47 protein-coding genes, 1 tRNA gene and 1 pseudogene are annotated in these 51918 nt (G+C 56.8%); 27 read left to right on the top strand and 22 right to left on the bottom strand.

Going from position 1 to position 51918, the window contains the following annotated elements; genetic code table 11:
• The 4 genes and pseudogenes from HMPREF2875_RS06460 to HMPREF2875_RS06445 form a co-directional block, all read left to right on the top strand.
• Positions 1 to 331: pseudogene (locus HMPREF2875_RS06460) on the top strand (hypothetical protein); the annotation flags it as partial.
• A 150-nt stretch (positions 332 to 481) separates the two neighbouring features.
• Positions 482 to 919: a VOC family protein gene (locus tag HMPREF2875_RS06455; protein WP_070671361.1), complete on the top strand. Its 438-nt coding sequence runs from the start codon at positions 482 to 484 to the stop codon at positions 917 to 919.
• A 12-nt stretch (positions 920 to 931) separates the two neighbouring features.
• Complete coding sequence (locus tag HMPREF2875_RS06450) at positions 932 to 1411, top strand: GNAT family N-acetyltransferase (RefSeq protein WP_070671398.1); 480 nt, start codon at positions 932 to 934, stop codon at positions 1409 to 1411.
• A 779-nt stretch (positions 1412 to 2190) separates the two neighbouring features.
• Positions 2191 to 5013, top strand: a complete 2823-nt coding sequence (locus tag HMPREF2875_RS06445) for a DNA methyltransferase (RefSeq protein ID WP_070671359.1) — start codon at positions 2191 to 2193, stop codon at positions 5011 to 5013.
• On the opposite strand, the gene HMPREF2875_RS06440 is transcribed toward HMPREF2875_RS06445, so the two are convergent.
• The gene (locus HMPREF2875_RS06440; RefSeq protein WP_070671356.1) at positions 4999 to 5811 is read right to left on the bottom strand and encodes a hypothetical protein; all 813 of its coding nucleotides are present in this window, start codon (positions 5809 to 5811) and stop codon (positions 4999 to 5001) included. The two genes, HMPREF2875_RS06445 and HMPREF2875_RS06440, sit on opposite strands and share 15 nt — an antisense overlap.
• 647 nt (positions 5812 to 6458) lie before the next feature.
• Between HMPREF2875_RS06440 and HMPREF2875_RS06435 the strand changes: the two genes are divergently transcribed.
• The 5 genes from HMPREF2875_RS06435 to HMPREF2875_RS06410 all read left to right on the top strand — a co-directional run bounded on the left by HMPREF2875_RS06435 (position 6459) and on the right by HMPREF2875_RS06410 (position 11489).
• The gene (locus HMPREF2875_RS06435) at positions 6459 to 7196 is read left to right on the top strand and encodes a hypothetical protein (RefSeq protein ID WP_070671354.1); all 738 of its coding nucleotides are present in this window, start codon (positions 6459 to 6461) and stop codon (positions 7194 to 7196) included.
• Between the two features lie 328 nt (positions 7197 to 7524).
• On the top strand, positions 7525 to 7890 hold the full coding sequence (locus HMPREF2875_RS06430; protein WP_083311868.1) for a hypothetical protein: 366 nt from the start codon (positions 7525 to 7527) through the stop codon (positions 7888 to 7890).
• Positions 7891 to 7893: 3 nt separating this feature from the next.
• Positions 7894 to 8202, top strand: coding sequence for a hypothetical protein (locus HMPREF2875_RS06425; protein ID WP_070671351.1), 309 nt, complete (start codon positions 7894 to 7896; stop codon positions 8200 to 8202).
• Positions 8203 to 8925: 723 nt separating this feature from the next.
• Positions 8926 to 9960, top strand: a complete 1035-nt coding sequence (locus HMPREF2875_RS06415; protein WP_070671347.1) for an AAA family ATPase — start codon at positions 8926 to 8928, stop codon at positions 9958 to 9960.
• Positions 9961 to 10814: 854 nt separating this feature from the next.
• Positions 10815 to 11489, top strand: coding sequence for a hypothetical protein (locus HMPREF2875_RS06410; protein ID WP_070671345.1), 675 nt, complete (start codon positions 10815 to 10817; stop codon positions 11487 to 11489).
• A gap of 643 nt (positions 11490 to 12132) precedes the next feature.
• On the opposite strand, the gene HMPREF2875_RS14135 is transcribed toward HMPREF2875_RS06410, so the two are convergent.
• Positions 12133 to 12660, bottom strand: coding sequence for a tyrosine-type recombinase/integrase (locus tag HMPREF2875_RS14135; RefSeq protein ID WP_371327558.1), 528 nt, complete (start codon positions 12658 to 12660; stop codon positions 12133 to 12135).
• On the opposite strand from HMPREF2875_RS14135, the gene HMPREF2875_RS13945 reads away from it, so the two are divergent.
• Positions 12604 to 12945 carry a hypothetical protein gene (locus HMPREF2875_RS13945; RefSeq protein WP_246817048.1) on the top strand — a complete coding sequence of 114 codons (342 nt, stop codon included), beginning with the start codon at positions 12604 to 12606 and terminating at the stop codon, positions 12943 to 12945. The two genes, HMPREF2875_RS14135 and HMPREF2875_RS13945, sit on opposite strands and share 57 nt — an antisense overlap.
• Before the next feature lie 450 nt (positions 12946 to 13395).
• Here the strand turns inward: HMPREF2875_RS13945 and HMPREF2875_RS06400 are convergent.
• The 3 genes from HMPREF2875_RS06400 to HMPREF2875_RS06390 form a co-directional block, all read right to left on the bottom strand.
• Positions 13396 to 13469, bottom strand: a tRNA-Pro gene (locus HMPREF2875_RS06400).
• A gap of 128 nt (positions 13470 to 13597) precedes the next feature.
• A complete protein-coding gene (locus HMPREF2875_RS06395) occupies positions 13598 to 13996 on the bottom strand; it encodes a YchJ family protein (RefSeq protein WP_070671342.1) in 399 nt (132 codons plus the stop codon).
• 9 nt (positions 13997 to 14005) lie between these two features.
• Complete coding sequence (locus HMPREF2875_RS06390; RefSeq protein ID WP_210388156.1) at positions 14006 to 15193, bottom strand: bifunctional alpha/beta hydrolase/OsmC family protein; 1188 nt, start codon at positions 15191 to 15193, stop codon at positions 14006 to 14008.
• A 98-nt stretch (positions 15194 to 15291) separates the two neighbouring features.
• On the opposite strand from HMPREF2875_RS06390, the gene secA2 reads away from it, so the two are divergent.
• The 5 genes from secA2 to HMPREF2875_RS06365 all read left to right on the top strand — a co-directional run bounded on the left by secA2 (position 15292) and on the right by HMPREF2875_RS06365 (position 20434).
• Positions 15292 to 17583, top strand: a complete 2292-nt coding sequence (gene secA2, locus HMPREF2875_RS06385) for an accessory Sec system translocase SecA2 (protein ID WP_070671340.1) — start codon at positions 15292 to 15294, stop codon at positions 17581 to 17583.
• 87 nt (positions 17584 to 17670) lie between these two features.
• Positions 17671 to 18102, top strand: a complete 432-nt coding sequence (gene odhI / locus HMPREF2875_RS06380; RefSeq protein WP_070671339.1) for an oxoglutarate dehydrogenase inhibitor Odhl — start codon at positions 17671 to 17673, stop codon at positions 18100 to 18102.
• A gap of 159 nt (positions 18103 to 18261) precedes the next feature.
• Positions 18262 to 18936: a transcriptional regulator FtsR gene (locus HMPREF2875_RS06375; protein WP_246817049.1), complete on the top strand. Its 675-nt coding sequence runs from the start codon at positions 18262 to 18264 to the stop codon at positions 18934 to 18936.
• 72 nt (positions 18937 to 19008) lie between these two features.
• Positions 19009 to 19605: a bifunctional nuclease family protein gene (locus HMPREF2875_RS06370; RefSeq protein ID WP_070671335.1), complete on the top strand. Its 597-nt coding sequence runs from the start codon at positions 19009 to 19011 to the stop codon at positions 19603 to 19605.
• Positions 19606 to 19879: 274 nt separating this feature from the next.
• On the top strand, positions 19880 to 20434 hold the full coding sequence (locus HMPREF2875_RS06365; protein WP_210388165.1) for a MerR family transcriptional regulator: 555 nt from the start codon (positions 19880 to 19882) through the stop codon (positions 20432 to 20434).
• 140 nt (positions 20435 to 20574) lie between these two features.
• On the opposite strand, the gene HMPREF2875_RS06360 is transcribed toward HMPREF2875_RS06365, so the two are convergent.
• From HMPREF2875_RS06360 to HMPREF2875_RS06350, 3 genes are all read right to left on the bottom strand, one after another.
• Entirely contained in the window at positions 20575 to 21453 is an 879-nt protein-coding gene (locus HMPREF2875_RS06360) for a vWA domain-containing protein (RefSeq protein ID WP_070671331.1), read from the bottom strand.
• Between the two features lie 68 nt (positions 21454 to 21521).
• On the bottom strand, positions 21522 to 22379 hold the full coding sequence (locus HMPREF2875_RS06355; RefSeq protein WP_070671330.1) for a 3-methyladenine DNA glycosylase: 858 nt from the start codon (positions 22377 to 22379) through the stop codon (positions 21522 to 21524).
• Positions 22376 to 23710 (bottom strand): DEAD/DEAH box helicase, encoded by a 1335-nt coding sequence (locus HMPREF2875_RS06350; RefSeq protein WP_070671327.1) that lies wholly within the window; start codon positions 23708 to 23710, stop codon positions 22376 to 22378. The genes HMPREF2875_RS06355 and HMPREF2875_RS06350 overlap by 4 nt, the downstream gene beginning before the upstream one ends.
• Before the next feature lie 415 nt (positions 23711 to 24125).
• Here HMPREF2875_RS06350 and HMPREF2875_RS06345 point away from each other — a divergent pair, with 415 nt between their 5' ends.
• Together HMPREF2875_RS06345 and HMPREF2875_RS06340 are read left to right on the top strand one after the other, a co-directional pair.
• Positions 24126 to 24728, top strand: coding sequence for a hypothetical protein (locus HMPREF2875_RS06345; protein WP_083311866.1), 603 nt, complete (start codon positions 24126 to 24128; stop codon positions 24726 to 24728).
• Positions 24729 to 24825: 97 nt separating this feature from the next.
• Positions 24826 to 25818 (top strand): hypothetical protein, encoded by a 993-nt coding sequence (locus HMPREF2875_RS06340; RefSeq protein WP_141754581.1) that lies wholly within the window; start codon positions 24826 to 24828, stop codon positions 25816 to 25818.
• Between the two features lie 95 nt (positions 25819 to 25913).
• Here the strand turns inward: HMPREF2875_RS06340 and gndA are convergent, their stop codons facing one another.
• Positions 25914 to 27371: an NADP-dependent phosphogluconate dehydrogenase gene (gndA, locus tag HMPREF2875_RS06335; RefSeq protein ID WP_070671322.1), complete on the bottom strand. Its 1458-nt coding sequence runs from the start codon at positions 27369 to 27371 to the stop codon at positions 25914 to 25916.
• A 43-nt stretch (positions 27372 to 27414) separates the two neighbouring features.
• Here gndA and HMPREF2875_RS06330 point away from each other — a divergent pair, with 43 nt between their 5' ends.
• On the top strand, positions 27415 to 27861 hold the full coding sequence (locus HMPREF2875_RS06330) for a PaaI family thioesterase (RefSeq protein WP_070671320.1): 447 nt from the start codon (positions 27415 to 27417) through the stop codon (positions 27859 to 27861).
• Positions 27862 to 27871: 10 nt separating this feature from the next.
• Here HMPREF2875_RS06330 and corA read toward each other — a convergent pair whose 3' ends face one another.
• A complete protein-coding gene (gene corA / locus HMPREF2875_RS06325; protein WP_070671319.1) occupies positions 27872 to 28945 on the bottom strand; it encodes a magnesium/cobalt transporter CorA in 1074 nt (357 codons plus the stop codon).
• A 108-nt stretch (positions 28946 to 29053) separates the two neighbouring features.
• Here corA and HMPREF2875_RS06320 point away from each other — a divergent pair, with 108 nt between their 5' ends.
• Positions 29054 to 29656, top strand: a complete 603-nt coding sequence (locus HMPREF2875_RS06320) for a class I SAM-dependent methyltransferase (protein ID WP_070671317.1) — start codon at positions 29054 to 29056, stop codon at positions 29654 to 29656.
• On the opposite strand, the gene thiD is transcribed toward HMPREF2875_RS06320, so the two are convergent.
• Positions 29645 to 30466, bottom strand: a complete 822-nt coding sequence (thiD, locus tag HMPREF2875_RS06315; protein ID WP_070671315.1) for a bifunctional hydroxymethylpyrimidine kinase/phosphomethylpyrimidine kinase — start codon at positions 30464 to 30466, stop codon at positions 29645 to 29647. The two genes, HMPREF2875_RS06320 and thiD, sit on opposite strands and share 12 nt — an antisense overlap.
• A gap of 102 nt (positions 30467 to 30568) precedes the next feature.
• Positions 30569 to 31912 carry an NAD(P)/FAD-dependent oxidoreductase gene (locus tag HMPREF2875_RS06310; protein ID WP_070671313.1) on the bottom strand — a complete coding sequence of 448 codons (1344 nt, stop codon included), beginning with the start codon at positions 31910 to 31912 and terminating at the stop codon, positions 30569 to 30571.
• A 183-nt stretch (positions 31913 to 32095) separates the two neighbouring features.
• On the opposite strand from HMPREF2875_RS06310, the gene HMPREF2875_RS06305 reads away from it, so the two are divergent.
• The 6 genes from HMPREF2875_RS06305 to HMPREF2875_RS06280 all read left to right on the top strand — a co-directional run bounded on the left by HMPREF2875_RS06305 (position 32096) and on the right by HMPREF2875_RS06280 (position 38895).
• The gene (locus HMPREF2875_RS06305; protein WP_070671312.1) at positions 32096 to 33388 is read left to right on the top strand and encodes a class I SAM-dependent methyltransferase; all 1293 of its coding nucleotides are present in this window, start codon (positions 32096 to 32098) and stop codon (positions 33386 to 33388) included.
• Between the two features lie 56 nt (positions 33389 to 33444).
• Positions 33445 to 34164, top strand: a complete 720-nt coding sequence (locus HMPREF2875_RS06300; RefSeq protein WP_070671310.1) for a glycerophosphodiester phosphodiesterase — start codon at positions 33445 to 33447, stop codon at positions 34162 to 34164.
• Between the two features lie 239 nt (positions 34165 to 34403).
• Positions 34404 to 35378, top strand: a complete 975-nt coding sequence (locus HMPREF2875_RS06295; RefSeq protein ID WP_231913846.1) for a carbohydrate ABC transporter permease — start codon at positions 34404 to 34406, stop codon at positions 35376 to 35378.
• Positions 35379 to 36350 (top strand): carbohydrate ABC transporter permease, encoded by a 972-nt coding sequence (locus tag HMPREF2875_RS06290; protein WP_070671309.1) that lies wholly within the window; start codon positions 35379 to 35381, stop codon positions 36348 to 36350.
• Between the two features lie 77 nt (positions 36351 to 36427).
• Entirely contained in the window at positions 36428 to 37738 is a 1311-nt protein-coding gene (locus HMPREF2875_RS06285) for an ABC transporter substrate-binding protein (protein ID WP_070671307.1), read from the top strand.
• A 26-nt stretch (positions 37739 to 37764) separates the two neighbouring features.
• Positions 37765 to 38895: an ABC transporter ATP-binding protein gene (locus HMPREF2875_RS06280; protein ID WP_070671305.1), complete on the top strand. Its 1131-nt coding sequence runs from the start codon at positions 37765 to 37767 to the stop codon at positions 38893 to 38895.
• A 68-nt stretch (positions 38896 to 38963) separates the two neighbouring features.
• Here HMPREF2875_RS06280 and HMPREF2875_RS06275 read toward each other — a convergent pair whose 3' ends face one another.
• Complete coding sequence (locus HMPREF2875_RS06275) at positions 38964 to 41885, bottom strand: FAD-binding and (Fe-S)-binding domain-containing protein (protein WP_070671303.1); 2922 nt, start codon at positions 41883 to 41885, stop codon at positions 38964 to 38966.
• A 109-nt stretch (positions 41886 to 41994) separates the two neighbouring features.
• Here HMPREF2875_RS06275 and HMPREF2875_RS06270 point away from each other — a divergent pair, with 109 nt between their 5' ends.
• The gene (locus tag HMPREF2875_RS06270) at positions 41995 to 42978 is read left to right on the top strand and encodes a bile acid:sodium symporter family protein (RefSeq protein WP_070671301.1); all 984 of its coding nucleotides are present in this window, start codon (positions 41995 to 41997) and stop codon (positions 42976 to 42978) included.
• A gap of 686 nt (positions 42979 to 43664) precedes the next feature.
• On the opposite strand, the gene HMPREF2875_RS13700 is transcribed toward HMPREF2875_RS06270, so the two are convergent.
• The 3 genes from HMPREF2875_RS13700 to HMPREF2875_RS06260 are packed head-to-tail and all read right to left on the bottom strand — an operon-like array spanning position 43665 to position 44912.
• A complete protein-coding gene (locus tag HMPREF2875_RS13700) occupies positions 43665 to 43829 on the bottom strand; it encodes a hypothetical protein (RefSeq protein ID WP_168165568.1) in 165 nt (54 codons plus the stop codon).
• 21 nt (positions 43830 to 43850) lie between these two features.
• The gene (locus HMPREF2875_RS06265; RefSeq protein ID WP_070671299.1) at positions 43851 to 44549 is read right to left on the bottom strand and encodes a YceI family protein; all 699 of its coding nucleotides are present in this window, start codon (positions 44547 to 44549) and stop codon (positions 43851 to 43853) included.
• Positions 44550 to 44552: 3 nt separating this feature from the next.
• Positions 44553 to 44912, bottom strand: a complete 360-nt coding sequence (locus HMPREF2875_RS06260; protein ID WP_070671297.1) for a hypothetical protein — start codon at positions 44910 to 44912, stop codon at positions 44553 to 44555.
• Between the two features lie 129 nt (positions 44913 to 45041).
• On the opposite strand from HMPREF2875_RS06260, the gene HMPREF2875_RS06255 reads away from it, so the two are divergent.
• On the top strand, positions 45042 to 45425 hold the full coding sequence (locus HMPREF2875_RS06255) for an RNA polymerase-binding protein RbpA (RefSeq protein WP_070671294.1): 384 nt from the start codon (positions 45042 to 45044) through the stop codon (positions 45423 to 45425).
• A gap of 71 nt (positions 45426 to 45496) precedes the next feature.
• On the opposite strand, the gene HMPREF2875_RS06250 is transcribed toward HMPREF2875_RS06255, so the two are convergent.
• The 6 genes from HMPREF2875_RS06250 to HMPREF2875_RS06225 all read right to left on the bottom strand — a co-directional run.
• Positions 45497 to 46132: a MusI family membrane protein gene (locus HMPREF2875_RS06250; RefSeq protein ID WP_070671292.1), complete on the bottom strand. Its 636-nt coding sequence runs from the start codon at positions 46130 to 46132 to the stop codon at positions 45497 to 45499.
• 99 nt (positions 46133 to 46231) lie between these two features.
• Complete coding sequence (locus HMPREF2875_RS06245; protein WP_070671290.1) at positions 46232 to 47146, bottom strand: carbohydrate ABC transporter permease; 915 nt, start codon at positions 47144 to 47146, stop codon at positions 46232 to 46234.
• Positions 47147 to 47149: 3 nt separating this feature from the next.
• Positions 47150 to 47995 (bottom strand): carbohydrate ABC transporter permease, encoded by an 846-nt coding sequence (locus HMPREF2875_RS06240; protein ID WP_039675386.1) that lies wholly within the window; start codon positions 47993 to 47995, stop codon positions 47150 to 47152.
• Positions 47996 to 48199: 204 nt separating this feature from the next.
• Positions 48200 to 49534 (bottom strand): ABC transporter substrate-binding protein, encoded by a 1335-nt coding sequence (locus HMPREF2875_RS06235; protein ID WP_070671289.1) that lies wholly within the window; start codon positions 49532 to 49534, stop codon positions 48200 to 48202.
• A gap of 396 nt (positions 49535 to 49930) precedes the next feature.
• Positions 49931 to 51178, bottom strand: a complete 1248-nt coding sequence (locus tag HMPREF2875_RS06230; protein ID WP_070671287.1) for a DUF4032 domain-containing protein — start codon at positions 51176 to 51178, stop codon at positions 49931 to 49933.
• A 27-nt stretch (positions 51179 to 51205) separates the two neighbouring features.
• Positions 51206 to 51918: ABC transporter ATP-binding protein (locus HMPREF2875_RS06225; RefSeq protein ID WP_070671285.1), on the bottom strand; the 713-nt coding region annotated here is incomplete at its 5' end.

Here is a 51918-nt window from a genome sequence, read left to right as displayed (position 1 = left end):
CGATGGCAAGGATGGCGTTGACGGTAAGGACGGCCGAGATGGCTCCAACGGTTTGAACGGTGCTCCTGGTGCTCCCGGCGCACCGGGTCGTGATGGAGTGGACGGCCAAGATGGCCGCGATGGTCTTAACGGTCTGAATGGTCGTGACGGTGTAGACGGCAAGGACGGCAAAGATGGCAAGGACGTTGATACGTCCTCGATGGTGGGTTACTCCTTCCTCGCTGCAATCCTTGGTGGCGGTCTCATCGTGTCTGTCTTGGGCGCGATGGATTACCTCTACCTCCTGGGCTACCTGCCCAAGGAAGGCATCCCGTGGCGCGCTGACCGCTAGTTGAGGAGGCTTACTGCGGTGTAGCCCAGATAGCTCACGCGCGCAAGCAGTATGAGGCCATGCCCTCGGCTCTTAGCCAGGAGTGTGGCCTTGCTGCTTTCTTGGACTTGTCGGTCGACTGCGTGGTTGTTACGTGGTTATCATCGCGGCATGACAGTAAAGACAACGCCGTACATTTCTTTCCCTGGTAACGCCCGCGAGATCCTCGAGTTCTACCATTCGGTTTTCGGCGGTGAGCTCGAGGTTTTGACCTATGGCGAGCAGCTCGATAGTGGAGTTGAATTCCCCTTCGACCCGCCTCGTGAGGCTGTAGCGCACGGCACTCTCCGCGGGCCTTTTTCTCTTGGTGGCGGGGACGATCTGCAAGATTCTCGTGACCGACTCACCCCTGGAGATATCGGATTCACCGTCGAGGCCACTTCGGTTAAAGAAGCCGAAAAAATTTACGCTGCGCTAGCCAATGATGGAACGGTGTCCATGCCTTTCGCTCAGGCGCCGTGGGGAGACTATTTCGGCATGGTTGTTGACCGATTTGGAGTTGGCTTCAACATCACAGTCCCGGCAAGTACCGGCACACCAGAATCATAGGCGTAAATGATGATGGGGAACGAGTCGGTTCCCGTCAGAAGCGCTACGCATGAGCGCCCTCATGATGTTGCCGTGATGCTCAGTGATTCCAACGCGGAATTCGACTCCCCGTGCCCGTCAATCGATGTTCTTACAGAGCGTTTTCAGCGTCTTCTTCGACGCGATGACGTCATTGTCTGCATTGCTGATGGTGAGAAGCTACCTGTCGGCTTCGCCTTCGTGACGGTTCGCCCCAGCCCCTACTATGAGGTGCCTATTGTGATGCTTGAAGAGCTTTACGTTCATCCCGGGCTTCGAGGGCGGGGGATAGGCACTGCCATCATGGACCTAGTAGAAACCGCAGTGTCTAAAGCAGACGTCACTGAGATCCAGATCAATGTCGATGAAGTGGACGTTGACGCTCGCCGATTTTACGAAAAGCGCGGATTCTCACATTACGAAGACGGGAACGATTACCGCATGTTTTGCTACATTAAGGAGCTCACGCGGTAGCCGCATGAGCCCCCGTGGTTGCCTAACAGCAAAGCAAAGTCTCACCACATCGATTCTCTGCGGCTTTCCACACCGAAGTGACGGCTGCTGAAAATAAGCCCGTGCGAGGCCCAGCTCTGCTGCTTCTAGCGCTTTCAGGAGCAGTTCTAGAAGCGTGTCTCAACCTATGAACGACAACTGAGATCGCAACCAAGCCCCAGCTATCGCGTTTAAAGCCCGCAAATGGGGCACGTTCTCGGGCCGCACAGTTCCCTGTCCCGCGAAGTATCCGAGGTGTTGCGGCTACCCGATTTCCGGGCTCCAGCCCACAGCTCTGGGACTCGCACACCTGTCACTGTCATTCACGGTAGATAAGGGCGAAAAATTTCTGGCCCTTATCTACCGTGAATGTGGCCTTAAGCCTGAATGACGGCTCCGAAAACGACTCTTAACCCGAAAACGAAAAATCTCGAGACGCCGATCGGAACGATGTCTCGAGACTTCACACTGTCGGACTAACAGGATTTGAACCTGCGACCCCTACACGAGTAAGAATCACCAGCTCAACACATTATCGACTGTTCTGGAAACGGATTTTACACCATACCGTGCCCAATAATTGCCCACACAACCCGGAGGTTCGGTGATTACAGCGGTGTGAGTGGGCCAATTGCACCCGAGTATTTCGATGTTGAGAGATTCGTCAAGCGGCCTCGAAGGCGTATCGAACACATTTGTGTTTGTTCTTGCTACCGAGTGTTAGACCCAGCGTCTAATCACCCGCCCGGTAGTCTCGTGGTATGTCTGCTGCTATCTCTCGGGATGAAATACACCGCCGCCTCGACTCGTTTCGAGCTCACTGGCTCAGAGAATTAGACCAGTGGAAGGAGCAGGGCCTTACGGGCGAGGAGCAGAAGGCAGCACAGCGTTTCTGGATAGACCTCTTCAGCTGTTTCGGGGTATCTGCTGCTCGCATGAACCTGTTCGAGCGTAACGCTCGTCGTGGTTCCACGGGTGGTGCTGGAAGAATCGACTTGTTCTACCCCTCTGTGGTGATTGGTGAAGCAAAGAAGCCGGGCGTTTCCCTAGAGGTGGCGTACCAACAGGCTCTTGACTATCTCAATGGCGGCACAGTGAGAGATTTCGAGATGCCGCGCTACGTGCTCTGCTCTAATTTCGAGCAGTTTCGTCTGGTTCGTCTAGGAGATGCTGATTCTGGTTTCGATATTAGCTTTGGCTTATCCGAGGTGACCGATAACCTTGACGCGCTGAAGTTCCTAGCTGGTTACGACGCTGTGACGAAACAGGAAGAGGAGAAGGCTAGTATCAGGGCCTCTCAGCTTATGGCTGAACTGTTTACTGCTATGGCAGGTGACGACGTTGACGAGGCTGTAGGAGACAACGCCCCCACCAATTACCATGACGAGGAGCTCAGGGTACACGAGACCTCGATGTACCTAACAAGGCTGTTGTTCCTGCTGTTCGGTGACGATGCTGGGTTGTGGGAGCAGGATTTGTTCACTCGATTCATCGAAGAGAACACCACCGCCGATAACCTTGGTCCCCAGCTTAACGCGTTGTTCGAGATTCTGAACACGCCCGAGAACCGTCGTGGACGAGTACCGGATTCTATGTCCTCGTTCCCGTACGTGAACGGTGCGGTGTTCGCTGAACCTATGAGAACCCAGTATTTCGATGCTGAGATGCGGGATGCCCTGCTCAAGGCGTGCCGGTTTAATTGGTCTGAAATTTCCCCGGCTATTTTCGGTTCTCTTTTTCAGCTTGTGAAGAGCAAAGAAGCTCGTAGGAGCGATGGCGAGCATTACACCAGCGAGAAGAATATCCTCAAGACCCTGGAGCCGTTGTTTCTGACAGAGCTACGGGAGAAGGCAGAACGTCTTATTGCTTCTCGCTCAACCACGGTTAAGAAGCTTCGGGAGTTCAGAGATTCTCTTGCTGACTACGCATTTCTTGACCCGGCTTGTGGCAGTGGCAACTTCCTCATCGTGGCCTATCGGGAGCTTCGCAAGATAGAGACTGACCTCATCGTTGAGATTCGACGTAGAGAAGGCACCCTAGACGAGCTAGCCCTAGATGTCTCGTTCGAGCAGAAATTAAACATCGGACAGTTCCACGGCCTGGAGGTTAACTGGTGGCCTGCTCGTATCGCTGAGACGGCAATGTTTTTGGTCGATCACCAAAGTAATCAGGAACTCGCTCAACGTATCGGTGCAGCCCCTGAGAGGTTACCCATCTCGATTACCGCTCATATCCATCACGCTAACGCGCTGACTGTGGACTGGTCTCTGGTTGTGCCCAAGCCTCGTGGAGAGACACTGGTCTTCGGTAATCCTCCCTTTATCGGACAGTACACAAAGACCAAAGAACAGACTCAGGACATGCGCCGTGTATGGGGCAAGGACTATGACGGCTACCTGGACTATGTAACCGGATGGCACGCGCAGGCGATGAAACTGTTAAAGAATCGCAAAGGACAGTTCGCCTACGTCACCACCAACTCGATTACACAGGGCCAACCTGTACCAGCGCTGTTCGGGCCGCTGTTTCGAGAAGGCTGGAGAATCAAGTTCGCTCATCGCACGTTCTCGTGGGACTCAGAGGCCCCTGGAAAAGCCGCTGTTCATTGCGTGATTGTGGGCTTCTCACGAGGAGAGTTTAAACCGCTGCTCTGGGATTATCCTCGAGTGAACGGTGAGCCGGTGCCTGTTCCGGTGGCTACTAGTATTAACGCCTACCTCGTAGACGGCCCTAACGTCCTTGTGGAGAAGCGGATGAAGCCGCTAAGCAATATGATTGGTGCAGCGGTCCGAGGGAGCCAGCCCACGGATAGCGGAAATCTCATAGTAGAAGTCAAGGACTATGACTATGTTTCTTCAGACCCGGTTGCCTCGAAGTATTTGCGAAAGTTTATCGGTAGTCGTGAGCTTGTTCGTGGACTTAATAGGTGGTGCTTGTGGTTGGAAGACCTGGACCCGGCAGACGTGCAGCGCTCAGAGGTGCTTAAGCAGAGAATCGAGGCGTGCAGAGAGTTTCGAGAAGCCAGTGCAAAGAAAGCAACCCGTGAGCGAGCGGCAACGCCTCATCTGTTTACCGAGATTCGTAATCAAGAGACAAGCTACGTCGGTATCCCGCGCCATGTAGGGGAGTCGCGTAAGTTCTTCACGGTACAGCGTTTCGATTCAGACGTTATCTGTGGTGACGCTAATTTTCAGGTTCAGGACGAGGACGGGCTTTTGTTCTCGCTCATCTCCTCCTCGATGTTCATGGCGTGGCAACGCACTATAGGCGGCAAAATCAAGAGTGACCTACGGTTCAGTAACACGCTGGTTTGGAACAATTTTCCAGTTCCCGAGTTGTCAGAGAAGCAAAGGACCTCGGTTATCAAGGCAGGGGAGAAAGTTCTCGCTGCTCGTGCGTTGCACCCTGAGAGGTCGTTGGCTGAACATTATGCCCCGCTGAGCATGGACCCGGCCCTGGTTCGAGCTCATGATGCCTTGGATAGGGAGGTAGATAAAGCGTTTGATGCCCCGCGCAAGCTCACCAACGAGAGGCAGCGCCTAGAGTTGCTTTTCCAGAACTACGAGGCCTTAACGAGTAACTAAGCTAAACCGTGGGCTGTTCTGCAGTTGTTCTTTGAACTTTTTCGAAGTAATGGTTTCGTGGACCCAGTAAAATCCTGAATCGTGAATTGCCATTCTGCTAATCATGGTTGCGTCGGCTTTCAAAGAGGCCGGAGCTTGACAGTACTCTGGGACCGGTCTGCGCAAACCCGATGACATCGAAGACACAGACGTTAGAAAGTATTTCTCTCCAAGAGAGTTTGACCTCAGATGAGTGATTGCTTCGTAGTCATTCACGGAAGAGGCTAAGCCCAGCGCTTCGCCCGGCAGCTTGTAGGGCGTGTTCTTCGATAGGAAGAAGTCGATTTTCCAGTAGCTGTTTGGCGGAAGTTCCTCTCGGAGCACAAAGCCATCGTTTGGTTCTTCAAGAATCGGGGAAACATACCTAGAAAGTGCGATTGAGCCGTACTTTTCTTGTTGAAGACGGTAAGACCAAGTTAGCCGCACGACGCGCCAGCATTCTTCGTCAATCTGTTCTGCGGGAAAGGTCACCGACTTTTCTAGCGGGAAACTGGTAGCGACCTCTAGCCGAGAGCGATGGACATTTTTCCTTGGTATGCGGAGAAAGAATGCGGGGGTGGCATGCCGTTGCTTTGGAAGATGGAGTGAAAAGTAGATCGGTTGATAATCCACTTTCAGTCCTGGATCGCCGGCGTAGGTTGTGATGTAAAAGTCACCGGTGTCCTTCTTGGAAACCGTGGTTGCGTACCACATCGAGCCAATCGATCGCCCGCTCTTATCGGCTAAGGAAAAGTATCTGTTTTTCCGATTAACGTTCATAACGACATCCTTGCACGATTCTCCTCGTGCAGGGCAGAGCGCCCGGGCCAAATGAATTCGCTGTTCGCCTCCGCTCCAGTGTCGCTTTGGCTGCTCATTCTGGCTTATCCGTGAGCCTGCCCTGAACTCGGTAGCCACGGTTTCAAAACCCCTGCTCGGTGGTGAAGGGGTTTCTCACCTCTTCGGGCTACCAAGTCCAGATGCAGACTCACTGCGCGATTCTACGCATCAATGCAGTGTAAAGGGCACTTCCTGTACCCGCGCCTGCTGCTCGGTCGCCGCAAACACTGTTCGTCAGCCAGTTCTGAATCAACGAGCTGGCAACTTATCGAAGGAGGAACCTATATGACACCCGTGCCTCTTAATGGTCATCGCTTATTGAACCATCTCGAAGGCAGTCTTCGACAGTCTCCAGCCGTAGCACTGGCACAGGCCCTGGAGGGCATCGAGCCTAGTCAGGATGTTGTTGTCGAGGCCCCGGATGGAACTAATGGCGCTTGTCGGAGCTACGAAACTTCTCGTGCTGTGGACCCTTCACAAGGGCAGGGCAACCCTCAACGCCGGGGTAAGCAAAATGACGCTCTACTGGAATCTGTTTTGGCGACTATTAACCGCCGTATTCGATAATCGAAAGGAATCAAATCTTTATGAATATTCGTGAATGGAACCTGAAGCATCCAAAGGAAGTACTCCAACTCCTCGGGGCACAAGAGAAACTGGAGCAGGTGATTAATACTCCTGCTCCCGATACCACCGGACTCTTCAACGAAAAGACGTTGGAGAAGACTTTGGACGATATGGTAAGCCATGCTCTGGTTTCGGGCCATGAGCGAGTGCGAGCTGTGAATCATGCTCGCTCTTTGATTGAAACCAAGCTCTTTCGAGAGATTCAAAGCAATCTTGATTCGTATCTTGACCAAGCTTTTCAGAGCTTTGATAAGGCAGCTCATATCTATGAGTCCAACATTTACGAGTTGCCTTCTACGCCGTTCACGGCAGACCAAGCCCTGGGATTCTCCCCGGAAGAGCGGGAGGCGTACGACAAGGTTGTTGAGGCAGCGGGGACGCTCTCGTATTGGATGCATTGGGCACTGGAGCTGAAGGAATTACCTGGTCAGGGCTTAGGAGCTTGGTCGAAGTTTCACACGATTGTTAGCCCGGAAACTGTTGGTGGGCTAATGGTGCTTCAGCTGGAGGATGCTACCACCGGCAACCCAGCATGGGATAGGACTCTGCCAGTAGTGGCACGTGCCCTACGGGAAGGAGCGAGCCTACGCCTATCCAGTCCTACCGCCGCCCGGCATGAGGCAGAGGAGGTCGAGGCGGATCGACAGAGCATGTCCGACGAGGCGCACCGCGTGCTTAGGGCAAATCTCGGGTATTAGAGGCAGGTTTCGCCCTCTCTGAGTGGGAGGGCGTTCGTCTCAGTCGTTGGTAGCGCCGTCGTTGTAGTTTGTATCAACAACAGCCATCGTTCACGCCGGTGGCACCTCTATGCTTATTCGACCAGCCAGCACGGCCTAGTGTCTCTGAGCTCGACAATGCCCCCTGACCTGCACAAACATCCTGGGGGTATGCCCTACCCGCACCCGAGACGACCGCAGGGTATTCCAGCTGCCAGCCTCTATGCGATTATTCTTCTCTAATTTTAACTATTCGCGCCACGAACCATGTTTGATGGTGCTTATCGCACTTAAACGAAAGGAATTGCTTATGATTCAACAACCCGACCACCTAGGCCCGGCTGGGCTGGAGCTGTGGGAGAGTATTACCGACGTTTTCTCGTTCCAGGACGAACCGGGAAAGGTCGCGCTGCTGGAGCGTGCCGCTCGCACCGCCGATACCATCGCCGCTCTGGAGGCTGAAGCTTCTACTCAGTCTCTTCTCGCGAAGGGAAGCATGGGGCAAGCCGTGGTGAACCCCCTCGTGGCTGAAGCTCGTTCACAAACGTCGCTGTTGGACAAGCTCCTGAAAAGCTTAGGCCTCCCAGAGACGGAGGAGGAGCAGCTCGAAAGAGCTCAACGCCGTTCGAGGGCTGGCAGGACCGCAGCTCGTGCGAGGTGGGGAGCGAGGAGCTAGGAGATGACGATTCGTAAACGCCGCCGTGTGCTCACGTCACCCGAGGATGTAGCAGAGCACATCGACTCCAACGATTACCCGGCTTCAGCTCCGTGGGAGGAGTGGTTCGAGGAGACCGCGTACTACGTCGAGAAGCTCGCTGGTACTCGTGATTTCGGCTTTATCTGCCGCACGGCTAATGCAGCCGGTACCGGGCTGGGAGATTGGTTCAAGAAGCGGTTAGCGCCACAGCGCCACAGAGCGGAGCCCGTGGCGCGATTCAGCACCAACGGTGCGAGGAACGGTTCAAGGTACTGGACCAACGATAAATAGCGATACATAACCCCTGGTCACAGAGTTGATGATTCGGCTGTACGGCCGTATTAGCGATTTAAAATCGTTTCGAGGGGTATGGCACCCGAGAGGGTTGTTCATCGCGTTACAAGCGAAAATAGAGACTCAATCAAAGATTGGGGTCTCGTTCACGCTCCCTGAGCTCTGCTCATGGGGCTAGAAGGCCTATTTAACCTACGGGAAGGAGTAACCGATATAGGGAAGTACGAGGCACTTCCTAGGGCTAAGAAGATTCAGACTACCGACGGCTCGGGACTGTACCGCGTCTCGATGTCATCGTTTCCACGGCTCAGGCTTATCTGGAATCAGAGGCAGGCCATTGCCCTCGCTGACCAGTTGCAAGACCTGGTGTTTGATTAGCGCCGCAGGATTTGACAATTTGTTCGAACGAGAGTAGAATCGAACATCTTAGCGGTTGTCTGGATAGCCTACTACTTGCTGAGTAGCTTACCGCAACAACGAAGTTAAACGCAAGTCCAGCTGGATAATGCCAGTTAGAGGAGATGAAAAGGAGAAGATAATGCACCCTGTGCGACGACCTGAGCTTAGGCAGATTTCGAGCGAGACCTATATCCTCTCGAAACCAGGAACGAGCATAAAGCTGTACCTCGATGCAGAGGATGTAGAAGACCTCGGGGAGCAGATTCAGTTGCTTACCGGAGCATGGAAGACCGTAGCCTAGAAGGAAGGATTACCGCACTAGTGGATTTTATTACCGAAGAAGATACCCGCCGTTTGATTGCACAGCAGGACACAGCGACCAATCTCGCTGAGATTCTGGGCATCGTTGACCATGCCGATGTTAAAGAGGTGAGCGAAGAGGATAAATGGCTACTGCCCGGTGTCGTGTGCACAACCAACACCCTGGTCTATGGACAGTCCAGCGTGGGTAAGACCATGACGATGGCGGCGTTGATTGCCAGCCTTGTTGATGGCCGGGAATTCCTCGGTGTTACCCCGCTAAGGCACGGGCTTAAGCCATTGGTGGTGTGTGCAGATGCTAACGGAGAACTCGAATACAAAGAGCGCTTGGACCAACTCGGCATCACCAGCGGTGTTAAGTATTTCGCTTGCAACGGAGAGGTTCCAGACTCGGATACCTGGATGCTTCTTCAAGAGTACGCACGTGCCGAAGGCGTTGGCTTAGTTGTAATCGACCACGCTACAGGAACACTCGACGGCAACGAGATTGAGCGTTTGCCGTGGCTCAAGTTCTGGCAAGAATCAGTCGCCGGTTTCGAACTGCCTACTGTGGTTGTGGCCCATTCGTCTACCTCTGCTTACGAGGGTAAGCAGTCGCACCGTCCTATGGGCAACAGTGCGGCGACTCAGTTCACTCGTACCGAGGTAGAGATTTTCAAAGGCTCCAACAACAAGTTCGATGATTCGGTTCGTACTCTTCGTTCATCGTCTCGTTACGGTGGCGGCATAGAGCGTCGATTCAGGATTGTGGACCCCGGCGTTATTGTTCAGGACACTGAACCAGAGCCAGAACAAAAGAAGCAAGCTCGTGATGCTGATACGATGGACAATAACCTTCGCATAGCGCGGCTTGCCGCTGGTTCGAGGGCTACCACGGCTAAGGCGGTTGCTGAAGATATTGCTGGGTCCGCTGGAGCATCTGCTCGTACGCTGAGTGCCCGCAAACTACCCGAGCTCGTGAAGAACAAGCTGCTAGTCAAGAACCAGAACAAGGCGAACGGCTTGTATTCTCTTGGCCCTAAGGTGAAAAACTAGGGTGTGCACTTTTTACGTTTATGCAGGTCACAGCGTTGTAAAATGCACACTTGGGGTGTGCACTTTTCTGCGTTTCCCCTGGTCGCAGACGTGCACATGCACAATGCACCCCCCTTATACATCCCCCACTGTGCACTTCTAAGTAGGCGCTGTACGCGCCTGCTTTGGAGAGTGAGATTATCGACCGGCTTAGGCGGTCGGTGATACGAACGGTGCACAGACACCCCGAAGGGGAGCAGGCTAATGGCTGCTCCACGGAGGCGAAACAACGGGACTGAGTGGAGCCGTATTCTTTTCGGCTCCAACGAAGGGACATAGGACTAGGTAGTAGCGTTACATCTTACGCTGCTGCCTAGGCAACACAGGTAACCCGAAGGGGAGCGGACTTGTTACCGCTCCTCGAAGGGGACACGCAGGACTGAGTGGAGCTGTTGCTTCACGAAGGACTCCTACCAAGGGAGTGGCATAAGGGCTTATGCCGCTACCGTAGGGCCGTAGGTGTTAACCGACTGTGGAGCGGGCTTATCTCCGCTCCTAAGGGAGGTAGGTCTTCCACCTGAGCAGGCGAACAGCCTGTGAAGGAGGAGGGTTGTTAGGGACCTCGGGACTAGGGCCCAGCCGTGAGCTGGACCCGTTTAACGCTCCTCGGTTCTGTGAACCTGTGGGGCTTGATGCCCTCGGTCCGAACGTGGGACAACACCGTTCGGAGACTAACCTCCTCGGTTCACAACGGTTGCGGACCTTATGGGGAGTGAGACCTTGGGGGTGATAGCGAACGATGTGGATTGACAAAATCCTATTACTGGGAAAATAATCAGAGTAGGTTCTTCTCTCTATCTCGAAAGGATTCTCTCATGCCCTCAATTGAACTTCCAGGCATCGGGCGTATTGACGTACAACAAATTCTGGGTGTTTTTCTAACAGTTATCGCTGTAATCGGTGGTATTGCAGGCATTGTTATCGGTAACACCAATGGTAATGGCAGCAGCAAGGGGGCCACTGTTGAGACAGTAACAGTACAGCCTTCGCCTTCTGCCCCAGTTGACGACGCAGAAGAGTCCACAATCGCAAGTCCAGAGCCATCGGGAACCACGCCGAAGGAACCGGCTAACGAACCAGCTCCAATCTCGCACAAGCAACGATACGGCCAGTCTGAGAGGCAACTGGATCTGCTAGGCGACGTTGTTGATTCTTCCTTTGGCCTTTATTTTATGCGTGGAGGGGGTCGTACGAACTTCAGGCTCGATAACGATGCAATGCGCGCTAGCCAAGATGCTGCTGCTGCTGACTATTCCGACGGAACAGACGATGTGGCAACTACTGAAGGGTTCACGGACCCAAAGACTGGGTATTACATCGAGTATTGGCGTATCTCTATTCCTGTTGTTTTGGCCTACGACGGTGACCTGTACAAAGATGTTGTTGCTGACGACTACACCGGCATTGAAGTTGGCACCCATGTCACACACGATGACAACTACTTCTATCTGACCACGGTTGCTCGTCCAGATACTCTGCGCATCTACTAAACAGTAGAGGACTTCATGCAAGGGCCTTCGGGCCCTTTTTTCATGTCAGATGCACTGGGCCTTCTTTGGCAGAGTTCAAATCCAAAACCCTTCCCGGATTCATTTAACCAGTGCATAGGTTTCTACCCTGAGTCCGTCGATGGGTCGACTGTGAAGCATTATCCGAAGAGAAGAAATGAATACGAGGACCAAAGAGTTTAGGCAAGAGCGTCAACAATTATTTGAGCAGGGCCTAAGGAGGTGTATCCGCTGCCTAGAGGTCAAGAGTCTTGACGATTACACAACCGCCACCAACGGTGCCAACGGCATTAACTCAACTTGTAACGAGTGCCGAAAACAAGACCAGCTAGACCGCTATCACGGCCTGTTCGAGTCGCTCAGAGACGGGGAGAGACGCGCTAGAGCAGCGGGTGCCCCGGCTGAACATCTGGCGCCGCAAGAGGTTATCGACTATTGGAACACCGCCGGTGTCAACCCGTGGGAGTGCGTCGCTACTGGTAGACCGCTTACTCAGGCAACCCGGAACGTGGACCATATCCGGCCATTGTCTTCTCCTTCGACAACAGGGCACGTCCTATGCAATATCGTTCCCGTTCATGCGGAGTTCAACAGATTCAAGGGCAACCGGCACCTGGTTGTCGCGCTAGCTGATTGGCACGCTAACGCGGCTCATTAGCTCGGCAGGCCTTGTTTCTCGTACTTTCATGTACACCCCGACAATGGTGCTCAGGTCTGATTGCCCAAGAACAGCCCCGATTTCCTTTGGGGTTGCTCCAGCCTCTGCTAAACGAGTGATTAGCCAGTTACGGCCGTAGTGCGGAGTAATCTCCTCGCTGGCTCCTGCCTTGACCTTTGCTCTGTGAAACACGGACCTGAAAGAGGTATCCATCACTGGTTCTCCTGTGCTGGTTGTAGTGAGCAGATTTCCTTCGGGTGTGTGCTCCAGAGTGTGCCGAACAAGTCCGAGAAAGTCACTCAGCACGGGGACTACTCGGTACCCGGCTTGAGTCTTTGGCATGGGTTGCCAGTGCATCGTGGTTCTTGAGTCCGACTGTTTGAGACGTTGCATCGTGCCCTCGATACGGATACCAAGGCCTTGTGAAGTTGTCACGATGTGCTCGGTCCGAAGCCCGAGAGCTTCACCTACCCGAAGGCCGTGGAACAGTGTCATGCACACCGCGAACTTGTAACGGCTAGGGGAGTTGTCCAAAATTCCGAGCAGTTCCTCGGTATTCGGGAGCATCTTGTTCTTCCGCTGTGGTTGCCTTCGAGCGGCGCGAACGTGCACAGGATTGTGTTCGAGGTAGCCGTACTCTACACCGAGTTCGAGAATGGTCTTCAGTTTGCCGTACGCGCGTTTGTTCCGGTCTGTGGTGGTGGGATGGTCTTCGACTACACGACCCCACCAACGAGCAACGGCTTGTGCATCTACTTTGTCCACAGAGAGCTGAGCTAACTCGGGGTAGCAGAGTATGCGGTTTTCTGCGATTGCCTCGTAGGTTGCTAACGAGGTTGGTCTTAATCCATCTGCCTTGCACAGGTCTAGCCAGCGCTTGGTGAGGTCTTCGACACTCGGGATGCTCGGTTTAACCAGCGTTGGAGGTTGCCAGGTTCCGAGGTCAATCTGTTTCCTGATACCCGCAAGCCATGCTAGGGCATCGAGTTCATCCGAGAACGTGTGTTCGGCCTTGTATCGGTTCTTATCGGGACCCGTGTAGCGTGCCTGGAAACGCCCGCTGGATAGTTGTCTCGTGGTTCCGAAGCCGGGTTTTCTTGTGCCCAATTCGTGCCCAATCTCTCCCCCGAGAGCCTGAATCGGGCTTGTTCAGGTCTCGGTGTTCTAGTGTTTCCGAGGTGCCCTGAACAGGCGATACTGGTCAAAATGGCTCTGACCAGGTGTTTTGAGTCGGACTAACAGGATTTGAACCTGCGACCCCTACACCCCCAGTGTAGTGCGCTACCAAACTGCGCCATAGTCCGCTGTCGCACCGTGTGGTGCAACTGCTTCAGATTACACCAGCGGTATTCGCTTCAACAAATTGCTGTTCACGCGCCTTTTTAGTGACCTCGATGTGGCGGGCGCGGCCCGAGCGGCGCGTGAAGTTGTCCTAGAATTCGCCGGAGGAGTAGACCCACTGCCCGCCTTGCCGGTGGAAAGAGGAGCGCTCGCGTTGTGAACCTTTTGCAGCGCCTTTGTAGAAGGCTTCGAATTCGACGATGCCGGTGTCATCGAGTGGGCCGCCGGCAACGGTGTCAATAATGTCGAGGCGGTAGAAGCGAATTCCGGTATCGGCCAGCTCCAGGCGCTCGGGGCGGGTTTCAGGGTCCCAGGTGCGCAGAAGGTAGTCTTCGTCGCCGGTAACGAAAGCGCTAAACCGCGAGCGCATAAGAGCCTCCGCCGAGGGCGCAGGAGTGCCAGCGTGGTAGCGCGAGCAGCACTCGCCAAAGGTTAAACCCGTGCCACAGGGACACCGAGCACTAGAGTCGAGGGGGTTGAGAACGATCATGTCTGGTGCCTAGGAACCTATGGCCTCATTCGTCACGATGGTGGTCGTGACGGTGGCATTGAGGAGGGTGTCGATGGGGGTGGCCATGGAGGCGTCGACAAGCGCGGTGCGTTGCGCAGCGCTCAAGGAATCCGGAAGCGAAATGGTGCGTGTAAAGGAGGACTCGGAGTCCTGGGTAATCGTAACGCTGATTGCTTCCATAGCCTTAGCATCCATTTTGTGTTCCTTGCCCGCAGACTTGAGTTCTTGCGTGGTGGCGGTGGCCAAGGCCGACATGAGCAGGCCTTCAGCGGTAAAACCTTGGCCCTTGCCGCCGGCCTTCTTCGTGCGGTCGGCAGTAACGGTGTGCTCGTTGCTGCGTACGACGACTCCCATGCGCGTGCCCACCGCCGGGGTGGCAACGGCGGTCGCAGCGTCGACAGGCTCCGGCAGATTTTCCGGCACGATGTACTGTTCAGCCCAAGCACCAATGAGATCTGCCGCGCGCGCAGCGGCGCCCTGCTTGGTTACAAGGTGGTCTGCCTTATCCAAGGCCACAAGGGACTTGGGGTAGCGCGTGGTGAGGAAGATGTTCTGGGCGTTATCGATGCCGACGGTCTGATCAATCGGGGAGTGCAACAGAAGCAGCGGCTTGCGCAGGCGTGGCAGGTAGGTCTCCGGATTGGTCTCAGCGAGGTCCTCGAGGAAGTGGCGAGAAATGGTCAACGCGCGACCGCCTAGGGTGACCTCAACTTCGCCGTTGGCGTCGACTTCACCAATCTTGTCGGCGTAATGAAGAACGGAGTGTGCGGGGTCGAACGGCGCGCCAATAGTGGCCACTGCCTTGAGTGAGCGAATGTCATTAGCCGCTGCTAGGGAAGCTGCACCGCCCAACGAGTGTCCCATGAGTAGCTGCGGGGCAGAGTAGTTCTGGCTCAGCCACTCAGCGGCAGCTTGAATATCCGCTACGTTTTGGCTGAAGTTTGTCTCCCCAAAGTTGCCTTCGGACTGGCCAAGACCGGGGAAATCAAAGCGCAGGGTGGCGATACCGAAGTTGGTGAGCTGCTTGCTTACGCGGGCGGCGCCCGGCGTGTGGCGGGAGCCGGCAAAGCAGTGCGCGAAGATAGCAAAAGCCTTCGGTGGGGTGTCGGGGAAGTCGATAGTTCCGGCCATCGCTGTGCCGGTGCTGGAGGGGAGCGTCACGTTCACGGATTGCATGCCAATAAGGATATAAGGGCAAGTGTGAGGCTGCGAACCGGGGTTGACTAGAGTCGAGGGAAGACGAGTAAGGCCGCTCAGAAAGGTGAGGAGTGCACATGGGCGCATTCGATTGGTTCTGGAAGGCGATGGGCGCGCAGTCCGAGCGCAACAACAAGAAATCTAAAGCTGTAGTAGCTGCTGCGGATTCAGTGGTGGAGGATGTTGCGGCGCTTGACGACGCCTCCGTGGCCACCGCTGCCCGCTCCTGCGTCACAGACGGTGCGATTGCAGATAAATCGCAGTTCCTCGCAGCACTGGCCGTAGCGAGTGAACGCAAGCTGGGTGTGCGCCCCTTTAACGTGCAATCCCAGGCAGTACTGCGGTTGTTGGAAGGTGACGTCATCCAAATGGCAACCGGTGAGGGCAAGACCCTAGTCGGCGCCATGGCTGCGACTGGCTTTGCGTTGACTGGCAAACGCGTGCACGTGGTGACGGTGAATAACTATCTGGCCGCGCGCGACGCCGAGTGGATGCGCCCACTCGTGGAGTTCTTTGGGCTTACCGTGGCCTCCGTGACGGAAAAGCTTGGACCTGATGAACGGCGCGAAGCCTACCGCGCTGACATCATTTATGCCCCGGTTAATGAGTTGGGCTTTGATGTCCTGCGCGATAATCAGATCACCTCCCGCGAGCAGTCCGTTCAGGCCCGCGCTGACGTGGCGCTCGTAGATGAAGCGGACTCTGTACTAGTGGATGAGGCCCTGGTTCCGCTGGTTCTAGCCGGCAATCGCCCTGGTGAGGAGTCCACGGGGCATATCACCAATGTGGTGTCCCGCCTGCGCGAAGACCAAGATTACGTCATCGCGGAGGATGGGCGCACGGTGGCGCTTACCGATGACGGCGCGGCGCGCGTCGAGCGCGAATTAGGCATCGATTCGCTGTACTCCGAGGAGAACATCGGTTCCGTGCTGGTCAAGGTCAACCTGGCACTGCACGCGAAGGCACTGCTTATCCGCGATATTCACTACATTATTACGGATGGCAAGCTGCAGCTTATCGACGCCTCCCGGGGCCGCGTTGCCGACCTCCAGCGCTGGCCCGATGGCCTCCAGGCGGCCGTGGAGGCGAAAGAAGGCCTTGAGGTTTCTGAAGGTGGGCGCATTCTCGACACGATTACCCTGCAGGAATTGATGCGGCGTTACCCATTGGTGTGTGGCATGACTGGTACAGCCGTTGAGGCCACTGACCAGCTGCGTCAGTTTTATGATCTGCACGTTTCCGTTATCGATCGCAATAAGGAGCTGCAGCGCCTCGACGAAGCTGACCGCATTTATGCGACTATCGATGACAAATCGAAGGCCATCGTCGAAGAAATTGCTGCCCTGAACGCCACTGGACAGCCGGTGTTGGTGGGCACGCACGATGTGGCTGAGTCAGAAGATCTCGCCGAAGCACTGCGGGAACGCGGCATTGAGGTGAGCGTGCTCAATGCCAAAAACGATGAGGATGAGGCCCGCATCGTCGCCGAGGCTGGTGACGTGGGGAGGGTAACCGTTTCTACCCAAATGGCTGGTCGTGGTACCGACATCAAATTAGGTGGTGCTGATGAGGCCGACCGTGATGTGGTGGTAGAGAAGGGAGGTCTCGCAGTGCTGGGCACCTCCCGTCACCGCTCGTCGCGTTTGGACAACCAGCTACGCGGCCGCGCTGGACGCCAGGGAGATCCTGGAATGTCCGTGTTCTTCGTCTCCCTAGAGGATGATGTGGTCCAGCAGGGAGGAGAGGATGAGTCCCTCTCCGCGCGCCCGGATGCTGACGGCCGCATAGAGTCTAAGAGGGTGAGCGATTTCGTGGCGCACTGCCAGCGCGTAACCGAGGGCCAACTGCTTGAGATTCACGCGCAGACCTGGAAGTACAATCAGTTGCTCGCCGACCAGCGCATTATCATCGACGAGCGCCGTGCCAAGCTCCTTGATACTGCCCAGGCATGGGAGGAACTGGCCGAGCGTGCCCCCGAACGGGCCGCCGAGCTTGCCGACGTTCCCCAGGACGCCCGCGAGCGCGCCGCGCGCGAGATTATGCTCTACCACCTGGATCTGTCTTGGGCAGATCACCTAGAGCTCATGGACGATGTCCGCGAGTCGATCCACCTGCGGGCCATCGCGCGTGAAACCCCCATTGATGAGTATCACCGCATCGCGGTGCGAGAGTTCAAGGACTTAGCCCAACGCGCAGTGGATGATGCCGTTGAGACGTTTAACACCGTGGTGATCGATTCCGATGGCGCACACTTGGAAGACCACGGCCTGTCCCGCCCGAGCGCGACATGGACCTACATGGTTTCTGATAATCCACTGGCAGGAGGCGGAAACTCAGTGCTCAAGGGCATCGGAAATATCTTCCGTTAATATAATTTTTCTGGTGGTGGCTCGCGAGGACAGCGGAGTCGCTACTATGGATTTAGTCAATATCGATCCGACCCTTCGGAGGTAAAAATGAGCGAGAACACCGGAACGCCGGAACCGCAGGCAGAGACTACTTCTGTCTTCCGTGCCGATCTTCTCAAGGAGATGGAAAGCGGTGCGTCGGCAGGCTCTGACGCTTCCGTCGCTGGTGCTGAGAATCTAGCTGAGGGGCAGGCGCTGCTCGTCGTCAAGCGTGGCCCGAACGCCGGTGCGCGGTTCCTGCTGGATCAGCCCACTACCACCGCTGGCCGTCACCCAGAGGCAGACATTTTCCTGGACGATGTCACCGTTTCCCGTCGCCACGCTGAGTTCCGCGCTCAGGACGGTCAGTTTGAGGTCGTGGACGTCGGATCACTCAACGGCACCTACGTCAACCGCGAGCCGCGCAACGCACAGGTTCTCGAGGTGGGCGACGAAATTCAGATTGGTAAATTCCGTCTGGTTTTCATCGCCGCCAAGTAAGTCCACACCTGCGGGGCTGGGGGAGTGTTCTCCCCGCCTCGCTGTGATGTCCAGACCGTGTAGAAAGCAGAAGTAGTTCCCATCGTGAGCTCCCAGAACTCCACCGCCGCAGTAGCGTCCACTGCCGCTAGGAAGCCCAAGGCCGCCAAGCAGAAGCCGATGTCTATCGGTGTGACGCTGAAGCACTTGCAGAAGCAGTTCCCCGATGTCACGGTGTCAAAGATACGCTTCCTGGAGTCTGAGGGACTTATCACCCCTGAGCGCACGCCGAAGGGCTATCGCCGCTACTACCAGAAGGACTTGGACCGTCTGCGCTACATTCTGACTGCGCAGCGCGATAACTACACGCCGCTTAAGGTAATCCGCGAACAGCTGGAGGCTATGGACTCCGGCCAAGTTACTGCGATTGTGTCGTCACAGGCCGAGGCGCTCATTAGTGCTGAACAGCTGCGTGCCCCTGTGGTCAATAGGCTTACTGACGCCGACGTGGCCGATCAAGCCGGCACCACCCAGGAAGAGATTGCCAGCCTCGTTGCAGTTGGCCTTATTAAGCCGGATGCGGCGGGTTTCTTCGATACCGACGATGTATCGATTGTGTCCGCGGCCGTGGCTCTTGAGTCTTTTGGCTTCGATGCTCGCCAGCTCAAGTCCCTGCGCAATGCTGCCCGCCGCCAAGCTGACCTCATCGCGCAAGTTGCAAGCCCGGTTGCGCACTCCAAGTCCGATACCGCTCCACAGCAAGCAGAAGAGCTTTCCCAGCAGATGGCTGCGCTGGTCCTGTCACTACACAGCACGTTGGTCAAGACTGAGCTGCGTGACGAATTTCTACCTTAGAACCCCTTCGGTCACGCCGGTGCGAACTGGTGCAGCAGTCACCTTCGCCGAAAGTATGGGAGAGTGGAGACCATGAATTCTGAAGTACTAAAGTTTTTAGGTATCCACCCCGTCGGCCCCGAAAATAATCTCTGCGCTCTGTTCTACTGGGAGGAGGCAGACCGCCACGTGCCCGTATGGGTCTCACCCATTGATGGAGCCCGTGTTCTCCAGATGCTGGAGCGCCACTTCAACGCTCGCCCCAGCACGTACGAACTTCTCATCGCCTTCGCGGATGAGCTCGACGGTATTGATGAGATCTGCGTATCCGAGTACCGCAAAGGTGCCTTTATGGTGGACCTTGTAGATGGCAGGGGAGAAGAGCACGATGCCCGGATGTGCGATGCTCTTGTCCTCGCAGACCACTACGGGGTTCCCATCACCTTTGAGAAGGACGTGCTCGATGAGGTAGCTATCTACATCAGCGATGAGGACCTGAAGGAGTACTACGGCCTTGAGCGCGATGCCGCATCGCCGGAGACGTTCCCGCAGAAACGAGTGCGGGAATTTCAGGAACGGCTAGCTCAACAGAAAAGCCAAGAAGATGATGACTTCGAGCAGATGATGCGTGATTCTGGTATCTCCGAAGATGACTTGCTTGGCGGCGACGAGCCCGACGACGAAGACTAGATTCTCGCCTGACATTAAACCGTGCGTCGTCCCTTCGGGGCGGCGTCTTTTTAACTGTCCGCAAACTTTTTAATGACACGCGTGTGACTCATGATGACAATGAGGTAGAAAAAGTCTAAAGTTCTACTAGAGGTTCATTCCGATGCACCCTTGACGTGGTTGACGGCGTGCCCTTTAATAGACAATTAGAACTCCCTTCAAACATCACTGGAGTAATTACGTGAGCAGTAAAGACCTTCACACCGAGACACTCGACCTTGAGACCGGCGCTGCGCTGAACTACGACGAATGCGGCAGCTACGTTCAAGAGTCTTTGTTTGACATTGGCCCCGACGAGGAACTTGGCTATCGTGTGCCGATTGCCTGCCAGGTGGCGGGCATTACCTACCGCCAGCTGGACTACTGGGCGCGTACCGATCTGGTGAAGCCTTCTATTCGAACCGCCCGAGGTTCCGGTTCCCAGCGCCTGTACTCCTTCAAGGACGTCCTCGTCCTCAAGATTGTGAAGCGCCTTCTGGATACGGGTATCTCCCTGCAGAATATTCGCCTCGCCGTAGAGTCTTTGCGTGACCGCGGCGTCAATGATCTCGCCGAGCTCACCCTAGTGTCTGATGGCACCACCGTCTACGAGTGCCGCTCCAACGACGAAGTAATTGACCTCCTCGCCGGTGGTCAGGGCGTCTTCGGCATTGCAGTGCCGGGCATCCTCAAGGAGCTCTCCGGAACCATTACGTCCTTCCCCGCTGAGCGCATCGTTGAGGAGGAAGAGACCGACGTGGTCGTAGGCCTCGACGAGCTCGCTGCCCGACGCAAGCGCAAGTCCTCCTAAGGGTCGTTTACCCTTCCATATAGCCGCCGCACCTTCTCAGCACTGCTGCTCACGTCAGTGCCATAGGAAGGTGTGGCGGTTTCGTTCTTGCTGTGGGGAGACTAGTCAGCGCGCGTGAATTCGCGCTGACTACTGGCTGCCTATTGAGCGCCAGCTGCGGCTGTGATGCTCTTCTTGTTCGCGGTAGCATCTGAAGGATCTGAGACAGTGCTGTAAGAATCGGCAAGTTTCTCCAGCTCAGCATCCTTCTCGCCCGTTCCGAGGTGCACCACGCTTAGGCTAACGCCCTCGCCGCGCGCATTCTTGACGGCTTCGGTGAAAGCGGCGTCATCCATGTCCTGTTGGGTTCCCGTAGTGACGAGAACAACGCGAGCATCCTTTCCGCTTTCAGCGACTTGATCAGAAGCGTTTCCCAGCGCGGCCACGACTGCGCTGCGCGTTTGCGGCACGCCACCGGTGCCGAACAACCGAACGGCTTGGGCCACGTTGTCAGCGGGTCCGTAGGCCACGTTTGGACGGTAACCTACCGTGGCCGTGGCGGAGATAGGGGAGGAATAGTTCCACAGGCCCACCTGGCTGCCTTCAGCGCCGGCAGCCGTCGCGGCATCGGCGACCCCCTGGCTTACGGCATCGAAATAGGGGGCAAGGTTTTCGGAGGTATCAAGAAGGAACAGCGTATTCGGAGCGACTTCGGCAACAGCATCGGCGGCTTTGTCTTCAGAGCTGGTCGCCGCCGACGAGGATGCGGCTTCAGATTCCGGTGCCGCCTCGGAGGAGGTGGCCTCTGTGGACGTCTCCGACGTGGAAGTCGTTACATGAGCGGTGGATTCGTTCTCGGAGTCGGCCGCGGATGTAGATTCAACGGAAGTTTCCGCAGCTACGTTGTCGGCGGAATCCGACGTGCCGCTGCGGACGAGGAAAATTCCACCAACAATCAGCGCCAGAACTGCAAGGATGGCCACAATGATGACCCACGGTGCAAATGAGTAGTTGTTCTTTCCATCCGAGTGCCGGGCCATCTTTTTCCTTCCGCGCTGGGGCCGTGGTGGGAACCTCGGGACAGCAGAGTGTGTCCCGACTGGTCACATCAATGGTTCTTCATTGTAGCGGGGAGCACGGCGCGAATTTGGGAGACAAGCCGTGCGCGGAGGGGTGCTGCGGCGTCGGACAGCGCACGCTGTCGGCGCACATATTCGGACTTACCCTCGGGAGTTTCAATTGGCACAACGCCAAAGCCCCACTCACGGCAGTCATAGGGCGATGCTTCCATATCTAGTGTCCGAGCAGCGGCGGCCAGGCGGAAGGTATCAAGGAAAAGTTCACCGGGTATCAACGGCCCCAATTTCCATGCCCATTTGTACAAATCCATCGTTGCGTGGACGCAACCAGCTTGGTCGTGATCCGGCTGGTCATCACGTGTAAGGACTGTGAGGTTGAGAGGGCGGGCAGGAGCGGTGAAGAAGCGGAAGGCGTCGTAGTGCGTGCATTTGATGCGGTGTTTGTCGACGACCTCATTCGTTCCTTCCGCACCCAGCCGCAGTGGCAAATCATGGCGCGGAGTATCCGTGTGATAGACCATCGCCCACTCGTGGAGACCAAAACAATCGAATTGGATAGGGTTGCGCGTAGTCTTCTCGAGCAACTCGAGGACGTAACGCACCGTGCCCCCGCGACTTTCGAGGAAAGCCTCGGTATCAAGCGTGATTCCCTCAGTGGTGCGATGATAGAACCGCCACTCAGCGTGGGGGACTTCGTCGCCGGCCAGTGTGACACCAATGCCTGGGTGCCAGCGCCGCAAATGCGAGGGGCGCACGGGGTAGTACTCGAAAAGAAAATCGTAAACAGGGTGGTAGGAGCCAGGGTGGCGGTAGCGCGAGAGGTATTCGTCAGCCGCCGCCTCATGGGCGCTCATCTTCGCCTGCCAGTCTGTAGGCTGCAGTATCATCGCTGACCTGCGTTGCCGCGTCGGCGGCGTTGGTTTCGGCCGCGACTGCGGTGGCCTTGGTTACCCGAGCGCTGACGCGAAGAATGCTTGTGGGCCTCGCTCTTCTGCTTGTTCTTCGATGGTTGCTGGTGCGGTGGCCCGAGCGGTTCACCAGTGGGCTTGCGCGCTCCGGTCATCTGCGCGAGCTCAGGGCTGCTGGCGGGGTTGGTGCGGTCGCTTATGTCTAGGTCCGTGTGGCTAACACCAGCTTTCTGAATGAGCTTGGCTACCTCATCGCGTTGCTCATCGGTTACCAAGGTAACGACGGTGCCAGAATCACCGCCACGGGCCGTCCGCCCGGAGCGGTGTAGGTAGGCCTTGTGTTCCGCAGGCGGGTCGACATGGACGACGAGAGACACATCCGCGATGTCGATGCCGCGGGCGGCAATATCCGTGGCGACGAGGACTGGGACGCTGCCGTCGGCGAACCCTTCGATTGCCTTGGTGCGGGATCCTTGCCCCTTGTCTCCATGCAAAGGCAGTGCATTGATGCCGACGCGGCGGAGTTTTTTGGCTTGTCGGTCTACCCCATGCTTGGTGCGCATAAACATGATGGTCTTGCCTTTGCGTGCGCCTAGGCGCAGGACCACATCATTACGGGCTTCACGGGTGCCAATAAAGATGAGGTGGTGTTCCATGGTATCCACGGCTGCCTCCACTGGGGCTGTGGAATGAGTAACCGGATCGTGCAGGAACTGGTTGACGAGCTTGTTAACTTCGCCGTCGAGAGTCGCCGAAAAGAGCAACCGTTGGCCATTTTCCGGCGTGAGCCTAAGTAGCTTGCGCACCTGGGGGAGGAAGCCCATATCCGCCATTTGATCGGCCTCGTCCAGCGCGGTGACGGCGACGTGGTCAAAGAAAAGTTTGCCCTGGTCAATGAGGTCTTGAGCGCGGCCTGGTGTAGCGACGAGCAGGTCTACCGGACGCGCGAGTGAGCGAATGTGGTTGTTGATATTGACGCCACCAACGACAGCCAGAACACGCAGCCCCAATGCAGCGGCGGGTTCTTCTAGGCGCTGCTGAATTTGGATAGCAAGCTCACGTGTAGGCGCTAGCACCAGTCCACGCGGATGGGCGGGACGGGAGACACCGGATTCCGCCAAGCGGGTGAGCATCGGAAGCCCAAAAGTAAACGTTTTTCCCGAGCCCGTCGGGCCACGGCCGAGAACATCCTTTCCTGTGAGGGCGTCAGGAATCGCAGCGGCTTGGATGGGGAAGGGGGTCGTGATGCCCTGTTTGTTAAGGACACGGACGACGTCGCGGGGCAGGCCGAGATCGGCAAAAGTAGTCATCGCTTCCAAAGTTTAATGCCCTGCCTAGGGATTCAGAAACCACGTCGTGACCTACCGTCGGTAGAAGGGGAAGGATCCCCGTGGCCTGCAATTATGCGAAATTTGTGGCCGAGTCCTCTGTTACTCTAAGGCCATGACAAACCCTCACGGAAACTCCTCTCACTCTCAACAGTCGCCGCGTGGTTTTGCTCCTGGTCCACAGTTTGGCGTGCCGCGCCCCATGCAACCTCAAGATGCCGGATACGGTCAACACGGTGCAGCGATCCCTGGTAGTCAGCAACGTGGACAAGGTCAGTTTCAGCAACCACTAAAGATGGCTCCAGGAATGCAGCAGTCACCATCTGCACAGTGGCCACCGCAGAAGAATGGCGGCTCAAAGAAGACGCTATGGACAATTCTCGGAGTGATTGGAGCTATGGTGTTTGTACTCGGATTGTCACTCTTTGTCGCCTTCCAAGCCTTCAATGATGACACCAGTAGCGTCAGTGAGAACCACAATGGGGCGGAATCGTTAACGCCAGCTGATGACGGCTATTGGGACCGGACCATTGATGTGGATGACATCAATACCCTCCGCGATTCTGCGGGAGATGCACCGGTACCTTCCGCACTCTCAGACCTTACGTCTGACTGCTATGAAAGCACATCCTACTTTGGTCAATCTGACGACGATGGCCGCGATGCACACTGGGTGCCGACCGTTGAGTGCATGTTTGGTGATGATAACGAATTCACCGCGCAATACACCGAGAACAAGGAAGCCATCGCTGCTGCGGAGAGCATGGGGCTGCAGGAATCGATAGTGGACTTTTCTACTGCGCGCGGCTCCACCATTGCTGGCTATATACAGGACTCTGATCTGGTGATTGTTGAGGTTCTGGCTAACGGAGAAGCCGTGATTGAGTACCTCATGCTGTTCACTGAAGATATAACAGGTTTTGACTACGACTGTATGCAGAGGCTCGTCGATGCCGGAATTCTCGACAGCACTCCGGGCCCACCCTTCATCGACGCCTAGCAGTCTCAGTGTGAATGACTGCTGACAGGTGGGGATTAGCACCCATGGCCTGCCATTTTCCCGGGAGCACTCGGCGAGACTTTGCTAATTTGCAGCTATGACGCAACCTCACAATGGCTCGCACTTCCAGCAGGGACCGCAGAATCCACAACAGCCCACACAGCCATTCAATCATTCCGGACCGAATGGGGCTCAGCAATATGGGATGCAGCAGGGCGCCCCATATGGAAACCATCAGGCAGGGCCGTATGGCGCCGGCGCCCTGGCAGACCCCGCCTTTGTTGAGCCGCAGAAGAAGTCCTCATCGGCAGCGATATGGATTCTGCTTGCCGTCATTATCGTGATGCTCCTACTTCTTGGCGTTGGGTTCTTCTTAGTTCGGGGGCTTGTCAACAACGATGATGGCACATCCGCTCCCACACCGGCGTCAGCAACTGAAGCGAAAGCGACTGCGCAATCAACAATGCCGAACTCGGATGACGCTGCAGATACAACTGATAAGGACACAGTTGACGGCGAGAAAGCAACGCAGGCAGAAGCCGCACCGCTTGCGCCGCTAGAAGGCTTGCCGGAGGACTACTTCGACCACTCACTATCCATTGAGGAAGCCGAGAAGATCCGCGAGGGAGACCTAAAGGAGGCACCTGTTCCGGAGGAATTGGCGGGTTTGAGCGACACATGTGTGCAGGGAGCATCGTTCTTCGGTAAACCCGATGACCAAGGATTCTTCTCTAGTGGCATGGTGCCTACCATCACCTGCTTTTTCGGTGAAGAAGGCGAATTCATGGCCAATTACACGAGAAATAAGGATGCCATTGCCGCCGCAGCCAAACCAGGCAAGGAACACAAGGAAAAGTTCGAGTCGCTGGCCGATACGATCGATATCGTCGGTACAGCAAACGAAGTGAAAACAACTCGTGGGTCGATGCTCTTTATGATTTACAACTCGTACGAGGGCGAGACAGAATACGTCATGTCTGAAGTTCTTGCCGGGGAGACGGCCGCCATTGAATACATCTCGAATACAAGCGAAGTCCTTCTGCGCCAACCACTCATTGACGCAGGAATTGTAGAGCGTGTCCGAAAATAGTGAGATCCGTTAGTGGCAACGCAGAAAAGGTAAAGGCCTCTCGCAATCACGGCGAGAGGCCTTAGCCCACAACGTTTGAGCCTAGTACGCGGTATTTAGTACTCGCTCAGGGAGCGATCACCTGACCACTCGATGTGGAAAGTGCCTTCGCGGTCGACGCGCTTGAAGGTATGAGCACCGAAGAAGTCACGCTGGCCCTGGATCAGAGCAGCAGGCAGGCGCTCAGCGCGAAGGCTGTCGTAGTAGGACAGGGAGGACGCAAAAACCGGTGCTGGGAGGCCGAGCTGAGTGGCGGCGACCACGACGCGGCGCCACGGATCGATGAGGCCCTCGAGCTCACCCTTGAAGTATGGGTCCAGAATGAGGGCTGGGAGGTCAGCGTTATTGTCGTAGGCCTCACGGATGCGGTCGAGGAACTTGGCGCGAATAATGCAGCCACCGCGCCAAATGGTGGCCAGATCACGCGGATCGACGTTCCAACCGAACTCTTCAGAGCCAGCCTTGATTTCATCAAAGCCCTGAGAGTAGGCGATGAGCTTGGCAGCATACAGTGCGCGGCGCACATCCTCGATGAACTCGGCCTTATCAACGTCCAGTTCCTTGATGGTGCCGGATGGCAGCTGGCCCTCTTGTGCAGCCGCACGTTGTGCGGTGGAGGAGGACAACGCGCGGGCAAAGACAGACTCCGCAATGCCAGTGATGGGCACACCTAGCTCGAGGCCATTAATGGCGGTCCAGCGGCCGGTGCCCTTCTGGCCGGCGGCGTCCACGATGACGTCGACAAGCGGGGCACCCGTCTCCGGGTCCTTCTGCGCTAGGACTTCGGCGGTGATCTCAATGAGGTAGGAGTCCAAATCACCGGAGTTCCATTCCTTGAAGGTCTCCGCGATCTCCGCTGGCTCCATACCTGCGCCGTAACGCAGCAACTGGTAGGCCTCACCAATAACCTGCATATCGGCGTACTCAATGCCATTGTGAACCATCTTGACAAAGTGGCCAGCACCATCGGGGCCGATGTGAGTCACGCACGGCGTGCCGTCGACGTTGGCTGCAATGGATTCTAGGATGGGGCCAAGCGTCTCCCAGGACTCGGCCGGACCACCCGGCATGATGGACGGGCCATTGAGGGCCCCCTCTTCGCCGCCGGAGATACCGGCGCCGACAAAGTGGCGGCCCTTCTCAGCGACTTCTTTCTCACGACGGATCGTGTCAGTAAACAGCGCGTTACCACCGTCGATGATGATGTCGCCTTCATCCATAGCCTCAGCTAGCTGGTTGATGACGGCGTCAGTCGCTTTGCCTGCCTGCACCATGATGATGGCCTTACGCGGACGCTCCAAGGACGCAACGAAATCCGCAACGGTTTCGGACGGGATAAAGTTGCCCTCATCGCCGTGGTTGTCGATGAGCGCTCGGGTCTTCTCCGGGCTGCGGTTGTACACCGCTACGGTGTTGCCGTTGCGGGCAAAGTTGCGTGCCAGGTTGGAGCCCATCACGGCCAAACCCACGACACCAATCTGAGCAAGATCTGTCTTTCCAGAAGTTTGAGTCATGTCCACCATCCTACGTCACCAAAATCTACTACTCTGGTGTGGCATGGAACACGCTGAAATCTTTGTCAAGCTTCTCGGCACAGCGCAAAAACGCCCGCTCAACGAGGAAGAACTCGACCTCATTAACTCCAACCCGCAGGGCCTAGCGGGTCTAATCGGTCTGCGTTATACGCACATTTCCGGCGATGAAATTCGCTCTGAGGTCGAGGTCGTGCCGGACCACCACCAGCCGTGGGGCGTGGCTAATGGCGGTTTGTACTGCACGATCACAGAGTCCACCGCGTCCGTCGGCAGCCTCATTGTGGCAGGCAAGCCTGTCGTCGGTGTTAACAACAACACGGATTTCCTCAAGCCCGTGTCAGAAGGAATCGTTTCGGCTGTGGCCACGCCGCTCTACAAGGGGCGCCGCACCCAGCTGTGGGAGGTCAAAATTAGTCAGGGCGATGTGCTGCTGGCTGCCTCCACTCTGCGAACGATGGTCGTGCAATAAGCGGCAATCGCTACAGCCAGTGGTTTCGGCGGAACCACCACCACATGGCCGCGACCACTAACACCATGAGCCCAAGTGCGCCGAAATAGCCCCACGCGAAATGAAGCTCAGGCATGACATCGAAGTTCATGCCATAGATACCAGCGACCAGCGTGGGAGCTGCCCACATGCCGACCACCGCGGAGATAGTGCGCATGTCAGAGTTCTGCTGCATGGTGACTTTGGCCACGGAGGCGTCGATAAGCGAGGTTAAGCGCTCATCGAAACCCGCTACCTGGTCTTTGACTACCAATTCATGGTCGTTAACGTCACGCAGGTAGGAACGGATCGTCTTGGAAATGAGATCCTTGTGGTCGGAATTCATCGCGCGCAGTGCCGGCGAGAGCGGGTCAATGGCGTGCTTCATCTCGAGAATCTCGCGCTTAAACATGTAAATGCGGTCAATGTTGGGCAACGAGTTAGGCGTGAAGACTTCCTCCTCGAGCTCGTCGACCTCAATGGCGATGAGGCGGCAAATTTCGGAGTAACGGTCTACCATCATGTCCAGAATCTTCCAGGCCATTGCCACCGGACCTTGTTCCACAAGGTCTTGTTCGTCCTGCACCACGTAGGCCAAGTTGGGCAGTTTGGCGGAGTGGCGCACGGTGATGATGAACGTATCACCAATAATCATCTGCACCTCGCCGGTGGAAATGATCTGACGCTTATCGGTCACCTCATCGTGGTCGCGGTAATTCACGGAGCGTGCAACAACGAAGAGCTGGTCATCATAGCGTTCCAGCTTCGGGCGCTGGTGAGCTTGGACGACGTCTTCCACGATGAGCTCGTGAATGCGGAACTCGGAGGCCACCTTGGTCATTTGGGACTCCAACGGTTCGTGCAGGCCGACCCATACGAAGCCACGTCCATACTCCTCGATGGTCTGCAGTGCGCTGTGCGGGGTATATTCACCGGGCAAGGCTTCACCGTCGACGAACACGCGGCAATGTTCGATGGCACGCTCGGCGGGGACGGTGAGTGACGAGGAGGAACTGGGAGGAGCACTCTTTTTACGTGGCCTAAATGGCGACGGTACGTTCGGCATCGGTGACAGCCTCCTTCGCGAGATGTAAGCCTGGGAGGCAAGCTTCCCCCGGCGAGTTTTATCTGAGCGGCTAAAGCTTACACCGTGAAAGGGCATATAATTGCTTTTATGCCTACCTGGAAAGAAGTTACCGCAGCTAATCCGGCACATTCCCACAATTTTGCACGGAAATGGAAGACGCTTCGAGCCCAGGGCAAGGATATCGACGGGGAAGCCCGGTTGATCGATGCCATGGTGGAGCGAAACTCCCGCGTCCTCGACGCTGGCTGCGGCTCCGGCCGCCTCGGTGGTGAGCTGGCTAAGCGGGGGCACACTGTCGTGGGCGTGGACGTCGACCCCATACTTATCGAGCATGCCGAACACGACTATCCGGAGGCTCGCTGGGAGGTGGGGGACCTCTCCGAAGACGAGATCCCGGAAGGTGATTTCGACATCGCCGTGGCAGCGGGCAATGTCATGACGTTCATTGCCCCTGAAGGTAGGGAAGCGGCTCTGCGTAGCATTTTTGATGCTCTGCGCCCAGGCGGGCGTTTCGTTGTTGGCTTTGGTGAGGGACGTGGCTGGGGCTTCGAAGAGTTTCTTGCACTGGCCAGAGCGGTAGGTTACCGCGTGGATTTCACCTTTTCTTCATGGGACATGAAGGTGTTCAAGGACAATTCGACGTTTCTCGTCGCGGTGCTGACTCGCCCCGGCGCGGACTTACTCGGATAAAGCGAGGCGGCGCATGCGGTGTCCATGGTCGATAGGGCCATGGCCGTGGCCGACGTGAAGCTCATCGGCATGCACGATGGCTTCGTGGAGCCACTCCGTGGCCCACTGAAGGGCGGCGTCAAGCGCGTCGCCCGCACCTAAGCGCGCTGCCAGTGCGGATGAAAGGGAGCATCCCGTGCCGTGCGTGTTCTTTGTTTCTACGCGCGGGCATGGGACTCGGGTGACCTGGCCGTCGGGGCTTACCGTGGCATTGTCGGCGTGCTTGCCGTCGAGGTGTCCGCCTTTAACCACGACCCATGTGCCATTCGTGGTCGCCCATTCGCTCGCCACCGCAATCGCCTCTTCCAGCGTGCGCGGTTCCTCCACACCTGCAAGGACTGCAAGTTCTGGGAGGTTTGGTGTGACGACGGTGGCGCGTCGCGCGAGCTCTCGTACCGCGCGTTCTGCCGCTGGCTCTAGGAGGCGATCCCCACTAGAGGCAATCATGACTGGGTCGCACACGACCGGAACCCCATCCGGCAGCGAGGACACGAAATCGCTGACCGTTTCGGTGATGGCGATGGAGCCGAGCATGCCGATCTTGATGGCGTCGATAAGCACATCGTCCTTCACACAATCCAACTGTTCCTGAAGGAAACTGACCGGAGGGGTGTGGATACTGCGCACGCCCTGCGTATTTTGTGCTACCAGCGCTGTGACTACAGCCATTCCGTAGGCGCCGGCAGCCTCGAAGGACTTCAAATCCGCGTGGATACCTGCGCCGCCTGTGGGATCGGTACCGGCGATGCTAAGAACTCGAGGCAGGGGCATGATGGCTCTCCTTCAGGCTGGGAACTGGAATCACTTCCCACCGTATCTGGGAATGAAAAAGGGGAGAGGATTAATTCCTCTCCCACGGTGGCGCGATGTTCTTTAGTGAAGGTCGCGATCAATCACATTGCGGGCAATGCGCTGCTGCTGGGTAATCTCCAGGTTGCCGCGGTCACGCGAAACAGCGTTGAGCAGCCAGTGCAGCGCCACGAGTACGCGGCTGCGGAAGCCCACGATGTACGCGATGTGCAGGCCCAGCCAGGACAGCCATGCCGGGAAGCCGGCAAACTCGGTCTTGCCCAGTTTGACCACGGCGTTGAAACGAGAGATAACCGCCATGGAGCCCTTGTCGAAGTAGTCGAATGCCTCAGACTCGTTCGCGGTGGACTCCTCATCAATCTTGGCCTCGATGAGCTTGCCCACGTGGATACCGCCCTGGATGGCTACCTGAGCCACACCCGGCAGACGGTTGAGGGAAATCATGTCACCAACGATGTAGACGTTCTTGTACTTGCCCACGGTGAGGTCCTCGTTGACAGCAACGCGGCCAGCGCGGTCAGCCTCGACACCGGCCTGGTCTGCGATGAGCTTGCCCAGCGGGGATGCAGCCACACCGGCGGACCAGATCTTGGTGGCAGCCTCGATGGTGACTTCTTCTTCAGTCTTCATGTTCTTGTAGGTCACGGCATCCGCGGTCACGTCGGTCACCATGGCGTTGAGGCGGACGTCCACGCCCAGCTTCTCCAAGACGCGCTGTGCCTTGCGGCCAAGGCGCTTGCCAAACGGCGGCAGAACCTGCGGGGCACCATCGAGCAGGTAGATCTTGGCGGAGGTGGAACCGAAGTTGGAGTAAGCGCCGGCGAAGGTACGCTGTGCCAATTCTGCAATCTGGCCGGTGAGCTCCACACCAGTCGGGCCGGCACCCACGATGACAAAGGTGAGCAGCTTCTCGCGCTCGGCAGGATCTTCTTCGAGCTCTGCCTTCTCAAAAGCCGAAATGATGCGGGAGCGAATCTCGAGGGCATCATCCAGCGTCTTCATGCCCGGCGCGTACTGGGCAAAGTGGTCGTTTCCGAAGTAGGACTGGCCAGCACCGGCAGCGACGACGAGGGAATCGTACTCATAGGTGCGGGTTGCGCCATCGAGCTCAGCGGTAACGGTCTGGTCCTTGATGTTGATGTCAGTGACCTCAGCGTTGACGAAGTGAGCATTGTCCTGGTTGCGCAGAATCTGGCGCGTGGACGGAGCGATCTCACCGGCAGAAATAACACCGGTTGCTACTTGGTAGAGCATCGGCTGGAAGAGGTGGTGGTTCTTCTTGTCGATGAGGGTGATCTCAACGTCTGCGTCCTTGAGCTTCTTCACGGTGTTGATGCCGCCGAAGCCTGCACCGATAACAACGACGTGGTGACGGCCGTTAGCTGGACGGTGGGGAGTGTGCGCCATAGCGATTGTGTACCTTCCTCAGAAAGCTAGAAATTTTTACGCGAGCTAGTCTAAACCCTTCTAGCCGTACATGCATACTATTTGGGGGATTAACTGGCTTTTTGGGCCGCGCCTCCACCCTTTGTGGGCGGGGGCGCTTTATTCTTATCGCGACGTGTGTGCGATGAGGAGGCTGGCTTAAGCGTGTATTCCCACTTGGCTTCGATCGATGCTGAGGCCTGGCCAGGAGTGGCCTCAGTGCCGTCCTCGCGTCTGTTGCGTTTTAATGCTAGGCGTGCAGAATCAGAGTTTGCGCAGGCCTGTGCCAAGGCGGGGGTCGAATTAGAAGGTAGCGATCCCGATATTGCTGTGCTTCACGACGCCCTCTTCTCCCGCATCGCCGATTCCGGCTGGCTCGGCCTGGCGGAATCCTACATGGCGGGAGAATGGACAACTCCGGATTCCGAGCGCTTGGTCAAGGTGCTGTTGCGCTTGCTGGGGGTAGGATACCGCCCAAAGGCAAAGGACGTGACAGTGGAAGAATCCACGCCGGGGGAGTTGCCCCTCGATGTGGTGAAGCTCTATGCCGGTGATTCTTTGAGTCACTCTGGCGGCATTTTTGCCAGCGGCGTGCCGACTACGGTGCGCGAAGCAGTGCGCAGCTATAGCGCGCATGCAGGCCGCAAAGAGCCGAAGGAGCATTTCGTCGACGTGACGACGGTGAGCGAGCCGACGTCAACGGACCGTGAGGACTTGGGGGATGCGCAGCGTCGAGCGGCGCAGTGGCTCCTTGACGCTACCCATACTGGTGCCGGTACCCACCTTCTGGTTTATCCGGCTACGGGCTTGCAGGTGGCGGTGCAGGCAGTGGCTCGTCGTGCAACCGTTGATGTTCTTACGGGTGATGAGGAGCAGCGTGCGCTTTTCGACGAACAGCTTCTCCTTGAAGGTGCTGCCGATTCGGTGCATGTGCAAGCAATCGACACCACGCTGCCGGATTCAAAACAGTGGCGCGGGCGGTATGACGCCATCGTGAGCGTGGAGAAATTGGAGACCCTCTCCCCGCGGGAGCGCCTTCGCTTCGTTCAAGTGATTGACCGCTCTCTTATCAACGGCGGCCGCGTGGGCTTGTCCTCGTTGTTCGCGACCACCAAGATGACCCCGGCAGCACGATCAGCCGTGCAGGTTATGCGGGGCTATATTTGGCCAGGCTTGGATTATCCGACGCTGGAGGAAACCCACCAGCTTTTTGATAAGCGTTCAAACCTGCGCATTGTTGCGCAGACCCACGTGGGCACGCATTATTTGGAAACCGTGCGCTATCAGCGCAGTTTCTTCGATGGCCGCCTACGTGAGGCAGCGGCCGCTGGCTTTGACCACGTGTTCCGCCGTCTGTGGACCTTCCAGTTTGCATTACGTGAGGCTTTGCTTACCTTAGGCATGTTGGACGCGGTCCACGTTGTGGCAACACATCGCCACCGCGGCGGGCGCCGTTAGCGCGGTCTACACTGGGCGGCGCCATCACAACCCACCTCGCGGCTCGGAGGAAGAACATGTCAGACCGCACTGGAATTATCGCGCACCGCGGCTATAACGGCTGGTACCCGGAGAATACCCAATGTTCCTTCGATGAAGCCCTCAAGCTTGATGTGGCTGGAGTGGAGTGCGACGTCAACCTGACCAAGGATGGGGAAGTCGTGGTCATCCACGACCAGACGGTGGACAGGACATCAGACGGCAGCGGTGCAGTAGGCGATATGACGCTGGGGGAGCTGCGCGCACTTAATGTCGGCACCGCTGAGGATCCGCAACGCATCATGCTTCTCGACGAATTGCTCGACCTCGTCGAATCCTATCCCGGCAAGCAGCTACTCATTGAGACTAAACATCCGTCCCCATTTGGCGCGCGGCTTGAGGAATCGGTAGCGGAGGTCTTGCGCAACCGACAGCTCGATGCCGACCCACGGTTTAGCCTCATTTCCTTTAATCCCGAAGCAATTTCCCGGTTCCGAAACCTGCTCCCGTCCCTGCAATCCTTTTTGCTCCTAGAGCCGGAAGAGGGGCTTCCTCAGTCCCGTGAGGGCGCGACGGGTTTCGGGCCTTCCATTCGCCAGGCACGGAGTGAAGCCGACTTCTTTGTTGACACTGATTGCCCGACCTACGTGTGGACGGTGAACCTGCCGAAGGACATGGCGTGGTGCCGCGATAGCGGGGTAGAGCTCATGGCAACCGATCTGCCGGAGCTGGCCCTAGAGGTGATTTTACGCAGCTAATTAGCATTAAGTTAGGCCTGTATTGGTTCCGCTCATGAGTCTAAAAGGTCTAGCTATTGAGGTTGCGGCATTTACCCTTTAGTGACGTGTGACGGGATGTTCATGGTGGTGCTATGTGTGACGTTATCCACGCGTATATGCCACTTTTGGGGACTGGACCCCTGAAATTCTCCAGCTGTTTAACCGTCCAAAACTTTTGATCCACTTTTTGTTAACCGGCTTGGTCTAGCTTTCTCTGCATGGCAATATCCAACCCGGCAAACGGGCACATGACTGCGATCCCAGCAGTCACCGAGAAGCCGGTCGTCTCCGAGGAGTATGCGCGTCACCCACGCAAGCAGAAGCTCGACTGGAGACAGATCGGCCTCGCGGCATTGCTCATTGGCCCGAACCTTCTCCTTCTCATTCTTTTCACCTATCGACCACTGGTCGATAACATCCGTATCTCTTTCTTTAACTGGAATATTTCCTCGCCGACGATGACCTTTGTCGGCCTCCAGAACTACATCGACTGGTTCCAAGCCCCAGATACCGGACGCGTGGTGTTCAACACCGTCGTGTTCACCTTCTTCGCAGTGGCCGGTTCGATGGTTCTGGGGCTAGCGCTGGCACTGTTGCTGGACCAGAAACTGTTTGGTCGCGCTGCAGTGCGTTCGATGGTTTTCGCGCCCTACGTCATTGCAGGCGCGGCGATTGGTGTGGCCTTCCAGTTCGTATTCGATCCTAACTACGGCCTCATCCAGTACTTCTTGGGCCTTATCGGGGTCGACGTCCCGAACTTCTACCAACAGCAGAACTGGGCACTGTTCATGATTACGGTGACCTACGTGTGGAAGAACGTCGGCTATGTCTTCGTCATCTATCTCGCAGCTTTGCAGGGCCGCCGCCGAGACCTTGATGAGGCCTCGGAGATTGACGGCACCCCTGCCGCGCGGCACTTCTTCCGCGTGGTCCTGCCGCAGCTTCGCGGCACCACCTTCTTCTTGCTGATTACTGTGCTGCTCAATTCCTTCCAGGTCTTCGACATCATCAATGCAATGACCGGTGGTGGACCGTTTGGCTACGGAACCTCCACGATGGTCTTCCAGGTGTACCAGGAGACCTTCATTAACAACCGTGCCGGTTATGGCGCTGCCGTGGCCACCATCATGTTCCTCGTCGTGCTTGTCATTACGGTACTGCAGATAAAGCTGCAGGAAAGGATGGATAAATAGATGTCCGAAAGTCGCGCAATTCCGGCTTCCGTCCAGGTAGGTCTTCCGCAAGCCAAAGGCGAACTTCCGCCCGTTCCTGGCTCCCAATCCCTCGCAGCTCCGGTTATTACTGATGCACAGCGAAAGCGCAAAGGCGAGCCAATTGATCACAGTCATCCAGCGACGAAGGTCATCGGCTACATCGCCTTGGTACTGACAGTGCTGATGATTATGGTGCCGCTGTACTTTATTTTCATCACCAGCTTCAAGTCTTTCCAGGACGTGTATTCGGATCCAATTTCCTTCTGGCCTAATCCTTTCAAGGCAGAGAACTATTCCTACGTCTGGCAGACCTCTGGCTTCTCGAGTTACCTGAAAAACTCCGTCATCATCACGCTGATCCTGACGGTGGTAGAGGTAGTCCTCGGCGTTCTGACTGCCTATGCCTTCGCTTTCATTCGCTTCCCCGGCCGCAATCTGCTGTTCCTGCTTATCATCGCCTCGCTGATGGTGCCCAACCAGATCACCATTATTTCCAACTACTCGCTGGTTGCGTCGTGGGGTTGGAGAGACACCTACGCCGGCGTCATCATCCCACTGGCGGGTGTGGCGTTCGGTGCCTTCCTCATGCGCAATCACTTCCAGTCATTGCCCCCGGAAATTCTCGAGGCCGCTCGCATGGACGGGGCAGGGTTCTTTACCACCTTGTTCCGCGTGGTCCTGCCGATGTCGTGGCCAACGCTGTCCGCGTTCGTCCTCATCACCGTGGTCAATGAATGGAACCAATACCTGTGGCCCTTCCTGATTACGGATACACCGGCTGCAGCCACGCTGCCGGTGGGCCTGACCCGCTTGCAGGACGCGGAAGGCGTTACAAACTGGGCGCCAGTGATGGCCGGCACCGTGCTGACAACCCTGCCCATGATCATCATCTTCCTTATTCTTCAGAAGCCGATGATCAAGGGCCTGACTGCGGGTGCAGTCAAGGGTTAGTCTGACCGCCTGCTATCCCAACGCCCAACTCACTCAAGTCCCCCCATACTCTTCACTTTTCAAGGAGAACCTCCACCATGTCTCGTAAGACCTCTACTCGCATCGCTGCCGTTTGTGCAGCACTGCTGACCACCGTGTCTCTGACCGCCTGCGCAGGTGGCTCGACCACTGCAGGAAGCGGCTCCAAGGATGGCGGCGACGCCAACACCATCACCTTCTGGTCCAACCACCCGGGTTCCTCCCGCGACCTGGAGCAAGAGCTCATTGATGAGTTCGAGAAGGAAAACCCGGACCTCAAGGTTGAGCTGGTCACCGCTGGTTCCAACTATGAGGAAGTTGCACAGCGCTTTAACGCGGCGCTCGCTGGTGGCGACTTGCCTGACGTCCTCGTTGCGTCCGACGTCACCTGGTTCAACTTCGCACTGAATGAGGCCACCACACCGCTCGATGAGCTGTGGGAGATGAACGACATTGACTCGGACAGCTACGTCGATACCCTGCGTGAAGACTACAAGTACAAGGACAAGCACTACGGCGTACCGTACTCCCGCTCCACGAACCTGATGTACTGGAACACCGATGACCTCAAGGCAGCCGGTCTTCCTACCGACCGTGGCCCGAAGGACTGGGAAGAGTTCGATGAGTGGGCCACCAAGATCAAGGACAAGCTCGACAAGCCTGCCGTAACCGTTCCGGATGGCTCCAACTACCTCGACTGGTACTTCCAGGGCATGATTTGGGCCTTCGGTGGTTCTTACTCTGATGAGTGGGAGCCGAACTTTACCTCGAAGGAGTCCATCGAGGCAGGTAAGTTCCTGCAGGACCAGGTCAAGGAAGGCCACATCGAAATCTCCACTGACCCGACCGTCGCATTCGGTTCCGGCAAGGCCTCCGGTCTGCTGGAGTCCACCGGTTCGCTGGGTGGTCTGAAGGAGACGGCTACGATTCCGTTCATCACCACCTACCTGCCAGGCCCTGGTCCTTCGGCAGCCACCGGTGGTGCTGGTCTGGCCGTGCCGGCTGGAATTTCTGACGAGCGTAAGGCCAACGCGGTCAAGTTCATTGACTTCCTGACCAACACCGAGAACACCATCAAGTTCTCCCAGAAGACGGGCTACATGCCGGTGCGCAAGGACGCCCTGGATGATCCGGAAGAGAAGAAGTTCTTGGAGGAGAACCCGAACGCCCAGACCGCTATCGAGCAGCTCAACGAGAACACCAAGCCGCAGGACTACGCTCGCGTCTTCGTGCCGGGTGGCGGACAGCGCATCGGTGGCGTTCTGGACCGCATCACTGTGGGCAATGAGGACGTGGAGTCCGCATTCGGTGACCTGCAGAAGGAGACCCAGAGCGTCATCGACCGCGACATCACCCCGAAGCTCAAGTAACACTTCGGATCGTTTGAAAGGACATCATGGCTACTGTTGAATTCCGCCAAGCTTCCAGGATCTACGATCCGAAGAAGCCTCCGGCGGTCAGCCGCATTAACCTCGATATCAAGGACGGTGAGTTCCTGGTACTCGTCGGACCTTCAGGCTGCGGCAAGTCGACGACATTGCGTATGCTCGCCGGGCTGGAGCCGATCGACGAAGGGCAAATCTTCATCGACGGGGCCGACGTTACTGAGACCCGCTCGCGGGACCGCGATGTAGCCATGGTGTTCCAGTCCTATGCGCTGTACCCCAACATGACAGCGCGTCAGAACATGGCGTTTGCATTGCAAAACGCCAAAGTGGATAAAGCAACCATCGAAGAGCGCGTGAATTTTGCCGCGAAGATGCTGGAGCTGGAAGACCTTATTGATCGCAAACCGTCCGCAATGTCGGGCGGCCAGCGTCAGCGTGTGGCCATGGGACGCGCTATCGTTCGCCAGCCCAAGGTCTTCCTCATGGATGAGCCGCTGTCCAACTTGGATGCGAAGCTGCGTGTTTCCACACGTGCGCAGATCCTGCAGCTGCAGCGCGAGCTCAACACCACCACGGTCTACGTCACCCACGACCAGACTGAGGCAATGACCATGGGGGACCGCGTGTGCGTCCTCAAAAACGGCATCATCCAACAAGTCGATGCGCCGAACACCTTGTATGAGAACCCCGGAAACTCTTTTGTGGCGACGTTCATTGGTTCGCCGGCGATGACTCTCATTGAAAACGTCCCGTTCGTCGATGGTCGTGTCGTCGGCGGCAAGGACCATGCTCTGGACTACTACATGTCGCAGGAGCAAGCCGCGAAGGTGACATCGGATCGCGTCATCGTCGGTGTACGCCCAGAAAACTGGGAAATCGTCGGCGTGAACCAGCCCGGTGAGCAATATGGTCTTCCGGTCCGGGTCGATATCGTCGAGCACCTAGGCTCCGAGCTGTATGTCTACGGTAGCCGCGAAGAGTCCGCGGATGACGTGATTGCGGTCCGTGGTGACCGTATAACGGTAAAGGTGCCGCGCGGCATTAATGTGGATCAGGGCGACACGATCTACTTGCGCCCGATAAAGGGCGGCTGCGTCTTCTTCGCTCCAGATACCGAAATCAACTACGACTACCTCTAAACAGGTTCGGCCATATCCGATGCGCCGGTGGCGGGGCTCCCACAGTGGGTGCCGCCACCGGCGTTTTGCTATGGCGTGACGACCGGTCGAGAGGCGCGTTCGAGGAGCACAGCGATAGAGTCATAGGTCTTGCCCGCGATCATCTCTAGCCCCATCTCGCAGGTGCGGTTATCGGAGACGTACGCGTCGACTCGCTCGGCGTCGAGTGAGGCGCGTTCCTCGCGGGTAGCGGACTCAACGAGCTCTGGGTGGAGCATTACGCGGTCGCCAGCGGAGCCGCAGCACATCGCGCCCTCGGGAACCTTGGCGTCACCGCAGAGGTTGGCCAAGTCGACGAGGTCCTGACTGATCCCCATGTGATCGGTTGAGCACGTGGGGTGTACGGCAATGCTTCCCATGTTCTTGACAATCGGCAGGTGAAGTGCGACTTCATCTCGCAGCCACTCCACGAGGTCAAGGATGCGCAGGTCCTCCCAGAGCTCACGGTCGGCCGTGGACAGAGCGTCTGGTACCGAATCCAGCAGGCCGTGGGTGCAGCTAGCGGCATCAACCACGATGGGCAGGCGACCATGCTCAGACCAGTGCCACAGGTCACGCACAATCTTCTGCGCTTGGTATTCGAAACCTTCCTTGTAGCCCTTAGAGGACCAGGGTGTACCGCAGCAATCGCCGGCTACATCCTCTGGAATCCATACTGGTTGGCCGGCACGGCGACCGAGCTCGACGACTGCGCGTGGCAGGTCCACCGAGTCCTGCGCGGCTCCTGCCGGGCGGCCGAAGATGCGGTTAATGCAGGCAGGGAAGTAGAGCGCTTGGGCGCCCTCGCGTGGGGTCTCTGGAAGCCGGGAGGCGCCTTTCGGCAGCGGGCCTGGAACTGTCGGCAGCAGGTCGGGTGCCACGACGGTACGGGCCATATTCGCACCTAGTTCCAGTGGCTTGTGCGGAATCTTATTGGCAGAGATGATGCCGGCGCGAGCAAGCTTTTCCACGACGTCCCAGCGCTGCGCTGTGGTCAGCGCGACCTTCTCGCGGGCTGGGGTAGCTTGCTGGTTACGCAGCTGCTTCATCACGGCACCGGTATCAATGCTGATGGGGCAGGGGATGGAGCACGTTCCGTCGGCAGCACACATATCCACCGCGTCGTACTGATATTCCTTCTGCAGCTGGGCAAGAACCTCCGAGCCTTCCTCCTGGCGGGCCATTTCGCGACGCAGCACAATGCGTTGACGCGGGGTAACCGTTGCGTGACGCGACGGGCAGACTGGCTCGCAGAAACCGCATTCCACGCAAGGGTTAATTTCCTCTTCCACCTTGGGGAAGGACTTGAAGTTGCGTAGGTGAATGGTCTCATCGCGGGTAAGTTTCACATCAGGAGCGAGGATGCCCTTCGGGTCGATCATGTTCTTGACCTCCCAGAAAAGCTCAAAGGCCTCTGTGCCCCACTCGTGTTCCAAGAAGGGCGCCATGTTCACACCGGTGCCGTGCTCTGCCTTCATTGAGCCTTGGTACTTATCGATGACCAGCTCCGCCAAGTCGTCGAGGAAATTGGCATAGGATTTACGTTCTTCCTCGCGGTCGAAGCGCGGCGTGAAGAAGAAGTGCAGGTTGCCGAAGGCGGCATGGCCCATGACGGATTCCGGGTAACCATACTTGGCTTGCAGATCCATAAGGTCAGCCGCGGCTTCGCCTACCTGTGCCGGCGGGAAGCATACGTCCTCGGTGATGTAGGCCGTGCCGTTGGGGCGGTCAGCGCCGAGCAGACCATACAAGCCATTGCGCAGCTCCCAGGCGCCGCGCATGCCCTCTGGGGTGGTGAGGAATTCGAGGGGACGGAGCAGTGGGGCGTCGGCAAGCACAGCGCGCAGGCGCTCCATGGCTTGGTTCAGCTCATCCTCATTGCCGCCGCCGACCTCTACCAGAAGAGCTGCCGCGTCATCGTCGAGGTTCCGCCACGATTCCGGCGCGTGTGAGTAATGCTCTGCCGAGCGGCGCATAACGGGAGCAACGAGCAACTCGCAGGCCTCAGCACCGGTTTCCATAATGGGGTGCACGAAGTTGGCGGCATCACGCAAGTTGGGTAGCTCGACCCAGGTGGTGGCCTTCACGCGAGGTAGCTTCACCGTGCGCATAACGGACTCGGTAATGGCACCGAAGATGCCTTCGGAACCGATGAGGAGGCGCTTGAGAATGTGTACCGGCTCGTCCTCATCGAGGAATGCATCGATGCGCAGGCCGTTGGTGTTGCGGATGGAGAACTTGTTGCGCAGGAACTCCACCATCTCGGTATTGGCGCGTAACTTATCGCGGAAGGCCAGCAAGTCAGCATGGAGCTTCGGCTCCTGCTTTCGGAAGGCGTCATCACCACGAGCGGTATCGACGATGGTGCCCGAAGGGAGAACGAAGACAAGTTCTTCGATGCTGTGGTAGCTATCCCGCTCCAGCGAGCAGCGCATTCCTCCGGAGTTATCGGCCAATACACCGCCGATGGTGCACACGGAGGTCGACCCCGGGTCCGGGCCCAGCATGAAGCCATGGCGGGAAAGCACCGCTTGGGCATCGCCCAGAATGACGCCTGGACGTGACCACAGTTTGGTGCCGCCTTCGCGCACCTCCATGCCGGAGAAATGTGTCTTGATGTCGACCAAGATGTCATCGCTCATTGCCTGACCATTGAGGGACGTGCCGGCGGCACGAAAAGTCATATGGCGGTCATTCGCGTCACAGTAGGCCATAAGCGCCGAAAGGTCAGCGGCGTTGCGCGGGGAGACCACGATGTTGGGGATTGAGCGGTAGGGGCCGGCATCAGAGGAAAAACGCACGAGGTCGCTTAAGCGGCCATGTACGTTTTCTTTGCCGACGATGGCTTCCATGTCCGCGACGAGTTCGGCAGGGGAGCCGTGGCGGTAGCGTTCCGGCACGGCGTCGGCTTGGCTGGTGGTTCTCTCAGGGCGTGAGAGACGCGAGGTATCGGGGCTGAAGAGCTTTGACATACCTCTAATCTATCGCTTGACAGTAAATATGGGCGAAATGGGCTACGTGTCGTCCGGAATATGGGATACTTGGCCCACTGAATGAGATTATTGATGGAAAGGACACGCTATGACAAACCCACGTACGGAAGGGGAGCGCGGCGAGAAGATCGCCGTCTATGCCTTCCCCCTCGTCATCATTGCCTGCGCCGCCGTGGCATTTGTGAGCCCCAGTACTTTTGAACCGGTAGGCCAGTACACCAAGCAACTGCTCATGGTCATCATGTTCTCCATGGGCTTGACGCTGACTATCCCGGACTTAGCGCTGGTGGCGAAACGTCCCATGCCCATCTTCCTGGGTGTGCTCTGTCAGTTCGCCATCATGCCCACGAGCGCGCTGCTGGTGTCGCAGGTGCTCGGGCTTTCCGACGCCGCCACCGTCGGCCTTATCCTCCTCGGCTCCGTCCCAGGTGGCACGGCTTCCAATGTCATGGCCTTCTTGGCCAAAGGTGATGTGGCTTTGTCTGTTGCTATGACCTCGGTGTCCACGTTGGTCTCACCGATCATGACGCCGTTGCTCATGCTGTGGTTGGCAGGCCAGACAGCGGATGTGGATGGCAAGGGCATGATGTGGTCACTGGTGCAGACCGTCCTTATCCCGGTGGGCTTGGGTTTGCTGCTACGCGTTCTGGCCAGCAAGGCTGTGGACAAGGTTCTGCCCGTATTGCCCTGGGTAGCCATTGTCGGCATTGGTGCCGTGGTGATGGCCGTGGTGTCGAAGTCTCAGGAAAAGCTGCTGACTGTGGGTCTAGTTGTCTTTGTGGGCGTTGCCCTTCAGAACCTTATCGGATTTGTCTTCGGCTACTATCTGGCCAAGATTGCCCGCGAGCGCGAGTCCGCTGCACGCACAACTGCTATTGAAGTCGCCACGCAGAACTCCGGCCTGGCCTCAGCACTGGCGTTGCAGTTCTTTACGCCGGAGGCAGCTCTTCCCGGGGTAGTGGCTGCTGTGTGGGCTAATGTCACCGGCGCAATCTTCGCGGCCATTGTGAGGCGCAAACCGCTCGATGAGGAGCCGACGGCTGAAGCACATGCCACACCGGCAGTGGGCTAGCCCTGAGAAGGCTCGAGCCTCCCTAACTCGCGAAAGTCTTGCTCCAGAAGCAATTCTGAGCCGGACCTTTTAGATTTAGGGAGGCTTTAATGCTGTGGTTGGTGCTGAACTCGACCTGGGCGCTTATCGGCGCCACGCGAATCACTTCGCTCTAGGCCAACGTTGGCAAAGCCCCAGACCTGAAACCCCATACTCGCTGCGTCGCCAAAAGGGGGATCAAGTAGTCGCGGGGTAGGCGAGCATGGAGTTTCGGGATCGAGGTCTGGGGATATGGAGAACCTTGCGCGGGCATCACTGCGGCAGGGGTGTAGGCCATCCATTCATGCTGACATAATGTACATTATCGGACAGGCGGGTTGAAGGCCCTGCTGATGGCTTTGAGTATCGCCGGCGTTCTGCTGGCATCCTTCGCGCCTGGATTCGGAGTGATGCCCATTGATTTTCACGCGGATATGGACGTCTCGAAACTGCGCCGATGTGCGGCTGGCGCATTGCAGGGCGAAAATGAGCCTTTTAGGCTGAGGGTCATGGTGATTGTCCCTTAATCCTCTCGGTTGGGTGTGCCGGTGTGTGAACATTCACTCCAGGCCTGTACCCCCTCATGCGGTCTTAGGCCGGAGACATTCCCTAATAACGTCAAGTGACTTTAAGTGGGGTATGTGGATGTAGGGAGAAAACACGCGGTTTTAACGCTGGCGGTAAGCTATGACGAGTTGAATGACGGTCAAAGCCACCAAAATCGCTGAGATTGCCACCATCCACTTGGTTCCGGTGAACCAGATAAAGATTCCGAAACCCGTGAGTACCGCGAGGCGAATCCACAACACAGTAATGAGATACTGAGACTTCATGATTGATATGACCGGAGAAGATTATTTCTGAAGGGTCACACGGACGTTGACGGTGCCAACCTCTGAGATTTTGGCGGCAATCATCTCAGGGGTCTCCACACCGAAGTCCAGGCGGTTAATCGGGATATCGCCGCCAAGGATGATGCTGTCACCATCGCGCACGACCTGGAAATCAGCCGTGACCTTCTTGGTTTCGCCATGGATAGTGAGATCGCCAGTCAGTGGAATGGTGGCTGGTGAGGCATCATCGGGCACGTCGGAAAGATCGGCTGGTTCGGTCAGCTTAAACGTAGACTCCGGGTACTTTGTGACCTCAAACAGTTTGGTCTTCATGTTCTGATCGCGCACCTTCTTATCGGTGGTAAGCGAGGTCATATCTACGGTGATGGTGGCTTCCTCTACGACCGAGCCTGAAATAGTGGCCTGACCAGTAACTTCTTTGGTTGAGCCAGACGTAGTTCGTTTGTCTGCGGGCAGGATTTCGTCGATAGTAAAGCCTGCTGATGTGAAGTTATAGGGTGAGCCCTTGGTCACGTGCCACTCGCCGTCAAGCTCGGTCGACGCGGCCTTTACCCGGTCTAGATTGATGGGTTCAGTTTTGACTCCACGTCCCATCACCAGGGAGAACACGAGAGGTCCGAGGGCTAATGCGGTTGAGGCGAGAATCAGAATCACGAAGACGCTGATGACCAGCTTGCGGTTACCTAATACAGATTTCATGTTCTATCTCAATTCCTCTAGCTTGCGAGCCAACGTGACTAGCTCCGTACACAGCTCATCCATCTCTTCAGCGCTGGCGCTTTCCGACGCCGCCGTCGCCACATCCTCTGCACAACACCGCAACTCAAAGAGGCTATCTCGCAGCTGATCTGCCTTTTCTGGGCTGAGGATAACGGCGTCGGCAGGGATGGTAGTTCCTGCAACGTTCTGGCGTTGCTCATATGCACGCTGCTTACATGAGGCCGAGCAGAACTTGCGTGGTCGACCACGCCCGCCTTGCGGGATGTCCTTGCCGCACCATTGGCAGGTGGCGGCGCCTTTTCGGCGAGGCGAGCCTGGCTGCCGATCCTGTGTACCAATCACTCCACACACCTTAGCCCATAAAGCTGAGGGTGGGAACAAAGGCTTGAGGCCGTTCGTTATACTGTAAGAACTTTAAATGTTAAAGGTCGCTCCTTACTCTCCCTCACTATTTGAAAAGGATGATGTTGCATGGCAGATCGCGTGCTCCGTGGCAGCCGCATGGGCGCTGTGAGCTACGAAACCGACCGTGATCACGATTTGGCGCCACGCCAAATGGTGAAGTACCGCACCGAGGACGGCGAGATTTACGAGGTGCCATTTGCGGACGATGCGGAAATCCCTGAGGAGTGGATGTGCAAGAACGGTAAGCTTGGCACACTCGTGGAGGGTGAAGGCGTGGAATCCAAGCCCACCAAGCCGCCGCGTACCCACTGGGACATGTTGCGTGAGCGCCGCTCCATTGAGGAACTCGATGAGCTGTTGACGGAACGCATCGAAAGCCTTCGTTCCCGCCGCCGCGCTGCGGCTCGTCTGCTTAAGGAGCAGAAGGAACAGGAAGAAAACGAGTCCTAAACCGCGCGGAGCTTCGTGTGGTGATGAAGAAGGGTAGAGGCCCATGTGGGTGCCTCTACCCTATTGTTGTTTTAGGAGTCTCGTGCGGCCTGCGTCGAGAGCTCTGGCCACTGCAGCGCAATCTCGGCTAGGTAGATGGCGAGAGCCGGGCCGAGCACGGCGAGGAAGAAGACGTAACTCCCCCATTGTCCCGGGAAAAAGAACGGAAAGAGAACCATGAGCACACCTGGCGCAATTGCCAGGAGTGTTCGAGGTAAGTGCGCTACGGCGTGGGTTATGGCTGCTGCACAGCGTCGCCGAAACCCACTGTTCGGCGCATCTAGATGGAAGAACCAGACACTGATGCAGCTCAGTACGATGAGCCCAGAGACAAGTGCGGCCCGTAAAACGATTCCCATGTGTCCTAGGTCCGCCTTGGCAATGATGGCGAACTCATATGTTGCTAGCCCTACTGCGGCGAGACAGATGAGCCACCAAGCGGTGTTGGTCCATGGACGGGTGAGCACGTTTCGGACAAATGCGGAACCACGACGCGACCCTTCCTCCCTAACCATGTGACCGGTGACCTCGTGCGCCGTGCGCAGCGACATTCCACCGGTCACCACTGGAAAACATGTGATGACGACAAGCACGTTGACGATGACGAGGTCAGCGAACAGGCTCAGAACGGCATAGAACTTCGATTCGGGCCCTAGCAAGCGGTTCATGGTTTCCTAACGTATCGGATGGGAGCTGGCGGCAGAGAACAAGCCTCCCGAAAGATTACGGGAGGCTTGTTGGCATGAAGGTGTTGTCGTGGAGATTGCTTAGCCCTTGACCGCTCCCGCGGCCACGCCTTCAATGATGTGCTTCTGCGTCGAGAAGTAGAAGATCACAATCGGAATGATCGCGAGCACGAGCATGGCCATCATGGCACCCATATCGCGGTTACCGTTGGAGCCTACGAAGGACTGGATAACCACGGGAATGGTCTTGTAGCGGGTCGACAAACCAATGACCAGGTACGGCAGGAGGTAGTCGTTCCATACCCACATGGCATTAAGAATCGCAACCGTCACTGCGGTGGGCTTCAGCATTGGCCACACCACGCGGAAGTAATTCTGGAGTGGGCCGCAACCATCGATCATGGCGGCTTCCTCGACGTCGATAGGAATTGATTTCACGAAACCTGCAAACATGAACACCGAGAGACCCGAGCCAAAGCCCAGGTACAGGACCACAATTCCAAGTGGGTTGTTGAGATGGAGCATGTCAGCAATCTTGACCGTCGGAAACATGACCATCTGGAACGGAATGATCATGGAGACGACGAACAGGTAGTACAGCAGGCTAGTCCACCAGGTCTTGACTCGCGTGATGTAGTACGCCGTCATGGCGGAGAAGAACACGATAACGATAACGGAGAGGATCGTGATGACGAAGGACCACAGCGTGGCCTCAAGGAAACCCTGCTTGGTCAATCCCACCATGAAGTTCTCAAAGCCCACCCAAGTTTCGCCAACCGGCAGGGAGAACGGGTCGGAGGAAATCGCGAACTTCGACTTGAAGGAGTTGATAAAGATGAAGAGGATCGGGCCCAAGAACACGACGGTGAAGAACACCAGGATGGCATAGACCACGAACTTTGCACCACCCGACATGCGGGTTTCATTGTCTGAAGGTAGCTTGTGCTCCTTCTTCTTGGTAGCCGGGACGGCCTGCGCAGATGTGCTGGTAGTCATGACTTAAGCCTCGATTTCCTTGGAACGGGTCGCACGCAGCTGGAAGTAGGCGATGACGACCACAACGACGACGAAGATGACGGCCTTGGCCTGTCCCACGCCTTCGACGTTCATTCGGTTGAACAGCGTGTTGACGATGTTGAGTGCCACCATTTCCGTTTGTCCGCCAGGCGCACCGTTGGTCAGTGCTAGGTTCTGGTCGAAGAGTTTGAAGGAATTCGACAGAGTGAGGAAGAGACAAATGGTGATGGATGGCATGACCATCGGGATGGTCACGTGGCGAAGCATTTCCCACTTGTTCACGCCATCGAGCTCAGCGGCTTCGATGAGTTCTGGTGGAACGTTCTGCAGGCCGGCGATGTAGATAATCATCATGTAGCCGATAAGCTGCCAGTTGAGCAGCATGATGAGGCCGGCGTAGCCAAACTTCCAGTCGGCCGAAATCGTGGTGGCATAGTTCGCGAGGACCGCATTGATCATCGTCTGCCAGGTATAGCCCAGCACGATGCCACCGATGAGATTAGGCATAAAGAACACTGTGCGGAAGAAGTTGGTACCGCGCAGTTTGCGGGTCAGCATCCACGCCAAGAGGAAGGCGAAGACATTAACGGTGATCACCGAAACGATGACCACGAGGACGGTGAAACCGAAGGCTGAGATGAAACCCTCGCGTTCGGAGAAAGCTTTGACGTAGTTGTCAATGCCCACCCACTTGGCGTTGGTGATCGTGGTGAACTTCGTGAAGGACAGGAAGAAACCCACGATGAATGGGACCAAGAAGGCAATCATGAATGCCAGTAAGGTGGGCAAGACAAAGACTGGGAAGTACTTCTTCAGCGTTGCTTGCATGGTGGTGAGACCTTCATTTCAGTGAAACTGTGTGAGTGAATCGTGCGCGGCTCGCACACGCGGTGTGTGAGAGCGTCTGCTTCCCCTCCCCCTGCGTTGACTGCACTTGAGAGGGGTAGCACACGCCCCCACTTCAGGGAGCGGGCTTGGGACGCCGACAGATGCGTCCCCTTACTGAGACCGAAACCTCTTAGGAGTTCTCAATTAACCCCAGTTGGTTTCCTTTTCAGCGGCCCAATTGTCCTTGAACTGAGCAACAACATCCTCCCATTTCATGGTGCCGGAGGCGTACTGCGAGAGTGCCTGGCCAAAGTCATCCTTGAACTGCTGGGACGGGAAGTACTGGAAGTTCCATGGGTACGTGGTGAGATCCTTGTTCGCGATGGCTTCTGCCACCTGCTTTGCCAGCGGATCGTCCGGAGTGTCTTCCTCGGTATAGGACTCGAATGGCGCGATGAAGCCTAGGTCGTTGACCACGTGCTCCTTGCCTGCATCAGAAGTAAACAGCCAGTCGACGAAGTCCTTCGTAGCCTGCTGGTCTGCCTCAGATGCCTCGGAGTTGATACCGAGGTAGTTCTCGGTACCGACGTTGAGGCCGAACTTTTCCTCATCCGGAAGTCCCATGTACATCGGGAGGAACTTAATCTTGTCTTCCTTCACGACGTTGCCGGAGGTCTCAGAGATCTGGGACCATGCCCAGTTTCCGTTCTGGACCATGGCGGCCTTGCCCTGGGCGAACTCGGCCATGGAATCAGTCACCGTCTTGGATGGAGCGAGGGACTTCTCCACAGTGGAGTTGTCCAAGTAGAGGTCGAAGAGGTTCTTGAACTCCTTGTTGTAGGAGAAGTCAATCTCGTTGGTGTCTTCTACGTTCTTGTCCTGATACTCCTGCCAAATTGGGGCGTTAGCCAGGTGAGTCTGCCAGCGCCAGTCTTCACCAGAGGTCAAGGAGGTGGAAGCGAAGGCACCTTCGATGCCGAGCTCGTCCTTCTTGGACTGCATATCCTTGGCAACTTCCTTGAGCTTCTTGTAGTTGGTGATCTCATCGGTGGACTTGATCTTTGCGCCAGAGGTTGCGATGTACTTGTCGAAGATCTCGTCGTTGTAGATGATTCCGAAACCCTCTACAGCAAACGGAACACCGCGTACTTCGCCGTCCTCGGTGGTGAGAGGCGGAATATCCTCAGTAAGCTGCTTTGCCACCTCAGTATCGGACATGTCAGCCATGTAGTCCTGCCAGGTGATGAAACCTGCTGGGCCATTTACCTGGAAGAGCGTCGGAGCTTCGTCTTTACCAATCTCAGCCTTGAGCGTCTGCTCATAGGAGCCGGAGGCGGCGGTGACGACCTTGACCTTCACGCCGGTTTCCTCGGTATAGGCCTTAGCGATCTCTTGATATGCGGCATCCTGCTCAGGCTTGAAGTTCAGGAAGTAGACATCGCCTTCGTCGTCTGCAGAACTGGAGGAGCAAGCTACGAGGCTGGCGGCGGCAAGCATGGAGGCCATGGTGACCGACGCGATGCGAGTGAGACGCTTCATTGTTTCCTCATCTTTCTTGATGAAACGCGGGTTAAAGGGCCGTGCAGTAAACGCTGACCCCTGCGTATGTGGTTATCTCCGGGCCATTGCCCTCAGTAAGGAGAGCCACCCGGCGCCTACTAGTTGCGAAACTAACGGGATATATCCAGTTATGAACTAGTTAGCCTGACTCCCACTTTAGTGAGATAATCCACATAAACAAAAATGAATTGCACGAATACGTCCGATTGTGACCATATGCATACCGAAGTGCCCGTAAGTGCCCCATTTATGGGGGCATACGGACTCGCATCTGGTTAAAAGATGAAGAAACTGTGCCCTGGCATTGGAAGATCTGTTGGTCCACAGCGTCAATGAGGGCACACTCGCGGTTATAACAAACCGCTGATCGCACGGTTAGAGTTCTGCATCGGAACTGCGCGAAACCGTTCGCAGCAGGCGTGCCTCATCGCGCCGAGATGGCAGTACGGTAGCGAGATAAGACTGGGTGGCCTCTGGGAGAGAGACGGCTTCTCCCCTATCTTGAGAAAGAAACCAGCGGTGATCCGTAATCTCGTGAAACACTTGGGCTGGTTCAAGCTTGCCCAGCATGTCATCCGGAATAGCGGCAATGGTGGGTTCGTATTCTTGAGTCATCCAGCGGTGAGCGGCCTGGGTAAGGCCGACATGGGGACTGCATTCCACCGCTTGGTAGGCCTGAATGGAGCTGAGGAGACGCTGGGCCTGGTGCTCCTCCACACTTAACCCCGTGAGACTGAGGAGCTGCGCGCGGTAGTGCCCAGGGTCCACCACAACAGGCCGGATACGGACGGTGTGCTTGGAATCGTCTTTGGTGACCTTGAGCTCGCCAACATCAAAGCCCAACTGATTGAGGCGATCAATCCGCTCGGAGACTTTCCAATACTCGCTCGCGTCCACGGATTCTTCCGCAGTGAGTTCCTCCCAGAGCTCGAGATACGAGGACTCGACGAGGCTGCCGAGCGCGATGACATCGATATCTGCGTCTAGACAGTCACCGGCTTGAAGGTCCATGAGCTCGCCGATGATGTTTACGCGGGCAATGTCGACGTCGTAAAGCCTGCGTGATTCTGACAGATTGGGTTGAAACTCTCCTGTTTCGGCGTCGACGAGGTAGGCCGAGTACGTCTCGGCATCACGCCGAAATAGCGTATTGGACAGGGACACATCGCCCCAGTAAAAGCTGAGCAGATGCATGCGCACGAGCAATACGGACAAGGCGCGGATAAGCTTTTCGGCTTCCACTGTTGTCAGTTGTCGGGAAAAGATCTCACGGTACGGCAGAGAGAATTCCAGGTGCTCGGTGACCAAAGCAGCCGTGAGCTCGCCGTAGTCCTCATTCGCGGGATGGCGACCAGTAATTACCGCAACCGGACGGACGCTAGGCGCCCCTAAGCGCTGGAGTTCGCGGAGCATCTTGTACTCATGATGAGCAGTGCGTACACCAATCTCCTTCACCGCGACGATGCCTCGCTCGACACCCACAAAGCGAACGATGTGCCGCGAAATACCCCTCGGCAGCGCGGCGATGAGTTCATCGGGCCAGTGCTCCAAAGGGGTATCCCACGGAAGCGTCAGCAACGCTGACGCATACGTCGAGGAGGTGATGCTCATGGATTCCTTCATGACAGGTCACCTCTTTTCACAGGCGTCTTAGGGCAGACGGACACCAGTCGATGCTGAGAAGTTGTGCTGACCGCCCTCAGCGATACGGGCGTGGAAGACGCTGCCGGGGGCGGGCGCGGTATTCGGAGCCGCGCGGACGACGATTTGACCAGACTCAGGCACGTCCTCGGCCGAAGAACCAAGATCGCCATCGCCAACAAGCTTGCCGTAGAGGAAGGAATCGGAACCGAGTTCCTCCACGAAGTTCAACGTAATTGGGATGGAGTGCTCAGTGGACTCACCCTCGGGGATGATCTCCAAGGCTTCTGGGCGGAAGCCGATGGTAATCCGGTTGTTGTCCTCCGGCGTCATTGCGGCGAGGGTTTCCTCGGAGAGTGCGATGCGCGCCTGGCCAGAGGTTGCCACCCCATCCTTCACCGTAAAGGTGCCAAGGTTCATGGCTGGGGAGCCAATAAAGCCGGCAACAAAGACATTAGCCGGGCGGTCATAGAGCTCGCGCGGGGCACCAACTTGCTGGAGGTAACCGTCCTTGAGCACCGCGATGCGGTCACCCATGGTCAAGGCCTCAGTCTGGTCGTGGGTGACGTAGACGGTTGTGACACCCAGCTTGCGCTGTAGCGCGGCGATCTGAGTACGAGTTTGGACGCGGAGCTTGGCATCGAGGTTCGACAGCGGCTCATCCATGAGGAAGACCTGCGGGTTACGAACGATGGCACGGCCCATGGCCACGCGCTGGCGCT

Source organism: Corynebacterium sp. HMSC078H07 (assembly GCF_001812805.1).
GTDB lineage: Bacteria > Actinomycetota > Actinomycetes > Mycobacteriales > Mycobacteriaceae > Corynebacterium.
This window is presented reverse-complemented; position numbering and strand designations above follow the sequence as displayed.

Bases quoted from the DNA above. Each gene is read 5' to 3' on its own strand.
- HMPREF2875_RS06455 (WP_070671361.1), top strand. From the start codon at position 482: ATGACAGTAAAGACAACGCCGTACATTTCTTTCCCTGGTAACGCCCGC.
- HMPREF2875_RS06450 (WP_070671398.1), top strand. From the start codon at position 932: ATGGGGAACGAGTCGGTTCCCGTCAGAAGCGCTACGCATGAGCGCCCT.
- HMPREF2875_RS06445 (WP_070671359.1), top strand. From the start codon at position 2,191: ATGTCTGCTGCTATCTCTCGGGATGAAATACACCGCCGCCTCGACTCG.
- HMPREF2875_RS06440 (WP_070671356.1), bottom strand. From the start codon at position 5,811: ATGAACGTTAATCGGAAAAACAGATACTTTTCCTTAGCCGATAAGAGC.
- HMPREF2875_RS06435 (WP_070671354.1), top strand. From the start codon at position 6,459: ATGAATATTCGTGAATGGAACCTGAAGCATCCAAAGGAAGTACTCCAA.
- HMPREF2875_RS06430 (WP_083311868.1), top strand. From the start codon at position 7,525: ATGATTCAACAACCCGACCACCTAGGCCCGGCTGGGCTGGAGCTGTGG.
- HMPREF2875_RS06425 (WP_070671351.1), top strand. From the start codon at position 7,894: ATGACGATTCGTAAACGCCGCCGTGTGCTCACGTCACCCGAGGATGTA.
- HMPREF2875_RS06410 (WP_070671345.1), top strand. From the start codon at position 10,815: ATGCCCTCAATTGAACTTCCAGGCATCGGGCGTATTGACGTACAACAA.
- HMPREF2875_RS14135 (WP_371327558.1), bottom strand. From the start codon at position 12,660: ATGACACTGTTCCACGGCCTTCGGGTAGGTGAAGCTCTCGGGCTTCGG.
- HMPREF2875_RS06395 (WP_070671342.1), bottom strand. From the start codon at position 13,996: ATGATCGTTCTCAACCCCCTCGACTCTAGTGCTCGGTGTCCCTGTGGC.
- HMPREF2875_RS06390 (WP_210388156.1), bottom strand. From the start codon at position 15,193: ATGCAATCCGTGAACGTGACGCTCCCCTCCAGCACCGGCACAGCGATG.
- secA2 (WP_070671340.1), top strand. From the start codon at position 15,292: ATGGGCGCATTCGATTGGTTCTGGAAGGCGATGGGCGCGCAGTCCGAG.
- odhI (WP_070671339.1), top strand. From the start codon at position 17,671: ATGAGCGAGAACACCGGAACGCCGGAACCGCAGGCAGAGACTACTTCT.
- HMPREF2875_RS06375 (WP_246817049.1), top strand. From the start codon at position 18,262: ATGTCTATCGGTGTGACGCTGAAGCACTTGCAGAAGCAGTTCCCCGAT.
- HMPREF2875_RS06370 (WP_070671335.1), top strand. From the start codon at position 19,009: ATGAATTCTGAAGTACTAAAGTTTTTAGGTATCCACCCCGTCGGCCCC.
- HMPREF2875_RS06360 (WP_070671331.1), bottom strand. From the start codon at position 21,453: ATGGCCCGGCACTCGGATGGAAAGAACAACTACTCATTTGCACCGTGG.
- HMPREF2875_RS06355 (WP_070671330.1), bottom strand. From the start codon at position 22,379: ATGATACTGCAGCCTACAGACTGGCAGGCGAAGATGAGCGCCCATGAG.
- HMPREF2875_RS06350 (WP_070671327.1), bottom strand. From the start codon at position 23,710: ATGACTACTTTTGCCGATCTCGGCCTGCCCCGCGACGTCGTCCGTGTC.
- HMPREF2875_RS06345 (WP_083311866.1), top strand. From the start codon at position 24,126: ATGGTGTTTGTACTCGGATTGTCACTCTTTGTCGCCTTCCAAGCCTTC.
- HMPREF2875_RS06340 (WP_141754581.1), top strand. From the start codon at position 24,826: ATGACGCAACCTCACAATGGCTCGCACTTCCAGCAGGGACCGCAGAAT.
- gndA (WP_070671322.1), bottom strand. From the start codon at position 27,371: ATGACTCAAACTTCTGGAAAGACAGATCTTGCTCAGATTGGTGTCGTG.
- HMPREF2875_RS06330 (WP_070671320.1), top strand. From the start codon at position 27,415: ATGGAACACGCTGAAATCTTTGTCAAGCTTCTCGGCACAGCGCAAAAA.
- corA (WP_070671319.1), bottom strand. From the start codon at position 28,945: ATGCCGAACGTACCGTCGCCATTTAGGCCACGTAAAAAGAGTGCTCCT.
- HMPREF2875_RS06320 (WP_070671317.1), top strand. From the start codon at position 29,054: ATGCCTACCTGGAAAGAAGTTACCGCAGCTAATCCGGCACATTCCCAC.
- thiD (WP_070671315.1), bottom strand. From the start codon at position 30,466: ATGCCCCTGCCTCGAGTTCTTAGCATCGCCGGTACCGATCCCACAGGC.
- HMPREF2875_RS06310 (WP_070671313.1), bottom strand. From the start codon at position 31,912: ATGGCGCACACTCCCCACCGTCCAGCTAACGGCCGTCACCACGTCGTT.
- HMPREF2875_RS06300 (WP_070671310.1), top strand. From the start codon at position 33,445: ATGTCAGACCGCACTGGAATTATCGCGCACCGCGGCTATAACGGCTGG.
- HMPREF2875_RS06295 (WP_231913846.1), top strand. From the start codon at position 34,404: ATGGCAATATCCAACCCGGCAAACGGGCACATGACTGCGATCCCAGCA.
- HMPREF2875_RS06290 (WP_070671309.1), top strand. From the start codon at position 35,379: ATGTCCGAAAGTCGCGCAATTCCGGCTTCCGTCCAGGTAGGTCTTCCG.
- HMPREF2875_RS06285 (WP_070671307.1), top strand. From the start codon at position 36,428: ATGTCTCGTAAGACCTCTACTCGCATCGCTGCCGTTTGTGCAGCACTG.
- HMPREF2875_RS06280 (WP_070671305.1), top strand. From the start codon at position 37,765: ATGGCTACTGTTGAATTCCGCCAAGCTTCCAGGATCTACGATCCGAAG.
- HMPREF2875_RS06275 (WP_070671303.1), bottom strand. From the start codon at position 41,885: ATGTCAAAGCTCTTCAGCCCCGATACCTCGCGTCTCTCACGCCCTGAG.
- HMPREF2875_RS06270 (WP_070671301.1), top strand. From the start codon at position 41,995: ATGACAAACCCACGTACGGAAGGGGAGCGCGGCGAGAAGATCGCCGTC.
- HMPREF2875_RS13700 (WP_168165568.1), bottom strand. From the start codon at position 43,829: ATGAAGTCTCAGTATCTCATTACTGTGTTGTGGATTCGCCTCGCGGTA.
- HMPREF2875_RS06265 (WP_070671299.1), bottom strand. From the start codon at position 44,549: ATGAAATCTGTATTAGGTAACCGCAAGCTGGTCATCAGCGTCTTCGTG.
- HMPREF2875_RS06255 (WP_070671294.1), top strand. From the start codon at position 45,042: ATGGCAGATCGCGTGCTCCGTGGCAGCCGCATGGGCGCTGTGAGCTAC.
- HMPREF2875_RS06250 (WP_070671292.1), bottom strand. From the start codon at position 46,132: ATGAACCGCTTGCTAGGGCCCGAATCGAAGTTCTATGCCGTTCTGAGC.
- HMPREF2875_RS06245 (WP_070671290.1), bottom strand. From the start codon at position 47,146: ATGACTACCAGCACATCTGCGCAGGCCGTCCCGGCTACCAAGAAGAAG.
- HMPREF2875_RS06240 (WP_039675386.1), bottom strand. From the start codon at position 47,995: ATGCAAGCAACGCTGAAGAAGTACTTCCCAGTCTTTGTCTTGCCCACC.
- HMPREF2875_RS06235 (WP_070671289.1), bottom strand. From the start codon at position 49,534: ATGAAGCGTCTCACTCGCATCGCGTCGGTCACCATGGCCTCCATGCTT.
- HMPREF2875_RS06230 (WP_070671287.1), bottom strand. From the start codon at position 51,178: ATGAAGGAATCCATGAGCATCACCTCCTCGACGTATGCGTCAGCGTTG.